Origin of the sequence: Klebsiella sp. P1954 (assembly GCF_018199955.1) — a bacterium.
GTDB lineage: Bacteria > Pseudomonadota > Gammaproteobacteria > Enterobacterales > Enterobacteriaceae > Klebsiella > Klebsiella pneumoniae.
Window position 1 is genome coordinate 2,399,092 of sequence record NZ_CP073373.1, and the last position, 56,972, is coordinate 2,456,063.

The window sequence follows — 56,972 nt, forward strand, 5'->3', positions numbered from 1 at the left end:
CCATACCCGGTATGGCCTGAAAATGTCACAACGATTAGATCCCTGCCGTTTCGCGAATATATTTGCGCGCTTTGACGGCGTATTCGAAAGGATTGGCCAGAGCAGGATCCTGCTCGGCTTCCACTACCATCCAGCCTTTATAGCCAAAGTCGTCCAGCAGCTTGAACACCGGACGGAAATCGATCACCCCGTCGCCCGGGACGGTGAAGGTGCCTTTTTTCACGCCGTCGAGGAACGACAGGCCGTCGCGGCGCACCTGGTCGATCACCGGCGGGCGGACGTCTTTCAGGTGAACGTGGTTGATGCGCGGCAGATACTTTTTGAGGATCGCAAGCATCGGCGCTTCGCCGCCTTCGGAATACCAGGCATGTCCGGTGTCGAACAGCAGGAAGACGCGCTCGTCCACCAGCGACATAAATTTGTCGATTTCCGCGGTGGTCTGAATGCCGGTGCCCATGTGGTGATGCAGACAGACCTGCATCCCCTTCTCCGCCGCCAGGCGGCCGAGGGTGTTATAGCCTTCCGCCACCCGCTGCCACTCTTCGTCGCTGAAGCACGGCTTCGCATCGCCGAGGATCGGTTTATCCAGCCCCTGTATGCTGCCGCTCTGCTCGGAGCAGCCAATCACTTTCGCCCCCATCGCATGAAGGAAGTTCATGTGATTGACGAATTCATCAATGGTTTTTTCCCGCTGGCCGTTGGCGAAAAAGGTGCTGAACCAGGCGTTGCAGATCTGAATGCCGCGAATATCCAGCATCGGCTTGAGAACCGCCGGATCGCGCGGATATTTGCTGCCGACTTCGCTGCCGGTAAAGCCGGCCAGCGCCATTTCGCTGACGATCTGCTGGAAGGTGTTTTCGCTGCCGAGCTCCGGCATATCATCGTTAGTCCAGCCGATTGGGGCGATAGCCAGTTTGACGTTATCTTTGTTCATAGTAGGGCTCCTGCCGCTGCGCCTTAGCGGCGCAGCAATTCACGTTCAATAAGTTCACGGGTTTCCACTGCCTGGTATTTCATTTTTTCCGGGTAGCCAAACAGCGAGGTGGCGACAATCGGTTCCCCGCCGACCTTGAAGGTCTGCTCGGCGAATTTCATTTCGCGCAGGGTGCGGAATAGCGCGTCGAAATCCACATCCCCTTCTCCGACGCCTACGTGCTGGTGCACCACGGCATCCACGCCCGGCGGGTTAACGATATAGCGGCAATGTTTCGTATGATTGCGGGTGTCCGCAATCAGGACATGGGAGAGATCGCTCCCGGCATAGCGCAGCATGCTCGCCACGTCGCCGACGCCTTTGTCGTAGAAAAAGGTGTGCGGCACGCTGTAGACGTACTTCACGTTATCGCTGCGGAACGACTTCACGATATCGACGGTTTCATTGTTCTCTTCGCAGAAATCCCAGGGATGCGCCTGGATCTCCACGCGGATGCCTTCCCGCTCAAAAATCGGCAACAGCTCTTCCATTGAGCGATAGAACATTTCATCGCAGATCTCAGGCTGATTCGGATCGCCGGAGAACTCGGTGTTGATCACCTGAACGCCCATCTCCACCGCAATTTCCACCAGCCGTTTCCAGTTTTTCACCGCCGCCTGACGGCGCAGTTCGTCCGGGCCGGACCAGCGGTAGACGCAGATAAACGACGACAGCTCAAGGCCGGTATCGCGCAGCGCCTGCTTGTACTCCGCCATGATCTCCCGGCTGGCGCGCGGGTGCTTGTAGAACGGGTTAATCTGCGGGTGCGGCGACTGTTCAATGTACTTGTAGCCCCACTCCGCTACCTGATGGACCATGCGGGTGATCCCGAGGTCCTTAATGACATCCACATCAAAAGCAATTTTCATCGTCGTTACCTGTGCAAAGAAGTTCCGTCAGCAAAACGCGCTTAACGTTTGTAGAATGCCGGGCACTCAGGCAGCGTCACTTCAACCGGCTCGCTGGTTCCCTGCGCTTTAATGCAGGCATCCGCCGCCACCGACGCCGCGTAGCCGTCCCAGGCCGACGGGCCGTGCAGCTGGCCGGCTTTGACGTCGTTGATAAAGGCCTGCAGCTCGACGTCGTAGGCTTTGATAAAGCGGTCTTTCCAGTCGGTGAGAATGGCGGTCGACAGGCTGGCGGACTTGCGCATCTGGACGGCCGACGGCTCCGGCAGACGGGCAATCCCGGTTTCGCCGACCACTTCGCACTGGATGTCATACCCGTACTGGCAGTTCACGAACACTTCGACGTCGATCAGGGTGCCTTTTTTGGTTTCAAAGGAGACGATCTGCGGATCTTTCAGGCGCGCATGGGTGTGCGAGGTGGAGCGCGGGAAGCGCACCTGCACGGAACGGTAGTCATCGTTCAGCAGCCAGCGCAGCACGTCCAGCTCGTGGATCAGGGTGTTGGTGATCGCCATATCGGTGGTGTAGTTCTCGCCGACCGACTGGTTGCGGTGGGCGCAGCGCAGCATCAGCGGTGCGCCGATATCGCCATCGTCGATCACTTTTTTCAGCGCCAGATAGCCTTCGTCGTACGGGCGCATAAAGCCAACCTGCACCAGACGACGGCCGGCCTTCATTTCGGCATCGACGATGCGACGGCAGCCTTCCGCAGACATCGCCAGCGGTTTTTCGCAGAACACCGGCTTACCAGCGGCGATGGCGGCCAGGGTGTACTCTTCGTGGGTCGGGTCCCAGGAGGTGACCAGGATGGCATCGACATCGCTGGCGTTAATCACGTCGTGACCGTCGGCGTAGACTTCCGCCTGCACGCCCGGCAGCGCGACCGCCGCGCGGGCGTTGTCGGCATTGATATCAGACACCGCCACAACGGTGGCCCCCTGCAGAACCTGGGTGCAGCGACGGATGTGTTCTTTACCGATAGCGCCAGCGCCGATGACACCTAATTTGAGCGACATAATGGTTTTCTCCGTAAGTCTGTAGGATTCAGGGTAGAGGTTCGTTTTAGTAATCACGCGCCTGGGCGCGCTTTTCATTAATCATTTGCGCCACTTTGCGGATCCGCTCAGAGAGCGCCGTCTGGGCGACCCCGACGTTCCACCAGCTGCCGTATTTGTGCACCATGGTCTTCGGCAGCACTTTAATATCAATCAGAGTGCTGACCGTTTCGCGACGGGCGGCGTCCAGCGCGTGGCGCAGTTCGTCCAGGGTAGTGACGCGCCAGGTTTTGCAGCCGTAGCCGGCGGCGATGGTGGCGAAGTCCACCGGCACCAGGCCGCCCTGCAGCTGGCCGGTTTCCGGCTGACGGTAGCGGAACTCGGTGCCGAAGCTGTCCATCCCGTGCTCCATCTGCAGGTTGTTGATGCAGCCGTTGGCCATGTTGTCGAACAGCACGACGTTGATCTTCGCCCGCTCCTGCAGGGAGGTGACCAGTTCAGAGTGCAGCATCATGAACGAGCCATCGCCGACCAGGGAGTAGACTTCGCTCTGCGGCTGCGCCAGCTTCACGCCCAGCGCCGCGTTGACTTCGTATCCCATGCAGGAGTAGCCGTACTCCACGTGGTAGGTGTTTTCCGCGCGGTTGCGCCAGACGCGCTGCAGATCGCCTGGCAGGCTGCCCGCCGCCGCGACGATCACCGCCTCGGCCGGCAGCGTTTCATTCAGTACCCCAAGAACGCTGCTCTGGGTCAGGGTGGAGTCGGTGATCTGGCGGAACTCGCGATACACCGATTCACGATCGAGATGATCGTCGATCTCCGGCACAAAGGATTTCTCCTGCCACACCGCCTGGTAGACGCGCTGGGTCTCTTTTAACTGACGGCTCTGCACGCTCTCGATCTGCGCGCCCCAGCCGGCCTGCCAGCCGCTGTCCGCCAGCGCCGCGTCGAGAGCGGTCATCGCTTCCCGGGCGTCCGCCAGCATGGCAATGCCGTCCAGCTTCCAGGCGTCGAAGTTGCTGACGTTAATATTCAGGAAACGGACCTCCGGGTGCTGGAAAATCCATTTCGAGGCGGTGGTAAAATCGCTGAAGCGGGTGCCGACGCCGATCACCAGGTCGGCCTCTTTCGCCAGCAGGTTCGCCGCCAGACAGCCCGTCTCGCCGACGCCGCCGACGTTCAGGGGGTGAGACGAGACCACCGTCCCCTTCCCGGCCTGGGTTTCGGCGAAGGGCACCCCGTAGCGCTCGGCAAAACGGGACAGCGCTTCGCCCGCGCCGGAGTATTTCACCCCGCCGCCGCAGACGATCAGCGGTTTACGGCTGCCTTTGATGGCCACCACGGCGTCCGCCAGCTGCGCGGCGCTGGCCGGGCGGCGGTCGAGACGGTGCACGCGGCGCGCAAAGAAGGATTCCGGGTAATCCCAGGCTTCGCCCTGCACGTCCTGCGGCAGGCACAGCGTTACCGCGCCGGTTTCCGCAGGGTCGGTCAGGACGCGCATGGCGTTGATGCAGGCGCTCATCAGCTGTTCCGGGCGGGTAATGCGGTCCCAGTATTTGCTGACTGCGCGGAAAGCGTCATTGGTGCTGATGCTGAGATCGTAGCTCTGTTCAATCTGCTGGAGCACCGGATCCGGCTGGCGGGTGGCGAAGACATCGCCCGGCAGCAGCAGCAGCGGGATGCGGTTGGCGCTGGCGGTGCCGGCGGCGGTGATCATGTTGGCCGCTCCCGGACCGATGGAGGAGGTGCAGGCGATAATCTGCCGGCGCAGGGCCTGGCGGGCAAAACCGGTGGCCGCGTGGGCCATCCCCTGCTCGTTGCGCCCCTGATAGACGCGCATATCGCCGCTGTCCTGCTCCAGCGCCTGCCCCAGCCCCAGGACGTTGCCATGGCCGAAAATCGCGAAAATGCCTTTCACGAACTTCAGCTCTACGCCATCCACTTCCAGGTACTGGTTATCGAGGAACTTCACCAGCGCCTGCGCCGTTGTCAGTCTCAGTTTGCCCATGATGCACAATCCTTATTGTTCAGTATTTGTGTGTGGCGTCGCGCCGATGCCGCCGGGGCCGTCGTTCACGTCACTGGAATACCTGTGGATTATAGGCAAACATTTTTTTCATTAAATACAAATACAGAAGAAATATTTCATTTTGCGAGAAGGATCAAACTCTCTACCCATTTCATACGTTTCACTTACATTCCAGACACGTTTTCGGGCCCTTTTTTGCCGCACCAGACGGCAATATCCCCTTAAAAATCATAGGTAAATGGATGCCATTTGGCGTTTCATTTTCCCCCGGGTCGACAGAGGGGGCGATCCGCGCTCGCGCGAGGCTCAGTGCGGCAGAGTGGTAGATCCCTCACACTTTTGGTTTTTTAATTTCGAACGAGTTTGCAAATGAAATATTTATTTCTCAAACTAAGGGTAACCAATAACCCTCAGGCTGTTCACGGAGTCGACGTCGGGATCCCGACCCTTCCAGGCAGCAGACACCAAAAAGGAAATCCTAGCTATGAATGCAGCAGTAAAGCGGCTCGACGTCATCTGTATAGGTCGGGTGGCCGTCGACCTCTATGCCCAGCAGATTGGTTCGCGGCTAGAAGACGTTGCCAGTTTCGCGAAATATCTGGGCGGCTCCTCCGGCAACGTGGCCTTTGGCACCGCGATTCAGGGGCTGAAATCGGCCATGCTGGCGCGCGTTGGCGATGAACACAACGGCCGTTTCCTGCGCGAAACGCTCAACCGCGCCGGGGTGGATACCGAGTATCTGATTACCGACAAATCTCGCCTGACCGCGCTGGTGATGCTGGGGATTAAGGATCAGGAGACCTTCCCCCTGATTTTCTACCGCGATAACTGCGCCGATATGGCCTTAACGCCTGACGACATTAGCGAGGAGTATATTGCCTCCTCCCGGGCGCTGGCGGTGACTGGCACCCACCTGTCGCACGCCAACACCCGCGCCGCGGTGCTGAAGGCGCTGGAGTACGCCCGCCGTCACGGCCTGCGTACCGCGCTGGATATCGATTACCGTCCGGTGCTGTGGGGGCTCACCTCGCTCGGCGATGGCGAAACCCGTTTCATTGAGTCCGGACCGGTCACCAGCCAGCTGCAGGAAGTGCTGCATCTGTTCGATTTGGTGGTGGGAACCGAAGAAGAGTTTCATATTGCCGGGGGCAGCACCGATACCCTGACCGCGCTGAAAAATGTGCGCAATGCCACCAAAGCCACCCTCGTCTGCAAGCGCGGGCCGATGGGCTGTGTGGTGCTGGAAGGCGACATCCCGGACAGCTGGGACCAGGTGCCGCTGCAGCAGGGCGTGCGCGTGGAGGTTCTCAACGTGCTGGGCGCCGGGGATGCCTTTATGTCGGGTCTGCTGCGCGGCTGGCTCAACGACGAAGGCTGGGAGCAGGCTTGCCGTTACGCCAACGCCTGCGGGGCGCTGGTGGTCTCCCGCCACGGCTGCGCGCCGGCGATGCCGACCAAAGTCGAACTCGATGACTACCTGCAGCGCGCCGAATCGGTGCCGCGCCCGGACGTCGACGAGCGCCTCAACCACCTGCACCGGGTCACCAGCCGCCGTCAGCAGTGGCCGGAGCTGTGCATTTTCGCCTTTGACCATCGTAAACAGCTGGCCGATCTGGCGCGGGAGACCGGGCGCGACGAAGCCTGCATTCCGCAGCTCAAGCTGCTGTTGTTGGCCGCGGCCGAAGCGGCGGCGCAGGAGGCAGGTCTCGATCAGCGCAGCGGCATTCTGGCCGACGGCACCTACGGCCAGCGTGCGCTCAACGCCATTACCGGCAAGGGCTGGTGGATCGGGCGCCCTATCGAACTGCCCAGCTCGCGACCACTGCGTCTGGAGCATGGCAACATCGGCTCGCAGCTGATCGACTGGCCGCTGGAGCATGTCGTCAAATGCCTGGTCTTCTATCACCCGGACGACCCGGCGGCGCTGCGTGCAGAGCAGGACGCCCTGCTGCTCGAGGTCTGGCAGGCCTGTAACAAGTCAGGCCATGAACTGCTGCTGGAGGTGATCCTGCCGGAAAATGGCCCGGACAAAGACGAGCGCCATTACCACACTATGCTGGAACACTTTTATCAGCTGGGGATCAAACCGGACTGGTGGAAGCTGCCGCCGCTCTCCAGCGCCAGCTGGCAGCAGATCACCGCGCTTATCGAGCGTGAAGATCCGTGGAGCCGCGGGATCCTGATCCTCGGGCTTGACGCGCCTTCCGACAAACTGCGCGCCGGTTTCGCCGAGGCGGCCGCACACCCGATGATCAAAGGTTTCGCCGTCGGGCGCACCATCTTTGGCCAGCCGTCGCGGCGCTGGATGCAGGGTGAGCTCAGCGATGAGGCCCTGATAGAGGAAGTGAAACGCAACTACCTGACGCTTATTGGCTACTGGCGCGAAGCCCGCCGCTGATCCCCCGACGCCCGTCTCCGTCACCTTGCGGAGCGGGCGTTTTTCTGTTTCTTCGTGAAATGAATCGCGTATTTCGTCGCAATAAATGAAAAATTCGCTTCATTTGGTACACTGGAAGCCATATTCCTTCCATTTTCTCAGAGCGCACTCTATGGCCAATAACCCAACACAGCTGACCATCCTGCAGGATGAAATCAGGCGTCGCTACGATACGTTAAGCAAACGCCTGAAACAGGTCGCCCGCTATATCCTTGATAACAGCAATAGCGTGGCTTTCGATACCGTGGCCTCCATTGCGCAACAGGCGGATGTTCCCCCTTCCACGTTGATTCGTTTTGCCAACGCCTTCGGCTTCAGCGGCTTTAACGAAATGAAACAGATGTTCAAGCAACATTTGATGGAAGAGACAGCCAACTATACCGAGCGCGCCCGTCTGTTCCGCCAGACCACCAGCGATGAGTCCAGCCCGCCGGAAACGCCGACGGAAATCCTCAATATGTTCACGATGGTGAACAACCAGGCGTTGCAGCAGCTGGCGATGCAGACCTCCAGCGATGATCTGGAGCGCGCGGTGGCCCTGCTGGGCGAGGCGGAAAATATTTACGTCATTGGTCTGCGCCGGTCGTTTAGCGTCGCCTCTTATCTGACCTATGCGCTGCGTCACCTCGATCGCAAAGCCTTTCTGATCGACGGCCTCGGCGGCATGTTCACCGAACAGCTGAGTCTGGTCGGCCCGAAAGACGTGGTGGTGGCGGTGAGCTTCTCGCCGTACGCCCGGGAAGTGGTCGAGCTGGTGGAGCTGGGCGCGCAGCGCAAAGCGCGGCAGATCGCCATTACCGACAGCCAGGTCAGCCCGCTGGCGGCCTTCAGCGATGTCTGCTTTGTGGTGCGTGAAGCGCAGGTGGATGGCTTCCGTTCGCAGGTTGCTTCCCTGTGTCTGGCCCAGACGCTGGCGGTTTCGCTGGCGCTGAACAGCAGCCAGGAGTCCGAGGCCAAGCAGAAGGCGTGAGATAGGCTGCCTGGCGTTTGTTACTCGGCGGCGCAGTATAAGCCTGCGGGAGGATGCCGTAGGCCGGATAAGCGTAGCGCCATCCGGCACAAGACGGGTACAGTGCCGGAGGTTCCTCCCCGGCGGCGCTGCGCTTGCCGGGCCTGGGGTATAGGAGCTTACGGGAGGAGCCCGTAGGTCGGATAAGGCGAAGCCGCCATCCGGCACAAAGGCAGGTATGGCGCCGGGGATGTCCTGCCCGGCGGCACTGCGCTTGCCGGGCCTGGGGTATATGGGCCTGCGGGGTGCCGGAGATAATGTTATTGGTATGCAACTCTATTAATCCGGGTAAAGCGTTTGTCGCATGTGATTTCAGCGCACATTGCGCTCCCGGTTAATCTTCTGCGTTATGCCTGTCATGGCGCAGGGAGCGCACAGGGGGCGGCCAGTCGCCGCCGCCCCCTGTACCCCCGGGCTCCGGCCAGCAAAATCGCCGCTACGCGGTCCCTTCGACTTATCCCTGCAGGCTTCGGGTCGGGCCGAGGCAGCATCCGTGCAAAACACGGCCCTCAGCCCGCATCCATGCGGGCTGCCCCGGCCTTCCGGGAACGTCTCAGCGATTTTGAGGCCGTCAGCACTGGCAGTTTCAGCAACAATGGTGAATAAATTAACGGCAGGTCGCACGAACCGTATGCCGGGCAAGGCGTGAGCCGCCGCCCGGCATAAAAGCAGCGCCGTGCCTGTGGTCATCGCCCGGCGGCGCTGCGCTTGCCGGGTCGACGGTATAGGGGCTTACGGGAGGATCCCGTAGGCCGGATAAGGCGAAGCCGCCATCCGGCACAAAGGCGGGTATGGCGCCGGAGGTATCCTCCCCGGCGGTGCTGCGCTTGCCGGGCCTGGGGTATATGGGCCTGCGGGGTGCCGGAGATAATGTTATTGGTATGCAACTCTATTAATCCGGGTAAAGCGTTTGTCGCATGTGATTTCAGCGCACATTGCGCTCCCGGTTAATCTTCTGCGTTATGCCTGGCATGGTGCAGGGAGCGCACAGGGGGCGGCCAGTCGCCGCCCCCCCCTGTACCCCCGGGCTCCGGCCAGCAAAATCGCCGCTACGCGGTCCCTTCGACTTATCCCTGCAGGCTTCGGGTCGGGCCGAGGCAGCGTCCGTGCAAAACACGGCCCTCAGCCCGCATCCATGCGGGCTGCCCCGGCCTTCCGGGAACGTCTCAGCGATTTTGAGGCCGCAACACCGGCAGTTTCAGCAACAATGGTGAATAAATTAACGGCAGGTCGCACGAACCGTATGCCGGGCAAGGCGTGAGCCGCCGCCCGGCATAAAAGCAGCGCCGTGCCTGTGGTCATCGCCCGGCGGCGCTGCGCTTGCCGGGCCTACGGTATAGGAGCTTACGGGAGGATGCCGTAGGCCGGATAAGGCATTTGTGCCGCCATCCGGCACAAAAATGGCTACGGTATCTGCGGTGTCCTCCCCGGCGGCGCTGCGCTTGCCGGGCCTGGGGTATAGGGGCTTACGGGAGGAGCCCGTAGGCCGGATAAGCGTAGCACCATCCGGCACAAAGGCGGGTATGGCGCCGGAGGTTCCTTCCCGGCGGCGCTGCGCTTGCCGGGTCGGGGAGTGGGATTCCGCGGAGCGTTTCGCGAAAAAACACCCGTCGCCCTCAAACAGGAAGGCCGGTTAGCATCGCTAACCGGCCTTCTTTATCCGCTTCTGCACCACGCGTCAGTCGTGGCGCGGATACTCCGGCGTGTTGATCCAGGCGTGGTCATCTTCCCAGGTGAACAGCCATTTCCGGTCCGGCCCGGCCATCACGTTCAGATAGTAGCTGTCGTAACCGGCAATTGCTGCCACCGGATGGTAACCGCGCGGCACCATCACCACATCGTGGTTGTAGGGCGCCATACAGGCGTCCAGGCTGCGGTCGTCGGTGTAGACCCGCTGGAAGGCAAAGCCCTGCGGCGGATCGAAGCGGTGATAGTAGGTTTCTTCCAGCTGCGTCTCTTTGCCCGGCTGGGCGGTATCATGCTTATGCGACGGCCACGAGCTGGTGGCCCCCTCGTCGGTGTAGACTTCCACCACCAGCAGGCAGTCCGCCTCGGCGCTGTCCGGCAGAATATTATGCACCCGACGCTGGTTGCGCCCTTTCCCACGGTGCTCTACGCCGACGTCTTCCGGCCGAATGAGGCGTGCCGGGAAGCGGCCTTTGCCCGGCGCGCTGCATACCGCCAGCTCCAGATCGGAATCGGCAGTCACCTCGACTTTATCCTGCGGCGGGACGTAGACCGACCACGGCGGGGTGCGTTCAAACGGCGACATCCGTTTACCGAGATTCGGGAAATCGGCATGCTGCGTTTTCACCGACGCCAGCCCGGCGACCAGCACCAGGCATAGCTCGCGATCGCCGCTCTCCAGCGTCACGGTCTGCCCTTTTTTCAACATCCAGACATCAAAGCCGATATAGCGCCAACCGGCGCTTTGCGGCGTAATGTGCTGGATCTGTCCCTCTTTTCGCGATTTAGCCAGTAACGACATGGCGCTCTCCTTCGCCGATTAACCTAACGTCGGCATGCTGAATTCAGATACGGTCTGCTGCCCTGCCGGCCAGCGTACGGTGGCGGTCTTCATACGCGTGTAGAAGCGCACGCCGTCCGGCCCGTGGACGTTCAACGCGCCAAACACCGAGCGCTTCCAGCCGCCGAAGCTGTGGAACGCCATCGGCACCGGGACCGGCACGTTCACCCCGACCATCCCCGCCTGCACGTCGTGGACGAATTCACGCGCGGTGTGGCCGTTGCTGGTGAAAACGGCGCTGCCGTTGCCAAACTCGTGGCTGTTGACCAGCTCAAGGGCGCTGTCATAGTCCGCCGCGCGCACAATCCCCAGCACCGGGCCAAAGATCTCTTCGCGCCAGATGGTCATCTCCGGGGTGACGTGATCGAACAGGGTGCCGCCGACATAGTAGCCCGCGTCGTAACCCGGCACGCGCAGTTTGCGGCCATCGACCACCAGTTTTGCCCCTTCGCTTTCGCCTTTATCAATATAGCCGAGCACTTTTTTCTGGTGGGTATCAGACACCACCGGTCCCATCTCGTTCTCTTCCTGACCACGCATGCAGCCCGGGCCTACTTTCAGCGCTTCCACCAGCGGCTTCAGGCGGGCGATCAGTTTGTCGGCGGTTTCATCTCCCACCGCCACCACCACCGGCAGCGCCATGCAGCGCTCGCCTGCGGAGCCAAAAGCGCCGCCCATAATGGCGTTAACGGTGGCGTCGAGATCGGCATCCGGCATCACAATCGCGTGGTTTTTGGCGGCGCCGAAGGCCTGCACTCGCTTGCCGTGGGCGCTGGCGGTCTTATAGATATACTCCGCCACGCCGGAGGAGCCGACGAAGCTCACCGCCGCAATACGCGGGTCAGTGTACAGCTGCTCGGCATCTTCATTGCTGCAGTGCACGACGTTAAACACGCCGTCCGGTAGACCAGCCTCTTTTAACAGCTCTGCCAGACGCACAGCGGCCGTCGGCGCCAGCGCGGGCGGCTTGAGGACGAAACTGTTGCCGCAGGCCAGCGCCAGCGGGAACATCCACATCGGCACCATCGCCGGGAAGTTAAACGGGGTGATCCCTGCCACCACGCCCAGGGGCTGCATCAGCGAGTAGCTGTCGACGCCGGTGCCGACGTCAGAGGAGTATTCGCCTTTAATCAGGTGCGGGATCCCGCAGGCGAATTCGACCACTTCCATACCGCGGGTCAGCTCGCCCAGCGCATCCGACCACACCTTACCGTGCTCGCTGACGATGATCCCCGCCAGCTCTTCCACGTGCTGCTCCAGCAACATTTTGAAGTTGAACAGCACGCGGGCGCGGCGCAGCGGCGTGGTACGGGACCAACTGTCAAACGCATCGCGAGCAACCTGAATCGCCTCGGAGACTTCCTGCGCGGTTGACACCGTGACTTCGCGCACCGCTTTGCCCGTCGCCGGGTCGTACACCGGCATCGTTTCGTTGCTGCTGCTGATAACGGTTTTCCCGCCAATAAAGTTTCCTGTGATCGTCATGTTCTCGCCTCATAGTGAAGGGGGCCAGCGCACACCGGCCCGTCGCTGATTCTGCTGTGCTATAACCGTAGTAAAATGAAATTTATATTTCAACATTGTTGTGAAATGAAATTTCATTTTGGTGATAACAGTCGCATTTTGCGCTAACCGGTCGCCTGTGCGCTTCCCGCATCGCGCCTCGTTGCCCTCGACGCCAGGCTTCCCGCCGCTGTCGCGCCGGTAGTCGGTGCCGGTGATATTTTGCGAGACAGCTCAAACATTCATCATTTCCATTCTTGCTAATTTTGGAATAAACGTTTTGACTGTTAGCCAATTGAACGAACCTACCCCCTCTTCCGTCAGGAGTGTCCTATGGCCATCGCAATGCAACGTTTTTGTATTAACCGCAAAATCGCGCCAGCGCTCAGCATTGAAGCGTTTTTCCGTCTGGTGAACCGTCTGGGCCTGAATAAGGTCGAGCTGCGCAACGATTTACCCAGTGGAAAAGTGACCGACGATCTGAGCCATCAGCAGGTGCGCGAGCTGGCGGCGCGCTACCACATCGAGATCCTGACGATTAACGCGGTCTACCCCTTTAACCGTCGTAGCGAAGAGGTGCGGCAGTTGACCGAATCGCTGCTGAAAGAGGCCCAGGCCATCGGCGCCAAATCGCTGGTGCTCTGTCCGCTCAACGACGGCAGCGAGGTGCCGGCCAGCGAAACCCTGGGCGCCCTACGCGACCTGGCGCCGCTGTTCGCCTTCTATGGCATCCACGGCCTGGTGGAGCCGCTGGGCTTCCCGCAAAGCTCGCTGCGTTCTGCGCACCAGGCGCAGACGCTGATCCACGACGCCCGCGTGCCGTTTAAGCTGCTGATCGACACCTTCCATCACCATCTTTACCCGCAGGCGGCGGACGAGTTCAGCCAGGTAGAGGTGGCGGATATCGGGCTGGTGCACCTTTCAGGAGTGGACGATAGCCGTCCGCGCGAGCAGCTCACCGATGCCGAGCGCATCATGCTAACCCCGCAGGATCGTCTCGGCACCTGCGAGCAGGTTAAAGCGCTGGAAGCCCGCGGCTATCAGGGGGTGTACGCTTTTGAGCCCTTCGCCCCCGAGCTGGCGCAATGGAGCGAAGCGGATATCGAGCGCGAAATTGAGCAGAGCATCGCGCTCATCCAGCGCCACTGCGCCTGAGACACTCACGGTACAGCGTGCGCGGCGCGTGACGATTTTCCCAACGCCGGACGACGAGGTTGCCTATAATCGTCGCAGGATAAATGGAGGAATCGACCATGAGCTCACCCCTGTTGATTGCGCGCACGCTGGATAACGCGCTCTATTTACTGCCCGCGATGGCCAACCGCCATGGGCTTGTCACCGGTGCGACCGGCACCGGTAAAACCGTCACCCTGCAGAAGCTGGCTGAGTCGTTCTCGGAGATTGGCGTGCCGGTATTTATGGCCGACGTCAAGGGCGACCTGACCGGCATTGCCGCCGCGGGGCAGAGCTCAGAGAAACTGCAGGCGCGGCTGGAGAAGATCGGCGTCAGCGACTGGGAGCCGCACGCCAACCCGGTGGTGCTCTGGGATATCTTTGGCGAGAAGGGCCACCCGGTGCGGGCGACGGTCTCCGATCTCGGCCCCCTGCTGCTGGCGCGCCTGCTCAATCTCAACGAGGTGCAGAGCGGCGTACTGAACATTATTTTCCGCATCGCGGACGACCGCGGCCTGCTGCTGCTCGACTTCAAAGACCTCCGCGCCATCACCCAGTTTATCGGCGATAACGCCAAGTCTTTCCAGAACCAGTACGGCAATATTAACAGCGCCTCGATCGGCGCCATCCAGCGCGGGCTGTTGACCCTGGAGCAACAGGGCGCCGAGCACTTCTTCGGCGAGCCGATGCTGGATATTGCCGACTGGATGCGCGTCGATGCCAGCGGTAAAGGGGTGATCAATATCCTTAGCGCCGAAAAGCTCTACCAGATGCCGAAGCTGTACGCCGCCAGCCTGCTGTGGATGCTCTCCGAGCTCTACGAGCGCCTGCCGGAAGCCGGCGACCTCGATAAACCGAAGCTGGTGTTCTTCTTCGATGAGGCGCATCTGCTGTTCAACGACGCGCCGCAGGTGCTGCTGGATAAAATTGAACAGGTGATCCGCCTTATCCGCTCCAAGGGCGTCGGCGTCTACTTTGTCTCGCAGAACCCGGCGGATATTCCCGACGCCGTGCTCGGCCAGCTGGGCAACCGCGTGCAGCATGCCCTGCGCGCCTTTACGCCGAAGGACCAGAAGGCGGTGAAAACCGCCGCCCAGACCATGCGCGCCAACCCGGCCTTCAGTACCGAGCAGGCGATCCAGGAGCTGGGCACCGGCGAGGCGCTGATCTCCTTCCTCGATGAGAAAGGCAGCCCGTCGGTGGTCGAGCGGGCGATGGTTATCGCCCCCTGTTCGCGAATGGGGCCGGTCAGCGATGACGAGCGCAATGGTCTGCTGAACCACTCGCCGCTGTACGGTAAGTATGAGGAGGAGGTGGACCGCGAGTCGGCTTTCGAAATGCTGCAGCAAGGGGTGCAGGTCGCCACCGGGCAGCAGTCGGCTCCGCCGGCGAAGGGCCAGCAGAACGGCGATGACGACGGGCTGCTTGGCGGCCTGAAAGATATCCTGTTCGGCAGCACCGGCCCGCGGGGCGGAAAACGCGACGGTATCGTGCAGACCGCAGCGAAAAGCGCGGTTCGCCAGGTCACCAATCAGATCGTCCGCGGCATGCTGGGCAGCCTGCTGGGCGGACGCAAGCGCTAAAAAAAAGCCCCCTCATCGCTGAGGGGGCTTACGTTTCAGGCTTACCCGCTAGGCCTTGCGCATCATCAGCCAGAGGCTTATCAGGAAGAAGCTGGCGCTCGGCAACAGCGCGCCGATGATCGGCGGTATGCCGTAGACCAGGGTCAGCGGGCCGAAAATCTGATCGAGGACATAGAAGATAAAGCCGAAGCTAATCCCCGTCACCACCCGCACGCCCATCGGCACGCTACGCAGCGGGCCAAAGATAAACGACAGCGCCATCAGCATCATCACCGCCACCGACAGCGGCTGGAAGATTTTGCTCCACATATTGAGCTGGTAGCGTCCCGGATCCTGGCCGCTGGACTTGAGGTATTTCACATAGTTGTGCAGCCCGCTGATCGACAGCGCATCCGGATCCAGGGCAACCACGCCCAGTTTGTCCGGCGTCAGGTTGGTTTTCCAGGTGCCGCTCACCATCTGCGACCCGGTCACCTGCTTTGGATCGGTCAGGTCGGATTCATCCACCTGCGACAGACGCCACACTTTATTTTCGCTATCGAATTTTGCCGAAGCGGCATAGCGCACCGACTGTAAACGACGCTCCGGGTTGAAGGCATAGATGCTGACGCCCCCCAGCTCATCGTTGCCTTTTACGCGTTCGATATAGACAAAGTTGTGGCCATCTTTCGCCCACAGCCCCTGCTGGGTTGAGAGCAGCGAGCCGCCGTACATCTGCTGGGCACGGTAGTTGCGCGCCATCTGTTCGCCCTGCGGCGCCACCCACTCGCCGATGGCCATGGTCAGCAGCACCAGCGGGATCGCGGTTTTCATTACCGCCAGCGCTACCTGCAGCCGGGTGAAACCGGATGCCTGCATCACCACCAGTTCGCTGCGCTGGGCCAGCATCCCCAGCCCCAGCAGCGCGCCAAGCAGCGCCGCCATCGGGAAGAAGATCTGGATGTCCTTCGGCACGCTGAGGATGGTGTAGAGACCAGCGCCCAGCGCATCGTAGCTGCCCTGCCCGGACTTTTTCAGCTGATCGACAAACTTGATAATGCCGGAGAGCGACACCAGCATGAACAGGGTCATCATGATGGTGTTGAAAATCGTCTTACCGATATAACGGTCAAGTACGCCAAACGCCTGCATCAGGCCGCTCCTTTATTAAAACGGGCGCGGAAGCGGCGCATCGGCACCGTGTCCCACAGGTTTAACAGCACCGCCAGCGCAAAATAGAGCAGGTTAATCGCCCACATCCAGATAGCCGGGTCCATTTTGCCTTTGCCGCCGTTCGACTTAATCGACGTTTGCAGCAGGAAGAACACCAGGTAAAGCAGCATCGCCGGCAGCATCGACAGCACGCGGCCCTGACGCGGGTTCACCACGCTGAGCGGCACCACCATCAGCGCCATAATGAAGACGGTCGCCACCAGCGTGAAGCGCCAGTGCAGTTCGGCGCGCGCGCGGTCGGTGTGGGTTTTCCACAAGGTGCGCATATCCATCTGTTCGGTGTCGTCCGGATCGGCGCTCACCGCCTGGTGGCCGATAATAGCCTGATAGTTATTGAAGTCGGTAATGCGGAAGTCGCGCAGCATCGCGGTGCCTTCAAAGCGGGTGCCCTTGTTGAGGGTCACCACCTGCGAGCCGTCTTTCTGCTGCGACAGCTCGCCGGAATCCGCCACCACCACCGAGGGGCGCGCATTGCCTTTCGGACGCAGCTGGGCAAGGAAGACGTCATGGAAGCGGTTGCCGTTGACGCTTTCGATAAACATCACCGCGTTACCATCGCTGGCCTGCTGGAACTGGCCCTGGGCCAGCGCCGCCATACCGGGGTTAGCTTTAGCTTCGGCCAGCACTTCGTCCTGATGGCGCGACGACCACGGCCCCGCCCACATAACGTTCACCGCCGCCACCGCGCCGGTGAACAGCGCGAGGATCATCGCCGCCTTGATCAGCACGGCTTTGCTCAGGCCGCAGGCGTGCATCACCGTAATTTCACTTTCGGTGTACAGCTTGCCGAGGGTCATCAGCAGGCCAAGGAACAGACTTAACGGCAGGATAAGCTGCGCCATCTCCGGGATGCCGAGCCCCAACAGCGAGAGCACCAGATTGGTTGGGATATCGCCATCCACCGCGGCGCCGAGGATCCTGACTAATTTCTGACAAAAGAAAATCAGTAACAGGATGAATAGGATCGCCAACTGGCTTTTCAGCGTCTCACGAACCAGATATCTTATGATTATCACTATAAATACGCCCGTAAAAACCCGTTTTAGTGCAGGAAAATTGCTTGTTTCATGGCTTAAACGTCATTTATTCTCTTTGGTCGTCGAAAACGTCGCTAAGATTAAATGACTCATCGGTTCTGCATGTCAGGATCTTTTCTGACGAACCCAGGCCTTAATAACGTTAAGATTAACACGAAGTCACCGCAACAGCGGATATGAGTTACGAAAGCTTGCAATTATATACTCAATGGATTTCGAGTTGTAAGAAGGCAGCAGGGCTGTGGCCCCTGGCGCGCACAATGTGCCACGTCAGGGTAAGCAGGCGCAGCCGGCGCATCTGCAACTTGAAAGGCGACGAGTATAGCCGTAGCCACCACTGTTGTCTTTAAGATTCAGGAGCATAGTGCATGGAGTTCAGTGTAAAAAGCGGTAGCCCGGAGAAGCAGCGGAGCGCCTGTATCGTGGTCGGCGTCTTTGAACCACGTCGCCTCTCCCCCATCGCCGAACAACTCGATAAAATCAGCGACGGCTACATCAGCGCCCTGCTGCGTCGCGGCGAGCTGGAAGGCAAACCTGGCCAGACGTTATTGCTGCACCATGTGCCAAACATTCTGTCTGAGCGCATTCTGCTGATTGGCTGCGGCAAAGAGCGCGAGCTGGATGAGCGTCAGTATAAGCAGGTCATCCAGAAAACCATCAATACCCTGAATGATACCGGCTCAATGGAAGCCGTCTGCTTCCTGACCGAGCTGCACGTCAAAGGCCGTAACAACTACTGGAAAGTTCGCCAGGCGGTTGAAACCGCCAAAGAGACGCTGTACAGCTTCGACCAGTTGAAGACCAACAAAAGCGAGCCGCGTCGCCCGCTGCGTAAAATGGTCTTTAACGTGCCGACCCGTCGCGAGCTGACCAGCGGCGAACGCGCCATTCAGCATGGCCTGGCGATTGCCGCCGGCATCAAAGCGGCGAAAGATCTTGGCAATATGCCGCCGAACATCTGTAACGCCGCCTATCTGGCTTCCCAGGCGCGTCAGCTGGCCGATACCTACAGCAAAAACGTCATCACCCGGGTGATCGGCGAACAGCAGATGCGCGAGCTGGGGATGAACGCCTACCTCGCCGTCGGCAATGGGTCGCAGAACGAGTCGCTGATGTCGGTCATCGAATATAAAGGTAACCCGGCTGAGGACGCGCGCCCTATCGTGCTGGTCGGTAAAGGCCTGACCTTCGACTCCGGCGGTATCTCCATCAAGCCTGCCGAAGGCATGGACGAGATGAAGTACGACATGTGCGGCGCGGCGGCGGTGTACGGCGTGATGCGGATGGTTGCCGAACTGCAGTTGCCGCTGAACGTCATCGGCGTGCTGGCGGGCTGTGAAAACATGCCTGGCGGCCGCGCCTATCGTCCGGGTGACGTCCTGACCACTATGTCCGGCCAGACGGTGGAAGTGCTGAACACCGACGCCGAAGGCCGCCTGGTGCTGTGCGACGTTCTGACCTACGTTGAGCGCTTCGAGCCGGAAGCGGTTATCGACGTGGCGACGCTGACCGGGGCCTGCGTGATTGCCCTCGGCCATCACATCACCGGCCTGATGTCGAACCATAACCCGCTGGCCCATGAGCTGATCGGCGCCTCCGAACTGGCGGGCGACCGCGCATGGCGTTTGCCGCTGGCCGACGAGTTCCAGGATCAGCTGGAGTCCAATTTTGCCGATATGGCGAACATTGGCGGCCGTCCTGGCGGCGCGATCACCGCCGGCTGTTTCCTGTCGCGCTTCACCCGCAAGTACAACTGGGCGCACCTCGACATCGCCGGTACTGCCTGGCGTTCCGGTAAGGCCAAAGGCGCGACCGGTCGTCCGGTGGCGCTGCTGTCGCAGTTCCTGCTCAATCGTGCGGGTTTTAACGGCGAAGAGTGATGTGACATGCCGGGTGGCGGCGATGCCTTACCCGGCTTACAAACGGCAGCACATTGTAGGCCGGGTAAGCGTAGCGCCGCCCGGCTTTGCATTTAAATCCACAACAAGAAGCCCCATATATGAAAAACGCAACGTTCTATCTTCTGGACAATGACGCCACCGTCGACGGCCTGAGCGCCGTCGAGCAGCTGGTGTGTGACATTGCCGCAGAACGTTGGCGCAACGGCAAGCGCGTCCTGATCGCCTGCGAAGATGAACAGCAGGCGATTCGTCTCGACGAGGCGCTGTGGTCGCGGCCGCCGGAGAGCTTTGTGCCGCATAATCTGGCGGGCGAAGGCCCGAGAGGCGGCGCGCCGGTAGAGATTGCCTGGCCGCAAAAGCGCAACAGCAGCCCGCGGGATATTCTTATCAGCCTGCGGCTAAACTTTGCAGATTTTGCCACCGCTTTCACAGAAGTGATAGACTTTGTCCCTTACGAAGACAATCTGAAACAACTGGCGCGCGAACGCTATAAGGCGTACCGCATGGCTGGTTTCAACCTGAACACGGCAACCTGGAAATAATGGAAAAGACATACAACCCACAAGATATCGAACAGCCGCTTTACGAGCACTGGGAAAAGCAGGGCTATTTCAAACCGAATGGTGATGAAAGCCAGGAGAGCTTCTGCATCATGATCCCGCCGCCGAACGTCACCGGCAGTTTGCATATGGGTCATGCCTTCCAGCAAACCATCATGGATACCATGATTCGCTACCAGCGCATGCAGGGCAAAAACACTCTGTGGCAGGCCGGTACCGACCACGCAGGTATCGCTACCCAGATGGTGGTTGAGCGTAAGATTGCCGCTGAAGAAGGGAAAACCCGCCACGACTACGGCCGCGACGCCTTTATCGACAAAATCTGGCAGTGGAAAGCGGAATCCGGCGGCACTATTACCCGTCAGATGCGCCGTCTCGGCAACTCCGTGGACTGGGAGCGCGAGCGCTTCACCATGGACGAGGGGCTTTCCAATGCCGTGAAAGAAGTCTTTGTTCGCCTGTACAAAGAAGACCTGATCTACCGCGGCAAACGCCTGGTTAACTGGGACCCGAAACTGCGCACCGCCATTTCCGACCTCGAAGTGGAAAACCGCGAATCGAAAGGTTCCATGTGGCACATCCGCTACCCGCTGGCCGATGGCGCGAAAACCGCTGACGGTAAAGATTACCTGGTGGTCGCCACCACCCGTCCGGAAACCCTGCTGGGCGATACCGGCGTGGCCGTTAACCCGGAAGATCCGCGCTACAAAGATCTGATTGGCAAATTCGTGGTGCTGCCGCTGGTTAACCGCCGCATCCCGATCGTGGGCGACGAACACGCCGACATGGAAAAAGGCACCGGCTGCGTGAAGATCACCCCGGCGCACGACTTTAACGACTACGAAGTGGGTCGTCGTCACCAGCTGCCGATGATCAACATCCTTACCTTTGACGGCGACATCCGCGAAAGCGCGGAAGTCTACGACACCAAAGGCAATGAATCCGACGTCTACTCCAGCGAGATCCCGGCAGAGTTCCAGAAACTGGAACGCTTCGCGGCGCGTAAAGCCGTTGTTGCGGCGGTTGACGCCCTCGGCCTGCTGGAAGAGATCAAACCGCACGACCTGACCGTCCCTTACGGCGATCGCGGCGGCGTGGTGATCGAGCCGATGCTGACCGACCAGTGGTACGTGCGCGCGGACGTGCTGGCCAAGCCAGCAGTCGAAGCCGTTGAAAACGGCGACATTCAGTTCGTGCCGAAGCAGTACGAAAACATGTACTTCTCCTGGATGCGCGATATTCAGGACTGGTGTATCTCCCGTCAGCTGTGGTGGGGTCACCGCATCCCGGCATGGTATGACAACGACGGCAACGTCTACGTAGGCCGTAGCGAAGACGAAGTCCGTCAGGAAAACAACCTGAGCGCCGACGTTGCCCTGCGTCAGGATGAAGACGTTCTCGATACCTGGTTCTCCTCCGCGCTGTGGACCTTCTCCACCCTCGGCTGGCCGGAAAACACCGACGCCCTGCGTCAGTTCCACCCGACCAGCGTGATGGTGTCCGGCTTCGACATTATCTTCTTCTGGATCGCCCGCATGATCATGATGACCATGCACTTCATCAAAGATGAAAACGGTAAACCGCAGGTTCCGTTTAAGACCGTCTACATGACCGGTCTGATCCGCGATGACGAAGGCCAGAAGATGTCCAAGTCCAAGGGTAACGTCATTGACCCGCTGGATATGGTTGACGGCATCACCCTGCCGGAGCTGCTGGAAAAACGTACCGGCAACATGATGCAGCCGCAGCTGGCGGATAAAATCCGCAAGCGTACCGAGAAACAGTTCCCGAACGGCATCGAGCCGCACGGCACCGACGCCCTGCGCTTCACCCTGGCGGCGCTGGCCTCTACCGGCCGCGACATCAACTGGGATATGAAGCGTCTGGAAGGTTACCGTAACTTCTGTAATAAGCTGTGGAACGCCAGCCGCTTCGTGCTGATGAACACCGAAGATCAGGATTGCGGCTTCAACGGCGGCGAAATGGTGCTCTCCCTCGCCGACCGCTGGATCATCGCGGAATTCAACCACACCGTGAAAGCGTATCGCGAAGCGCTGGATAACTTCCGCTTCGATATCGCCGCCGGCATCCTGTACGAGTTCACCTGGAACCAGTTCTGCGACTGGTACCTGGAGCTGACCAAGCCGGTCATGAACGGTGGCAGCGAAGCGGAGCTGCGCGGGACTCGCCATACGCTGGTGACCGTGCTGGAAGGTCTGCTGCGCCTGGCGCATCCGATCATTCCGTTCATTACCGAGACCATCTGGCAGCGCGTGAAAGCGATCTGCGGGATCACCGCCGACACCATCATGCTGCAGCCGTTCCCGCAGTACGATGCATCTCAGGTGGATGACGCGGCGCTGGCCGACACCGAATGGCTGAAGCAGGCGATCGTCGCCGTGCGTAACATCCGTGCGGAAATGAACATCGCTCCGGGCAAACCGCTGGAACTGCTGCTGCGCGGCTGCAGCAAAGAGGCCGAGCGTCGTGTGAACGACAACCGCAGCTTCCTGCTGAACCTGGCGCGTCTGGAAAGCATTACCGTGCTGCCTGCCGATGATAAAGGTCCGGTCTCGGTGACCAAGATTGTCGACGGCGCCGAGCTGCTGATCCCGATGGCGGGCCTCATCAATAAAGAAGATGAACTGGCGCGTCTGGCGAAAGAAGTGGCCAAAATCGAAGGTGAAATTGGCCGCATCGAGAGCAAGCTGGCCAACGAAGGCTTTGTCGCCCGCGCGCCGGAAGCAGTTATCGCTAAAGAGCGCGAGAAGCTGGAAGGCTACGCGGAAGCGAAAGCGAAGCTGATTGAGCAGCAGGCGGTGATCGCCGCGCTATGATCCTCCCGCCCCTTGCCACCCGGCAAGGGGCGTTTTTTATGAAACATCCTCGCTTGCGCTTTCCCCTGTCGCGATGTTATTAACATCATCATTCGTCTTTTTTGGGTAATGAGTCATTGTATGAATACGAGCGTCCCCGCGGCGACGTTGCTGCGTCGCATTACGGCGGCAGACAATGCCGCCATCGCCAGGGTCATCCGCCAGGTCTCGGCTGAATATGGCCTGACCGCCGATAAAGGCTATACGGTCGCCGACCCGAATCTCGATGAGCTGTATGAGCTGTACAGCCAGCCGGGCTCCGCCTACTGGGTGGTAGAGAAAGAGGGGGAAGTGGTTGGCGGCGGCGGCGTCGCGCCGCTCGCCTGCAGCGAGCCGGATATCTGCGAACTGCAGAAAATGTATTTTATGACCAGCGCCCGCGGCCAGGGGCTGGCGAAGAAGCTGGCGCTGCTGGCGCTGGACTACGCCCGCGAACAAGGGTTTAAGCGCTGCTATCTGGAAACCACCGCCTTCCTGACGGAGGCGATCGGCTTATATGAACATCTCGGCTTCGAGCACATTGACGGGCCGCTGGGCTGCACCGGCCACGTGGACTGTGAAGTGCGGATGCTGAAAACGCTGTAGCGCCTCGATATCGCAGGCGTCCCCGGTAGCGCTACGCTTACCGGGGCTACACGGCTAAGCGTAGCGCGAGCCGGGTATGTCCCGGATGGCACCGCTGGCACCTTACCCGTGCTCGCGGTGCCGTTTTTTTGTCGGGTGGCGGCTAACGCCTTACCCGACCTACGGCCCGTACCATTGCGAGCTGAAGCTCTCAACGCTATCTCTCCCCATGGCTACTGAAACTGCCGGTGTTAGTGACTACCGGGCCCGAATATCGTGGGTTACGCCGCTACCGGCACACCGCTGTGAAAGCGGAACTCGGCCTCGGGACGGAGGATCAGCGCCGCTTCCGCCTCGCCGAGCTGGCGCACCCGCTCGCTGATATCTTCTCCGGCAATCTTCTGCGCCAGATCCAGATAGTCCTGATAGTGACGCGCCTCGGAGCGCAGCAGCGACAGGTAGAACTTTTGCAGATCGTCGTCCAGCCACGGCGCCAGGGCGGCAAAGCGTTCGCAGGAGCGGGCCTCGATATAGGCGCCGCAGATCAGCTTATCGATCAGCATCACCGGCTCATGCGAGCGCACTTCGCGCCGCAGGCCGCGGGCATAGTTGCTGGCGGTGATTTTGACATAGGGGATATCGCGCGCCAGCATCATCTCCCGCACCTGCCAGAAGTGATGCAGTTCCTCTTTAATCAATAAAATCATGCTGTCCAGCAGCTGGCGGCCCCACGGGTCGTCGGTCTGCGGCATGGCGCTTTTGTTGATCCGTTTATGCAGGGTGACAAAATCCGGCTCCGGCCCCCGGCGGTAGGTGAAGTCTTCGTACGGCTTCAGGCAGGCCAACAGTTCGTCGGCGTCAGCTTTATCCGCGACGTAGCGACGCACCAGCAGCATAGCGTTCTGCGCCGCTTTCAGCTCGCACACCATATGGTCGGTCAGCAGCAGCGGCAGGTTTTCCGGCTTGCGGGCTTCGTCAATCCACGCCTGCGGCGTCGGGCAGTGCAGGAAGTTGATAATCGGGGAAAGAATCTGCGGGTAATCCATGGAGGTTCCTTGCTATACGGCGGCAGGCGCCGCCGTATCCATCTACGACATTTGCGACTTAGTGGCGAACACCATCGTCGTCTTCATCGACATACTCTTCGTCATCGTCGTCGCCGTCTTCACCGTTCGGGTCCTCATAATAGGTGCCCCAACCGTCATACTCGACGTCATATTTTTCTGCCAGCGTCATCAGCTGTTCCACCTGGGCATCGATCAGGTCTGCGTTCAGCGCGCATTCGCTCAGAATATCGCAGCAGATGACCATGTCACCCTCTTCCACTTCCAGCTCTTCGGGCTCGGTCACTTCGTAGCCCAGCTTGAACGCTTCAACCGCCACTTTCTCCAGGGTTTCGAAATCGTCTGCAGAGAGGTGATGCTCAATCGTGTACAGTGCGTCCGGATCGCTGCCATCTTCCAGCAGCTCTTCGATAATCAGACGCGTCTCTTCACGCTGTTCTTCCAGGTGTTCCGGGTTTGCCATGGCTCGTTCCTCATAATGTGCGGCAGTTATCCCTATTGTCACATACCGCCGTCATTGCCTCCACTTCTCAGTGAAAGATTTCGATCACAGACTTGCAAATGAATATTCATACATATAAATTGAATTTTAATTCAATTAGTGGCCTATGCCAGGTGAGGGAACCATGTCTGCGTTTTACCAGAAGCATTTTTTAAAGTTACTCGATTTTACGCCTGCAGAAATCACCGCCCTGCTCGAGCTGGCAGCAAAGCTGAAAGCCGATAAGAAAAACGGTATCGAAGTCCAGAAACTGGCAGGAAAAAACATCGCGCTCATCTTCGAAAAAGACTCAACCCGTACACGATGCTCTTTCGAAGTTGCCGCATACGATCAAGGCGCCCGCGTGACCTATCTGGGGCCCAGCGGCAGCCAGATTGGCCATAAAGAGTCGATCAAGGACACCGCCCGCGTGCTCGGACGGATGTACGACGGCATTCAGTACCGCGGCCACGGCCAGGAAGTGGTAGAGACCCTGGCGCAATACGCCGGCGTGCCGGTGTGGAACGGCCTCACCAACGAGTTCCACCCCACCCAGCTGCTGGCGGACCTGCTGACCATGAAAGAGCATCTGCCGGGCAAAGCCTTTAACCAGATGACGCTGGTCTACGCCGGCGACGCGCGCAACAACATGGGCAATTCGATGCTGGAAGCCGCCGCGTTGACCGGTCTGGATCTGCGCCTGGTGGCGCCATCGGCCTGCTGGCCGGAGGCCGCGCTGGTGGAGACCTGCACCGCGCTGGCCAAACAGCAGGGCGGCAACATCACCCTGACGGAAGATATCGCCGCGGGGGTGAAAGGCGCCGATTTTATCTATACCGACGTCTGGGTCTCAATGGGCGAGGCGAAGGAAAAATGGGCCGAACGTATCGCCCTGCTGCGCGACTATCAGGTTAACAGCGCGATGCTGGCGCTGACCGGCAACCCGCAGGTCAAGTTCCTCCACTGCCTGCCGGCGTTCCACGACGACCAGACCACGCTGGGCAAACAGATGGCTGCCGATTACGGCCTGCACGGCGGCATGGAGGTGACTGACGAGGTGTTTGAGTCGGCGGCGAGCGTGGTCTTCGACCAGGCGGAAAACCGGATGCACACCATCAAAGCGGTGATGGTGGCGACGCTGAGCAAATAGCCCCTCGCTCGCGGCTGTGTCCCGGATGGCACGGCGTTCATCCGGGATTCGGTTCGCCATTTTACGCCATCAGCATCTTCACCACCGCTTTGCGCACCTTCGCCGGGGCGCCAACGGCGCACAGCGGTTTATGCACTTCGCCGGGATAAAACACCACAAAGTCCCCTTCGTTGAGGATCACCGTTTTTTCCTGCTGGCCTTCGGCAAGAAAAGCGATGTCTTTCTCCGCCAGCCAGTCGGTCTGCGGCTCTCCTGGCGGCAAAGTGCTGAAGGTCATCCCCTCGCTGCCGCGGAGCACAATCTGGATATCGAGATAGCGAGCATGGTACTCCGCGCGGCGCGCGGCCTGCGGCTCGGTGGTGTCTTCAGAAATCAGATAAAACAGGTTGTCGCCGTCGATAGCGTGTTTACCCAGCGGCGTCGCCTCGCTGACCTGAGCGATAACGTGTTCGATAGCCTCGCGCAGCGCGGCAGGCAGCCATGGCTGCAGATGGTGGATATTGCCAATAATCATTGCTAACCTCAAATATAAAACAGCATTTCATTTTATCGTGTTATACCCCCATCGCGGCTGCCATACCAGTACAGTTTCACGCTTCTTTGCGCTGGCGCACTTTTCGACAGGCAAACGATTACCTGTTTGTGAATGAATCGCTTGATCGTCATAACGGTCTGCGTATAATGCCAGTCGTTTTGCCGGGAGGAAGCATGGCCAATTGCGTACGACATTCTGTCTTAGCGCGTCTCAATGCAGACGCTGGCCTGCCGTTTTTCTTTCCGTTGCTCATTGGATTCCCGAAGCCCCTTATTTAAGGGGCTTTTTTTTTGCCCAGGCGTCAGGAGATAAGCATGGCTAACCCGCTATATCAAAAACATATCATTTCCATAAACGATCTCAGCCGCGAAGACCTCGAACTGGTGCTGGCGACGGCGGCAAAGCTGAAAGCCAATCCACAACCCGAGCTGCTGAAGCATAAGGTTATCGCCAGCTGTTTCTTTGAAGCCTCGACCCGCACCCGCCTCTCTTTTGAAACCTCGATGCACCGCCTGGGCGCCAGCGTGGTCGGCTTTTCCGACAGCGCCAACACCTCACTGGGCAAAAAAGGGGAAACGCTGGCGGATACCATCTCCGTCATCAGCACCTACGTCGACGCCATCGTGATGCGTCATCCGCAGGAGGGCGCCGCGCGCCTGGCGACCGAATTCTCCGGCGGCGTGCCGGTACTGAACGCCGGCGACGGCGCTAACCAGCACCCGACCCAAACCCTGCTCGACCTGTTCACCATTCAGGAGACCCAGGGCCGCCTCGAAAACCTCAACGTGGCGATGGTCGGCGATCTGAAGTATGGCCGTACCGTCCACTCCCTGACCCAGGCGCTGGCCAAATTCAACGGCAACCGCTTCTACTTCATCGCCCCGGACGCGCTGGCCATGCCGCAGTACATCCTCGATATGCTCGATGAAAAAGGCATCGCCTGGAGCCTGCATAGCGCCATCGACGACGTGATGGCGGAAGTGGATATTCTGTACATGACCCGCGTGCAGAAAGAGCGTCTGGATCCGTCGGAATACGCCAACGTCAAAGCGCAGTTCGTCCTGCGCGCCGCCGACCTCGAAGGGGCGCGCGCCAATATGAAGGTGCTGCACCCGCTGCCGCGCATTGACGAAATCACCACCGATGTCGATAAAACACCGCACGCCTGGTACTTCCAGCAGGCCGGTAACGGCATCTTCGCCCGCCAGGCGTTACTGGCACTGGTACTGAATAGCGAGCTGGCACTGTAAGGGGGAATGAGAGATGACACACGACAATAAACTGCAGGTAGAAGCAATCAAACGCGGCACCGTGATTGACCATATCCCGGCGCAGGTCGGCTTTAAGCTGCTCACCCTGTTCAAACTGACCGAAACCGACCAGCGCATCACCATCGGCCTGAACCTGCCCTCCGGCGAAATGGGCCGCAAGGATTTGATTAAAATCGAGAACACCTTCCTGACCGACGAGCAGGTTAACCAGCTGTCGCTGTACGCCCCGCAGGCGACGGTAAACCGCATTGATGATTACGAAGTGGTGGGCAAATCCCGCCCGAGCTTGCCGGATCGTATCGACAGCGTGCTGGTCTGCCCGAACAGCAACTGTATCAGCCACGCCGAACCGGTTTCTTCCAGTTTTGCAGTGAAAAAACGCGCTGATGACATCGCACTCAAATGTAAATACTGCGAAAAAGAGTTTTCTCATTATGTGGTGCTGGCCAACTAAATGCGGTTGGTATTGGTGGTAGGCCTCCCTATAATGGCTACCACCCTACGCTTCGTCCTTCAGGCGGCGTCTGCGCCGGCGATACAGCGCTTACCGCCTGGCGGCAACCTGAATGATTTTGCGTAACATTACTCAGTTCATCTGGAGATAACATGAGCAAAACTATTGCGACGGAAAATGCACCAGCGGCGATTGGCCCCTACGTTCAGGGCGTTGACCTCGGCAGCATGATCATCACCTCTGGCCAGATCCCGGTCGACCCGAAAACCGGCAGCGTCCCGGAAGACGTGTCCGCGCAGGCGCGCCAGTCGCTGAACAACGTGAAAGCGATCGTTGAAGCCGCTGGCCTCACCGTCGGCGATATCGTCAAGACCACCGTATTCGTCAAAGATCTCAACGATTTCGCTACCGTTAACGCCACCTACGAAGCGTTCTTCACCGAGCATAACGCCACCTTCCCGGCGCGCTCCTGCGTTGAAGTCGCACGTCTGCCGAAAGACGTGAAGATCGAGATCGAAGCCATCGCCGTGCGTCGCTGATCGCTCTCGTCGGCATGAAAAAAGGCAGCCCGCAGGCTGCCTTTTTTACGTGGGTCATCCGAAAACGCGTCCCTCACTGCCAGCCGTAGCGGCGGCTGTAGAAGCCCTTCACGGCCTGGGTCAGCACCATATAGCCCGCCAGGATCGCTACCAGCCATGGGAAGTAGCTCAGCGGCAGGGCCTGCAGCTGCAGGTAGCTCGCCAGCGGCGAGAACGGCAGCGCGATCCCCACCGCCATCACCACCAGGGTCATGGCGAACAGCGGCCAGGCGGCCCGGCTCTGAACGAACGGAATGCGCCGGGTGCGGATCATGTGCACAATCAGCGTTTGCGACAGCAGCCCTTCGATAAACCAGCCGGACTGGAACAGGGTCTGCATCTCCACGGTATTAGCGTGGAACACCCACCACATCAGGCCGAAGGTGAGGATATCGAAAATCGAGCTGATCGGTCCAAAGAAGACCATAAAGCGCCCGAGATCGGCCGGGTTCCAGCGCTGCGGTTTGCGGATCTGCTCATCATCGACGTTATCAAACGGGATCGCCACCTGGGAAACATCGTACAGCAGGTTCTGAATCAACAGGTGCAGCGGCAGCATCGGCAGAAACGGCAGGAAGGCGCTGGCCACCAGCACGCTGAAGACGTTGCCGAAGTTGGAGCTGGCGGTCATTTTGATGTACTTGAGCATGTTGGCGAAGGTGCGGCGGCCTTCGATTACCCCCTCCTCCAGTACCATCAGGCTCTTCTCCAGCAGAATGATATCCGCCGCCTCGCGGGCGATATCCACCGCGCCGTCGACCGAGATGCCGATATCCGCCGCGCGCAGCGCCGGGGCGTCGTTGATGCCGTCGCCCATAAAGCCCACCACGTGACCTTCGCGTTTCAGCAGCGTCACGATACGCTCTTTATGCAGCGGCGCCAGGCGGGCGAACAGCGTGGTGCGTTTGGCCAGCGCCGCCAGTTCGTCGTCACTCATGGCTTCGATCTGGCTGCCAATCACCACTTCGCCAGCATCCAGTCCCACTTCATGGCACACCTTCGCCGCCACCAGCTCGCTGTCGCCGGTGAGGATCTTCACCGTGATGCCGCTGGCCTTCAGCGCCTTCAGCGCCGGGGCGGTGGTCTCTTTCGGCGGATCGAGGAAGGCGATGTAACCTTCAAGGATCAGGTCCGACTCATCGGCGCGCTGGTAGTCGCCTTCGCGGGCCGGCAGGTATTTGGTCGCCACCGCCACCACCCGTAGCCCCTGTCGGTTGAGGGTATCGGTCACCCGGCGAATGCGGCGCAGCATGGTGTCGTCCAGCGGTACGATATCGCCGTTGTAGCGCACCTGGGTCGAGACGTTGAGGATCTCCTGCAGCGCCCCTTTGCAGATCAGCTGATGCGCGGCGTCATCCTCCTTCACCACCACCGACATGCGGCGGCGTTCGAAGTCGAAGGGTATCTCATCCACCTTCTGCCAGCGTTCCGCCAGCCCGCGGGCGGCATCCAGCTCAACGCCCTCCAGCACCGCGGTGTCGAGCAGGTTTTTCAGGCCGGTCTGGTAGTGGCTGTTGAGCCAGGCGGCATGCAGTACCCGCTCGCAGACCTTGCCGGAGACGTCGGTATGGTTCTCCAGCACAATCTTATCCTGGGTCAGGGTGCCGGTTTTATCAGTGCAGAGGATGTCCATCGCGCCGAAATTCTGAATGGCGTCGAGGTGCTTCACGATGACCTTTTGCTTCGACAGCTTCACCGCCCCGCGCGCCAGCGTCGAAGTGACGATCATCGGCAGCATCTCCGGCGTCAAACCGACCGCCACCGACAGCGCGAATAGCGCCGCCTCCCACCAGTCGCCTTTGGTGTAGCCATTGATCAGCAGCACCACCGGGGCCATCACCAGCATAAAGCGGATCAGCAGCATGCTGACCCGGCTGATGCCCTTCTGAAAGGCGTTCGGCTCGCTCTCCTGTTCACTGACGCGGCCGGCCAGCTGGCCAAACCAGGTGCGGCCGCCGGTGGCGAAGACGATGGCCTGCGCCGAGCCGCTCACCACGTTGGTGCCCATAAAGCACAGGGTGTCGCACTCCAGCGGGTTTTGCTGCAGCGGATCGCGGCTGCGGGCCACTTTCTCCACCGGCAGCGATTCGCCGGTCAGCGAGGCCTGGGCGACGAATAAATCCCGTGCCTGCAGGATACGCAGGTCCGCCGGGATCATATCCCCCGCCGACAACCGGATAATGTCGCCCGGCACCAGCTGGTCGATAGGCAGCTCCAGCCAGCGGCTCTCCCCCTGCTCGTTCACCACCCGCAGCACGGTGGCGGTGTTGCTCACCATCGCCTTCAGCGCATCCGCCGCTTTGGTCGAGCGCGCCTCCTGGATGAAATTGAGCAATGTCGAGATCCCCACCATCAGGGCGATAACCCCGGCGGCGAAAAGATCCTCGGTGGAATAGGAGACGATGCCGAGCACCGTCAGCAGCAGGTTGAACGGGTTGCGATAGCAGGTCCACAGATGCACCCACCACGGGGAGGGCTTCTGCGCCGGGATCTGGTTGTCACCATGTTTGAGGATTTTCGCCGCCACTTCGCCTTCATTGAGCCCTTCAGGGTGGCTGTCAAAGGCGCGCCAGATCTCCTGGTCGTCCATCGCCGCCACGTTCAGGCAATGCTGACCAAGCGATTCAGGAATGGGGCCACTCGCCAGATGGCGGGCGTCCGGCAGCGGATCGCGCTGGACTAAACGACGTGGCAGATGGCGGCTAAGCTGCGCGAACAGCTGCCGGGTATAATTTTTCAGCATAAACAGTCCCTCCGCGCTCGCCAAAGCGAACGCAGCGTTGCCGACGGGCGTAGCAAAACCTACCTGTCAGGCATGTTATTTTTATGGCAGGGACATCAAGGACGTCACTGCTTTACGCTTTCCGGTAAAGCAGTGTTAAACAGGCTTACCGGAAAGAAAGGTTGCTCCATCGAGGATGAGGAGTGGGATCGGGGTCCATAACTATCTCCGGTAAGTGAATATAAACGGCGCGAATTATAGCGCCCTCGCTGAGGATTGTGTGGCAATAATGGCGATGATAAACCCGCGCAACTAAACCGAACGTAAACCAGACTTTGCTCATTGCGGTTTGGTTGAGTAGCATTAGGCTCACTTCTACCATCCCTGACGAGAATTCCGCATGCAGAACCGGCTGACCATCAAAGATATCGCGCGCTTAAGCGGCGTAGGGAAATCGACGGTATCCCGCGTCCTTAACAACGAGAGCGGGGTCAGCGAACGGACCCGCGAGCGCGTCGAAGCGGTGATGCAGCAGCACGGTTTCTCGCCCTCCCGTTCCGCCCGCGCCATGCGCGGCCAGAGCGATAAAGTGGTGGCGATTATCGTCACCCGTCTCGATTCGCTGTCGGAAAACCTTGCCGTGCAGACCATGCTGCCCGCCTTTTATGAGCAGGGTTACGATCCGATTATGATGGAGAGCCAGTTCTCCCCGGCGTTGGTGGAGGAGCATCTCGGCATGCTCGCCCGGCGCAATATTGACGGCGTGGTGCTGTTCGGTTTTACCGGCATCGACGAAGCGATGCTCGCCCCCTGGCGCGACACCCTGGTGCTGATGGCCCGCGACGCTCCCGGCTTCGCCTCGGTGTGCTATGACGACGAGGGGGCCATCACGCTGCTGATGCAGCGGCTCTACGATCGCGGACACCGCCACATCAGTTTTCTTGGCGTACCGCACAGCGACGTCACCACCGGCGAACGCCGCCATCTGGCCTATCTCACCTTCTGTGAAAAGCATCGTCTGACGCCCACCGCCGCCCTGCCGGGGCTGGGCATGAAGCAGGGATATGACACCGTCGCCAGCGTGCTGATGGCTGAAACCAGCGCCCTGGTCTGCGCGACGGATACCCTCGCTCTCGGCGCCAGCAAGTACCTCCAGCAGCAGGGTCGCGATGCGCTGCAGCTCGCCAGCGTCGGCAGCACGCCGCTGATGAAGTTTCTCCACCCGGAAATCTTGACCGTCGATCCGGGCTATGCCGAGTCCGGACGCCGGGCCGCCCGGCAGTTGATCGAGCAGATCGCCGGCAGCGTCGATCCCCGCCAGATCGTGATTCCCGCCGTCCTCAATTAATCTCGCTCGGACGATTTATGTGATCGTCGCCGGGTTTCGGGAACGTTCCCATTTTGCAAATTAAGCGGAACGGTTAGGATGCCCTCAAGGTAAAAACGGCATCTCTCCCCTCTGTTTTTGAGGCTTCATCATGAGCAAAGTAAACCAGCAGGACATCGATAAACTGATCGAACTGGTGGGCGGGCGCGGTAACATCGCCACCGTCAGCCACTGTATTACCCGTTTGCGCTTTGTGCTGAACGACCCGGCCATCGCCAGACCAAAAGAGATTGAGCAGCTGCGCATGGTGAAGGGATGCTTCACTAACGCCGGCCAGTTCCAGGTGGTCATCGGCACCGAGGTGGGCGATTACTACAAGGCCCTGCTGGCGACCACCGGCCAGACCTCCGCCGATAAAGAGCAGGTCAAGCAGGCCGCGCGGCAAAATATGAAGTGGCATGAACAGTTAATCTCGCACTTCGCCGAGATCTTCTTTCCCCTGCTGCCGGCCCTGATCAGCGGCGGTCTGATCCTCGGTTTCCGCAACGTTATCGGCGACCTGCCCATGAGCAATGGCCAGACGCTGGCCCAGATGTATCCGTCGCTGAAAACCATCTATGACTTCCTGTGGCTGATTGGCGAGGCGATCTTCTTCTATCTGCCGGTGGGGATCTGCTGGTCAGCGGTGAAGAAGATGGGCGGCACGCCGATCCTCGGGATCGTCCTTGGCGTCACCCTCGTCTCCCCGCAGCTGATGAACGCCTATCTCCTCGGCCAGCAGGTGCCGGAGGTGTGGAACTTCGGCCTGTTTACCATTGCCAAAGTCGGCTACCAGGCGCAGGTGATCCCGGCCCTGCTGGCTGGCCTGGCCTTAGGCTTTATCGAGACGCGCCTCAAGCGCATTGTGCCTGACTACCTCTACCTGGTGATTGTCCCGGTCTGCTCGCTGATCCTCGCGGTGTTCCTCGCGCACGCCATTATCGGTCCGTTCGGCCGCCTGATCGGCGACGGCGTGGCCTTCGCGGTACGCCATCTGTTAACCGGCAGCTTCGCGCCGATCGGCGCCGCGCTGTTCGGCTTCCTCTACGCGCCGCTGGTGATTACCGGTGTCCACCAGACCACCCTCGCTATCGATATGCAGATGATCCAGAGCATGGGCGGTACCCCGGTGTGGCCGCTGATTGCGCTGTCGAATATTGCCCAGGCGTCGGCGGTGGTCGGCATCATCATCGCCAGCCGCAAGCAGAATGAACGTGAAATCTCGGTACCGGCGGCGATCTCCGCCTATCTCGGGGTCACCGAGCCAGCGATGTACGGTATCAACCTGAAATACCGCTTCCCGATGCTGTGCGCAATGATTGGCTCTGGCCTCGCCGGCCTGCTGTGCGGCCTGAACGGCGTGCTGGCGAACGGCATCGGCGTCGGCGGCCTGCCGGGGATCCTCTCCATCCAGCCTACCTACTGGCAGGTGTACGCCATGGCGATGGCTATCGCGGTGGTGGTGCCGATTATCCTCACCAGCGTGGTGTATCAGCGCAAGTACCGTCAGGGCACCTTGCAGATTGTCTAACTTCTTCTTTCGGGGCGCCTTTGGCGCCCCTCGTTGCAGCAGGAAAGTACTATGAATCATCTCCCCCACTGGTGGCAAAACGGCGTTATTTATCAAATCTATCCGAAGAGTTTTCAGGATACCACCGGCAGCGGTACCGGCGACCTGCGCGGCGTCACCTCCCGCCTCGACTATCTGCAAAAGCTTGGGGTCGACGCCATCTGGCTGACGCCGTTCTACGTCTCACCGCAGGTGGATAACGGCTACGACGTGGCGAACTACACCGCCATCGATCCCTCCTACGGCACGATGGCCGACTTTGACGCCCTGGTGGCGGAGGCGAAGGCCCGCGGCATCCGTATCGTGCTGGATATGGTGCTGAACCACACGTCGACCGAACATGAATGGTTCCGTCAGTCGCTGAATAAGGAGAGTCCCTACCGCCAGTTCTATATCTGGCGCGATGGCGAACCGGACGCCCTGCCGAACAACTGGCGCTCCAAATTTGGCGGTAACGCCTGGCAGTGGCACGCCGACAGCGGGCAGTATTATCTGCACCTGTTCGCCATTGAGCAGGCGGATCTCAACTGGGAGAATCCGGCGGTGCGCGCCGAGCTGAAAAAGGTCTGCGAATTCTGGGCTGACCGCGGCGTCGACGGTCTGCGCCTCGACGTGGTCAACCTGATCTCAAAAGACCAGACCTTTCCCTGCGATCTGGACGGGGATGGCCGCCGCTTCTATACCGACGGCCCGCGGGTGCATGAGTTCCTGCAGGAGATGAGCCGCGATGTCTTCACCCCGCGTAACCTGATGACCGTCGGCGAGATGTCCTCCACCTCGCTGGAGCACTGCCAGCAGTACGCCGCGCTGGACGGCCGCGAGCTGTCGATGACCTTTAACTTCCACCATTTAAAGGTCGATTATCCCGGCGGAGAGAAATGGACCCTCGCCCGCCCGGACTATGTGGCGCTGAAGGCGCTGTTCCGCCACTGGCAGCAGGGAATGCACAATCGGGCGTGGAACGCGCTGTTCTGGTGTAACCACGATCAGCCGCGCATCGTGTCGCGCTTTGGCGACGAAGGCGAGTACCGGGTGACGGCGGCGAAGATGCTGGCGATGGTGCTGCACGGCATGCAGGGCACGCCCTATATCTACCAGGGCGAAGAGATCGGCATGACTAATCCGCACTTCAGCAGCATCAGCGATTACCGTGACGTCGAAAGCCACAATATGTTTATCGAACGTGCGGCGCAGGGGCAAAGCCCGGACGAACTGCTGGCGATCCTCGCCAGCAAGTCGCGCGACAACAGCCGCACGCCGATGCCGTGGCACGCCGGCGAGAACGGTGGCTTCAGCGACGGTGAGCCGTGGATCGGCCTTGGCGATAATTACCAGGAGATCAACGTCGAGGCGGCGCTGGCGGACCCCGATTCGGTGTTTTATGCCTATCAGCAGCTGATTACGCTGCGTAAAACCCTGCCGCTACTGACCTGGGGTGATTACGAGGATCTGCTGCCGGAGCATCCGTCGCTGTGGTGCTATCGTCGTCAGTGGCAGGGGCAAACGCTGGTAGTCGCCGCTAACCTGAGCCGCGAGCTGCAGGCCTGGCAGCCCGCTGAGGCCCCGGGCGAGTGGAAGATGATCATCAGCAACTATGCCGAGACCACCCCGCGCCCGACCGGGCTGACGCTGCGGCCGTTCGAAGCGATATGGTGGCTGCAGGGATAACGCTTTTCCCCGGTGGCGCAACGCTCACCGGGGCTACGATTTGTCAGGCTGGAGGTTATGCGCGGTCGGCATCAGCAATCGCAGCGCTCGCTTGGGGTTGCGCCGAGGCGTGCTCTTCTTTTGCCTTTAGCCGATCCCAGGCGCGGAAGAACGGATAGTAGACCACCAGCGAAATCGCTAAATTCACCACCTGCAGCACCGTGCCGGAGATATGCCCTCCGGTCGCCAGATAGCCGCTGATGAAGATCGGCGTGGTGAACGGCAGCGCGATTCCGGCGGGCGGCGCCACCAGCCCGGTCGCCATCGCGGTATAGGACACGATCACCAGCAGCACCGGCGTTAAAATAAACGGCAGGAAAAAGTACGGGTTCATCACCAGCGGGATGCCAAATACCATCGGCTCGCTGATGTTAAACAATGCCCCGGGCGCGGCAATTTTCCCCAGCTGCTTCATCTGCTGGCTACGGCTACGCAGCAACATAAAAATCACCAGCCCCAGCAGCGCGCCGGTACCTCCGGGGGCAATCCACAGATCGTAAAACTGCTGAGTAATGATATGCGGGATCGGCTGACCGTTCTGGAAGGCCGTCAGGTTCTCTGACATATTCGACAGCCATACCGGCTGGATAAACACCAGTACGATCGCGTCGCCGTGCAGGCCCAGGGTCCACAAAATACCAATCAAAATGACTGAAATAATCATGCCCGGCAGCGTACCGCCGACGTGATGCATCGGAATACCGATCAAAGTGGCGATCATGCTGTTGATGTCGCCGAACGGCGAGGCCTCGACCGCCAGGCGCAGCGCCAGCACCACCGCCAGCACGCAGAAGCCGGGGATCAGGGCGAGGAATGATTTCGCCACTGCCGGCGGCACGCCGTCCGGCATGTGGATAACGAGATTGCGGCTGGCGACCAAACGATAAATCTCCGTCGACAGCAGCGAAATGACAATGGCGACAAACAGCCCCTGGCTACCGACCATGCTCACCGGGATCACCCCTTTAATCACCTCCGCCGCGCCGTGTACCGGCGTAAACAGCGTGTTCTGCGGGATCGTCATCATGAAGGCCACCAGCGACATCGCTCCAGCGCTCAGCGGATCGAGAGTGCGATACTTCTCCGCCAGCCGGTAGGCGATGCCGAAGCTGGAAATCAGCGCCATGATGTCGTAGGTCGCTTTCACCGGGTACAACATTTTATCGCGCCAGACCTCGCCAAACAGGCTGCTCATCATATCGGCATAGCCGGGGATCGGCAGGTAGGCGAAAATCAGGAAGAATGAGCCAATCAACATAAACGGCATATTGAGAATGATGCCGTCGCGCACCGACAGGACGTGCTTTTGCCCGGCGATTCTCAGCGCCGCCGGCATGACGTAACGTTCAATCCAGCTTGTATTCGACATGGTGTGCTCCCGAGGGGAAATAGCGGTCAGTTAAATTGCGTCAGCCATTGACGGTTGATGGTTAATACTTCATCCAGCAGCGCCTGGGCATCGGTGACGTTACCGACCAGCGGGTTGGTCACCAGCGCCAGCAGTGCGCTTTCGCGACAGCCGTGTACCGCGGCTTCAATCGTCAACCGCTCGAAGGCTTTCACCTGCTGGGTCAGGCCGTTCATCGCCGGCGGCAGCGGGCCGAACGCCAGCGGCCGCGCCCCTTGCGCATCAATAATGCTGTTGGTTTCCACCACCGCATCATCATCCAGACCATGAATCGCGCCGTTGTTGCGGGTATTCACCACCATCTCCGCGCCCAGGTTGTTGTAGATCGCGTTGATAAGCTCGACGGCCACCTCCGAGTAGTAGGCGCCGCCGCGAAAGCTCAGTTGCTCCGGTTTTTCTTCCAGCTGCGGGTCGGCGTACAGCGCAAACAGCTCCTGCTCGACTTTCATCACCTGTTCGGCGCGGGTGCCCTTGGTTTTCGCCGCGGCGATCTCTTCCGCCAGCATCGCCGGCGTCAGCCAAAAATAGCGATGATAGGGGCACGGAATCGCCTTCAGCGCGCGCAGGAATTCCGCCGGCCACGGCAGCTCTTTAATGTTGTTCATCGACAGCGCCTTACCGTCGCACAGCATGTCGATCACCTTGCCGGTGACATCCTCGCGCCCCTGTAGCACCTTATGCACCCAAACCATATGGTTGAGCCCGGCAAAGCGCAGTTTTACTTCGGACTCCTGGGCGCCCAGCATCCCGACGATCATGTGCTGCATGTTGATCGGCACGTTGCACAGGCCGATGATCTTCGCCTTGCTGTAGCGGCTGACCGCCTCGGTGACGATCCCCGCCGGATTAGTAAAGTTGAGAATGAACGCTTCCGGCGCCAGCTGTTCCACTTTGCGCGCCACCTCAAGGATCACCGGGATCGTCCGCAGCGCCTTGGCAAAACCGCCGACGCCGGTGGTCTCCTGGCCCAGCAGGTGGTACTTGAGACCCAGCCGCTCATCGGCGGCGCGCGCCGCCAGCTGTCCGACACGCAGCTGGGTCAGCACAAAGCTGGCGCCGCGGATGGCCTCATCGAGCGTAAAGTGGACGCTGACCGCCACCTGCTCCAGCCCTTTATGTTTCAGCATCCGCCGGGTCAGCGCGGCGATGATCTCCACCTTGTCCCGGCCGGATTCGACATCTACCAGCGCCAGCTCTGTAACCGGAAGCTGCTCGTAACGAACGATAATCCCTTCAATAAGCTCCGGCGTGTAGCTGCTGCCGCCGCCGATAACGGCAATTTTCAGTGCTTGCATAGTGTCCTCTTTTCGGATTTTCGGCATACAGAGCGCCGCGCGCGATCGCCAGGACCGCACGTGATGATGATGAAAAACGGGATGAGAAAATTAGTGTTCGAGCAGGGCTAGCGCTTTATCCAACACCGCGGCGCCGCGCATCATGCCGTAGTCAGCCATATCGATCACCGCCACCGCCTTGCCCTGCGGCGCGGCCAGCGCGGCCAGGCGCCCGGCTTCATATTTAACCTGCGACCCAAGCAGGATGACGTCGGCGTGTGGCAATTCACGTTCAAATTCCGCCACCGCCACCGCATAGATTTCCAGCGCCAGCGCACGCTGCTGGGCTTCTGCTTTCATTTTGTTCACCAGCATGCTGGTCGACATGCCTGCGGCACAACAGAGTACGATTCGTGGCATTGCGCTTCCCCTTTACGTGTTATCGCTTCAGCCCTCAGGGCCTGGACGACTATATTGTTAATATTGTGTGATAGTGAAGGCTATATGAAAATAATTTTCACCGATGTGATCGAGGCTCAATTTTTGCGCATTTTTATCGCCAGGGTGTCACCCTTTACTGCTCTGACCATAGGAAATATGCGGCGTGGGTGCTATAAAGAGAGACAGTCGATAATTGAAAAATATTTTCAAATGCGGGTTTTGCCAAAGGGAACATGAGGATGGATATCGTAGGTCAGCTGCAGGAAGGAATGCGCCGCTTTAGTGCCCAGGAGTCGCGCGTCGCCACCTTTATTCTACAAAATCTAAGCTTTACCGCCAGCGCCTCTATTGACGAGCTGGCAGCCAGCGCGGGGGTCAGCCCTGCCACCATTACCCGCTTCGCCCGCTCAGTGGGCTGCGATGATATTCGTGATCTGCGTAAACAGCTGGCGCAGGCCAGCGAACGGCGCGCCAGCTGGCTTACGCCGGACAGCGCCGCCCTGCCCGTCGCCTGGCGCGACAAACTTAGCAGCCTTGGCGTTACCCTAACTCGTCAGCTCGGCCATACCGCGGAAGCGGCGGTGGAAAAGTGTAAATCGCGCCTGCTGAGCGCCCGTGCGGTACACTGCTTCGCCCTTGGCGCCCAGGACGTGACGCTGGCCGCGCTGCTCCAGCATCAGCTACTGCCCTCCGGCATCGCGATTAATCTCTGTCAGGATGCGGCGCTGATGCGGCTGACCGCCAGCACCCTCAATGACGATCATCTGCTGCTGGTGCTGGCCACTGCCGAGGCCAACCCTGTGTTGCAAAGCGCTACTTTGCAGGCGCGTACGCAGGGAGTGACCATTATTGCTCTGACGCCGGAACAGCACGCCCTTGGCGATATGGCCAGCGCCATCCTGCCGCTGCCCGCTGACCCGCAGCAGGCTCGCTATGCCCTGCTACTGCTGGTCGATCTGCTTAACGATACGTTGATTGCCTGAATATTTGCCCGTTTCATGCCTGAACGGGCTCGATTTTTGCTTATATTTTAAGCGCCTAAATTTACATTTATCGCCAGCGCCCATCATCCGTACTCTCACCTTTTTACCTTGTTCTGGGTCAATAAAATCGCAAACATCTTTGATGCAAATCACTACATATAGAACTTAAAATGCGCCTCGGCCCAACATGTTGTATTAATCGTCTATTATGTCACCATATCTTGTCGATGTCTGGCGGTGATGAGATGTGGATAAAACGGGCCGGATCCGAAGGTAAACAGCACGAGCCGTAGCGTGCAGCGCCTTCGGGATAACCTCCGCCTCTGTGGATAACCTGTTCTATATATGGAGTGATCATGACACCGCATGTGATGAAACGTGATGGCTGTAAAGTGCCGTTCAACTCAGAGCGCATTCAGGAAGCAATTCTGCGTGCAGCTAAAGCAGCGGGAGTCGATGACGCAGACTATTGCGCCACCGTCGCAGAAGTCGTTAGCCAACAAATGCAGGGCCGCGCCCAGGTCGACATCAACGAGATCCAGACCGCGGTGGAAAACCAGCTGATGTCCGGCCCCTATAAGCAGCTGGCGCGCGCCTACATTGAGTATCGCCATGACCGCGATAGCCAGCGTGAGAAGCGCGGCCGCCTCAATCAGGAGATCCGCGGCCTCGTCGAGCAGACCAACTCCGCGCTGCTCAACGAAAACGCCAACAAGGACAGTAAAGTCATCCCGACCCAGCGCGACCTGCTGGCCGGGATCGTCGCCAAGCACTACGCCCGGCAGCACCTGCTGCCCCACGATGTGGTGATGGCTCACGAACGCGGCATGATCCACTATCATGACCTCGATTACTCGCCCTTCTTCCCGATGTTCAACTGCATGCTGATCGACCTGAAAGGCATGCTGACCCAGGGCTTTAAGATGGGCAACGCGGAGATCGAGCCGCCGAAGTCTATCTCTACCGCCACCGCGGTGACGGCGCAGATCATCGCCCAGGTCGCCAGCCATATTTACGGCGGCACCACCATCAACCGCATCGATGAAGTGCTGGCGCCGTTCGTCAGCGAAAGCTTCAAAAAGCATCGCAAAATCGCCGAAGAGTGGCAGATCCCGGATGCCGAAGGCTATGCCCGCGCCCGTACCGAAAAAGAGTGCTACGACGCCTTCCAGTCGCTGGAGTATGAGGTCAACACACTGCATACCGCCAACGGCCAGACGCCGTTCGTCACCTTCGGGTTCGGCCTTGGCACCAGCTGGGAATCGCGGCTGATCCAGCAGTCGATTCTGCGCAACCGCATTGCCGGCCTCGGTAAAAATCGCAAAACCGCGGTGTTCCCGAAACTGGTGTTCGCGATCCGCGACGGCCTGAACCATAAGTTCGGCGACCCGAACTACGACATCAAACAGCTGGCGCTGGAGTGCGCCAGCAAGCGCATGTACCCGGATATCCTCAACTACGATCAGGTGGTGAAAGTCACCGGGTCGTTTAAAACGCCGATGGGCTGCCGCAGCTTCCTCGGGGTATGGGAAAACGAGAACGGCGAGCAGGTGCATGATGGACGCAATAACCTCGGCGTGATCAGTCTCAACCTGCCGCGCATCGCCCTGGAAGCGAAAGGCGATGAAGCCGCCTTCTGGGCGCTGCTGGACGAGCGCCTGCAGCTGGCGCGCAAAGCGCTGATGACCCGTATCGCCCGCCTGGAAGGAGTGAAGGCTCGCGTGGCGCCGATCCTGTATATGGAAGGCGCCTGCGGCGTGCGGCTGAAAGCCGACGACGACGTCTCCGAGATCTTCAAAAACGGCCGCGCGTCCATTTCTCTGGGCTATATCGGTATCCATGAAACCATCAATGCGCTGTACGGCAACCAGCATATGTACGACAGCGAGGCGCTGCGTGAAAAAGGCGTAGCCATCGTCCAGCGCCTGCGCGACGCCGTCGATTTGTGGAAGGAAGAAACCGGCTACGGCTTTAGCCTGTACAGCACGCCGAGCGAAAACCTGTGCGATCGCTTCTGCCGTCTCGACACCGCCGAGTTTGGCGTGGTGGAAGGGGTAACCGACAAAGGTTACTACACCAACAGCTTCCACCTCGACGTGGAGAAGAAGGTCAACCCGTACGACAAGATCGATTTCGAAGCGCCGTACCCGCCGCTGGCCAACGGGGGGTTCATTTGCTACGGCGAGTACCCGAATATCCAGCATAACCTCAAGGCGCTGGAAGACGTGTGGGATTACAGCTATCAGCACGTGCCGTACTACGGGACCAATACGCCGATCGATGAGTGCTACGAGTGCGGTTTTACCGGCGAGTTCGAGTGCACCAGCAAGGGCTTTACCTGCCCGAAATGCGGTAACCACGACGCCGCCCGCGTTTCCGTTACCCGCCGGGTGTGCGGTTATCTCGGCAGCCCGGACGCGCGGCCGTTCAACGCCGGCAAGCAGGAAGAGGTGAAGCGCCGCGTGAAGCACCTGGGCAATGGGCAGATTGGTTAAAGACCAATGCGCTTTTCCCGGATAGCGGCGCGCAGCGCCTTATCCGGGCTACCACTACCACTGTTGTAGCCCGGCCGAGCGCAGCGACGCCAGGAAATGGCCGCACTCCTTCGTTTTCGCAAAGCAATTAACGTTAGAGCAAGGCGGCAAACGAGGGAATCCCCGGGAGCGTACATTCAGTACGTGACCGGGGTGAGCGAGCGCAGCCAACGCCGCTCTGGCGTTAATTGAGAAGCGAAAATGAATTATCACCAGTACTACCCCGTCGACATCGTCAACGGCCCCGGCACCCGCTGCACCCTGTTTGTCTCCGGCTGCGTCCACGAGTGCCCCGGCTGCTACAACAAAAGCACCTGGCGGGTGAACTCCGGTATGCCGTTTACCGCTGAGATGGCCGACCGTATCATCGCCGACCTCAACGACACCCGCATCAAACGCCAGGGGCTTTCGCTCTCCGGCGGCGATCCGCTGCATCCGCAGAACGTCGCGGATATTTTAAAGCTGGTTCAGCGCGTGCGCGCCGAATGCCCCGGCAAAGATATCTGGGTCTGGACCGGCTATAAACTTGATGAGCTGAATGAGGCGCAAATGCAGGTGGTGAACCTGATTAACGTGCTGGTTGACGGTAAGTTTGTGCAGGATTTGAAAGATCCGGCGCTTATCTGGCGCGGCAGCAGCAACCAGGTCGTACATCATTTGCGATAGCGTTTAGAGCCGTTTATTCGCCTGATGATAAACGGCCGCTTTCTCTCTTTTGCCAATGGCAATAACGTAAACCACCACCACACTATCTCGTACTTGATACACCAACCGATAACCTGACGCCTTAAGCTTGATTTTGTAGCAATCCGGTAAATCGCTCAGCCTGGTCGACTCAATTCGCGGATTCTGCACAATCTGCTGGAGCTTATTTTTGAACTGTTTTTTGACCGTCTCGCCAGGCTTCTGCCATTCGCGCCAGGCTCGTGGATCAAACTCCAGTTCATAGGTCATCCAGACTCACCTTAACCCCCGGCCGTGGGTTTTCCAGCCGTTCGCGAACGGTGCGTAATAACGCCGCTTCGCCATCACTGATGGTCATACTTTTCACCGGCATGCGGCCATTTTCCGCAATGTATTGAAACAGCAGGCGTACCGCCTCCGTTGGTGTCATATCGAGTTTCTCCAGCACGGCATAAGCCTCTTTTTTGAGTTTATCGTCCAGTCGAACATTGAGCGTGGCCATTATGCCTCCAGAAAAGGGAATTTTGTAATGCAGTATAGCATTACATTTGAATTACACTCGTATCTGGAAAACGCCTCTCAAAACCGGCTGACGCACTCCATCGCCACCGTTTTAAACTCATCGAAGCTGCGGGTCGCGGCGAGGCGACTCATGGCGCGCTCGCGCAGGAAAGTCACGAAAATATCGTAGATCGCCATCGCCTCTTCATACTCGCGCTTGCTGATAGCGAGCAGGAAGATGAGATGGGCGGTTTCGTCGCCCCAGGCGATGCCCTGCGGGGCGATAACGGTATAAACCACCGTCTTTTTCGCCAGCAGCCCCAGGGAGTGCGGCAGCGCAATGCCATCCCCCAACATGGTGCTGACGATCGCTTCACGTTCCACCACCGAAGCATGAAACTCCGCATCGACAAAGCCTTCCTCCAGCAGCTGCTGGCACAGCTCGGCGAACAGCGTTTGCTGATCCATCGGCTTATCCACCACCCGGAAGTGGGCGGCATCGAAGTATTTATTCAGCATCCACGGACGGGTACGGTCCACCAGCACCAGCTTGCCGATTTGATCCAGCTGATAGTCGGTGGGGAACGGCGCGATGGTCACTACCGGCTTGTCTTTTTCGCCGATCCGCACCGTTGAGATAACGAAATCCGCCTCGATCGCGTCCCGCTGTTCGTACTCGCGCTGGGAGATGGTAGCGGCGATCTCCAGCTGCGGATATTTACGCTGCAGGATCGCCTCGATCATCCGTACCATCGCATTGCTGGTATCGCACACCAGCAGCACCTGCGGCTGACGCTGGTAGCCGATGTTGTAATGGCGCTCCAGCCCAACGCCGATATGCAGTACCAGAAAGCCGATTTCGTTTTCGCTGATGGTGTACGGAGTATATTTCCCCCAGCTGGAGACCGCGGCCAGGGTCATATCCCAGGCCATCGGGTAGTGCTGTTTGATGTTATCCAGCAGCGGATTGGGGATCATGATCTGGTAGCGCACCCGGGTGATCATGGTTTTAATGTGGGTCAGCAGATCGGCATGCAGCTGGGCGTCGTCCAGCAGGTTGTAGTTATACTGGCTGTTAATGTAGCGCAGGATGTAATTGACCAGCGCTTCATCATCGTCGGCGCTGATAGTTTCCGGATCGACATCCTGCACCTGACGGGCCGCGATATGCACGCATAGCCACTCTTCTTCGGCGGGCGATAAAGGTTTCCCGGCCAACCGCTGCAGCTCGCCCGTCAGCTCGCGCGCGGCGTCGCGGACGTTCTGCGCCACATCTTCGGCGCTGAATTCGGCCAGCGGGTAGCCTTCGCTGACGCGGCGCACCACCACCGCGCCATACAGGCAGACAAAGCGCTCGCCGGCGTCGGTGAGGCGAATATGATGCCGCGTGAGCGTCTCCTGCAGCACCGGCTCCAGCAGCGCTGGCACCTCCGCCGCACAGGCCTCGGCGCCGATCGGCGGCGCGATATCGCCTTGCTGGGTCAGCTCCCACAGCAGGTCGGTCAGGCAGGCGCGAATTGACACCTCGCTGCCGAACAGCTTCATGCCGTGGCGCGGGCGGGTTTCAAGAGTCAGCTGATAGCGCTGGAAGCGCTCGCGCACCTCAACCATGTCATTTTGCAGCGTGGCGCGGCTGACGAACCACTCATCCGCCAGGTCTTCCAGCTTGATAGAGAACGCCGAGGTCAGGAAACGCACCAGCAGAAACGTGATGCGATCCTGGGCGGTACGCGGCACGTGCTGCGCCTTCGGCGCGGTCTCCTCCAGCGCCTGGAAACTCGTCGGATTATCTATCTTCAGCTGATAACCGCTGCCGCGGTTAAGGATAAACTGCGCGCCGTATTGCGCCAGCAGCGTATTCAGGGCGGTAATATCGGCGCGCACGGTACGGGTGGAAACCGACAGGCGTTGCGCCAGCTCATCCTGCGGCAGCGTTTCATTCCGCAGCAGGGTGAAGAGTTGCGCTAAGCGTTGGTTGGGAAATCGCATGTCAGTTCCTTGTAATTACGGCTCAGGGTTGGGCGGATATCACCATCTGCGATGGGCTACCGACCGGCGTATAGTCGGAGGCAAAGGTTAATTTGCCATCCTTCGGCGCCACGCTGAAGCGGGTAATATTATCGCTACGCTGGTTCATGACGTACAGCCACTGCCCCTGATTATCCAGCGTCAGGGTGCGGGGATAATCGCCACGCGTCCAGATATCTTCCTGGTGACTCAGGCTGCCGTCGGCCAGCACTGTGAAGTGGGCAATGCTGTTATGCAGGCGGTTGGCGACATATAGCTGTTTGCCATCGTTGCTCAACACAAGTCCGGCGGCAAAGCTGGTGCCTTTATACCCTTCCGGCAGCGCGGAGACAGTTTTGCCTTCACGCAGCAGGCCGCTTTGCTTATCCAGATGATAGAAGGTCAGCGTCGACGCTTCCTCATTAATCAGCCACAGGCCGTCGCCCTGTGGCGTAAAGACGAAGTGGCGCGGGCCGGCTCCCGGCGACGAGGCGGCGATAAACGGCGGATCGTTCGGCGTCAGCTTACCGCTGGCGCTATCCAGCCGGTACTGATAGATCCGATCCAGCCCCAGATCGGTAGAGTAGACGTATTTCCCGCTGGGATCGGCGGCGATCATATGGGCATGCGGGCCGTTGTGATCGCTGATGGCGAAGCTGCCCTCGACGGCCGCCGCCGGGCGTTCGGCGCCTGCCGGGCCTTCATCCTGATGCCTGTCCACCGCCTCAGCCAGGCTACCATCTTCTTGCACCGGTAGCACGGCGATACTGCCGCTGACATAGTTAGCCACCAGCAGATGCTTACCGTCCGGCGTCAGGGAGAGATACACCGGCCCGGCGCCGCCGGAGGCGACCTGGTTGAGCGCGGTCAGCTCGCCGTTCTTTTCAATGCGCCACGCCTGCACCACGCCTTTTTCGACTTCACTGGCGGCATACAGCGTTTTGCCATCGCGCGACACGGTTAACTGCGCGACATTCGGCAACGAGCTCACCAGCGTCTTATCGCGCAGGGCGCCGGTTTTGGCATCGACGGTAAAGCGATACAGACCTTCGCCATTGGGGTTATAGGTGCCTACCCAGGCATAGTGGGTTTGCGCGGCGCCCGCGGCGGCGGCAAACAGGGACAGTGAAGCGACAAGCAGATGACGAGCGACAGGCATAGCAACTCCTTGATGGTTCAGTGGGATAAGCTGCCCCTCACCCTTTGAGGGTGAGGGACAAGGGCACTACTTAACTAACTGTTTGGTCATCTCCAGCAGCTGGCGAACATCGGCCGGGCGGGTGTTGCCGCTGGCTTTATCGATAATCGAGCTGTAAATATGCGGGATGATTTTGCTTACCCCGGCATCGAGGGCGATTTTCAGGATCTCGCTGTAGTTTTCCAGATCGATACCGCCGGTCGGCTCGAGCCAGAAATCGTGCGCGGCGCAGGCTTTGGCGACGGCTTCAAACTCGGCGCGGTGCTTCAGGCCGCCCATCGGGAAGTATTTGATGGAGCTGCCGCCCATGTCTTTCAGCAGCGCGATGGCGGTTTCCAGCGGCACAATGCCATCCGCTGCGCCGCTGCTCAGCGGGCCGGTGGAGATCTTCACCATTCCCGGCGTACCGGTGGGAGAGACCAGGCCGTTGACCACCGTCTCGTTCTGCCCGAGCAGCGCGCGGCTGGTGGCCACGCCGGTGAAGACCTGGTTGACGTGCTGCGGCTGCACCTGGCGAGAAATCTCGCTCACCATCGCCGACTGGTTTGGATCGCCTGCCCCCAGCCCGACGGAGAGCGCGTTATCAATAAGCTTCGCGTAGTCGCGCATATCGGCCACCGCGCTGGCGACGTCCGGATAGTTTTTGGAGAGCACGCCGACCAGGACGTGACCTTCCGCCGCGTCGTAAATTTCACGGGCGTTGTCTTTGCTGCCCGCCAGGACGTTCAGGCACACGCGGTCACGGTAAAAGTTTGGGGTCAGTTTCATGCTTGTTTCTCCTTATTCAGAACTTCTGCGATGCGGCGAGCGACCACCGCCAGCTGCTCCGCGTTTACGCTGCGGACATCGGCTTCGATAATGCCTTCATTCGCTTTATAGCCGCGGAAGTAGATGGCGTATTCGCCCTGCTTCAGCGCGTTAACCAGATCGCCGGTCTTCACGCCGGTCGTGACTTCATCAAATTTAATTTCGGCGCGGGCGATATCGCGGCCCGCGCTGTCCCACACCACGCGGGCGGTCACGCCGTTAAGCGCGTTGAGCTGTTCGATAAACGGCGTCATCTTCGCCACCATCTGCTCGCCGCTCTCTTTGCTCGCCGTCAGGTAGTGTTCAATGGCGCAGGTCAGGCCGAGAATGCCCTCTTTACCCACTTTCATCGCCCGGCCAATGCCCATCGACTGGCGCTTAACCCACTCGACGTACTGCGTTTTGCCAATCACCAGCCCGCTGGTCGGCCCTTCAATCGCTTTCGCGCCGCTGTAGATAACCAGGTCGGCGCCCATGCGGTAGTAGCACTGCAGATCTTCTTCCGCCGCCGCATCGACGATCAGCGGTACGTTATGCTGGCGCGCCACTTCCGCGGCCTGCGCGACGTTGAGCATGCTTTTCTGCACGCAGTGGTGGGATTTGATGTACAGAATCGCCGCGGTGCGCGGAGTGATCGCCGCCGCCAGCTGCTGGGCAGAACATTCGTTGGCGTAGCCCGCTTCCACCAGCTTACCGCCGCCCAACGCCACCATCGTGCCAACCGGCGCGCCGAAGTTGACGTTGTGGCCCTTCGGCAACACGATTTCGTTATTTTCAATCGGCGTAACGTGCAGGTTCTCCAGCAGCCAGTCGCTGTCTTTCACCAGCACCGCCGCTACCGACTGGGCAATCCCCGCCGACGCGCAGGAGACAACGGTCGCCCCTTCCACATCCAACAGTTTGGCGATGTACTCGCCGGTTTTATTCACCAGGTCTTTCATTTCAAAGTACTGGTTCATACCGGCCATCGCGGCTTCAACCACTTCCGGGCGCGGCGTGGAAACGCCCAGCGCCGTCATCCGGCCAGAAGTATTAATCACCTGTTTTAAATGGTATTTCTCAAAAATCGAAGGCATGTTCCGCGCTCCCTTGTTCGGTCAGATAGCCTTTGCCCGCGCGGATCGCGGCCAGCGGCACCAGAATGTTGTCAGCCTGCAGGCTCTCTTTTTCAGCATCCACCAGCAGCGTGGGCCGGTGCTCCAGGCGAAATAGCGTTAAATCGGCGTCGAAGCCCACTTCCAGCCGCCCTTTACGCGACAGGCGCAGCCCTTCTGCGGCGCTGACGGTCACGCAGTCAATCACCTGCGGTAGCGTCATGCCGATGGCGAGGAATTTCGACATCACCAGCGCCAGCGAGCGCACCGGGCCGTCGATCCGGTTACGGCAGTAAATATCGGAGCTAATGGTGTGCGGCAGAATGCCCAGCGCAATCGCCCGCCGCGCCACCTCAAAGCTGAAGCTGGCGGTGCCATGGCCGACATCGAGACGCACGCCGCGCTGCAGAGCGCGAGTAATAGAGCTGCGCAGCTCGCCGGCAGGATTCAGAATGCGGTTCGGCTTGCCGTTATAGCAGTGGGTAATGATGTCGCCGCTGCTCAGCAGATCGGCGATTTCATCGAGGTTCGGCGGGTTATTGCCGATGTGCACCATCAGCGGCAGATCGTCGTTTTCCTGCTGAATGGCCTTGGCGCGCGCCAGCGGCGTAATGCCGTTTTCGCCCACCACGCTGCTGCTCATCCGCGCCTTCAGGCCGACGATAAAGTCGGGATGACGCTGCACCGCCTGCTTCACCGCGGCGGCGTCGATATTGGCCATATTGGCCAGCTCATTCTGCGCAATCAGCCCGACGCGGGAGATGTTGAGCAGCGCATAAACTTCCGTCGCCGCTTTACGGGTCAGTTGATAGAAGTCATCGACGTCGTCGGCGCCGGTGCTGCCGGCATCGATCACGGTGGTGACGCCGGTGGCGATGCCGACGCTATCCGGCTCATCGTGATAAATCGGTGAATTCGGGTAGCAGTGAACGTGAGAGTCAATCCAGCCAGCGCTGACGTAAACCTTGCCGTTCAGCTCAATGGTTTTACGGGAGGGCGCGCTAATCTCGCCCAGCGCCGCGATTTTCCCGTCCTGAATGGCGATATCAGTCAGGGTATCGTCGACGAGGCGCGCGCGGCGCAGGAGTAAATCAAACATAGCTATCTCCTGATGAAAAGAGTGTACGGATGGCGGCGTACCGCCTTATCCGGCCTACAAACCGCGCTGGCTTGTAGGCCCGATAAGCGCAGCGCCATCGGGCGCTTAGCTAATCGCCACCGGGAAGATGGAACCGAGGATCATCGCCCCGAGGATGGCGCCGCCGGTGATCGGTTTCTGCCAGATGTAGAACAGCAGTGCGCCAACCAGCGAGCCAATCCCGATAGGAATCGAGGCGGTCATTGCGCTGAGGATGATCAAGGGACCGAGGAAGCGGCCGGAGGCGTTACCGGCCCCCATCATCACGTCGGCGCCGTAGGTGGAATCGCTCTGGTTGATGGTGAACTTACGCGCCAGAATGATGATGTAGCCCACCGCCAGGCCGAGGACCAGGCCGGTGACCAGCGACGCGGCGAAGTTCGCCACCGGGAAGACAAAGCCCGCGCCGAGCAGCAGCGCCGGCACGCCAAGACCGATACCGGTCTGTATCGCGCCGCCGATATCGAGGATCCCTACCAGCGACCCTTCGATGATGCGGGCGAACAGGAAGCTGGCGCCAAACGCCGCCACCGCGCCGTAAACGCCGGTATCAATCCCCGACTTCAGCATCGCCACGAAGGCCACTTCGTTAAAGGCGCCGATGCCGTACAGGTAGTACATGTGGGTCCCGGCGAAGACGCCGGAGGAGAGCAGGCCAACAAAGATCGGGAACGACCAGTCGGCATACCAAAAACCTTTATTCTGTTCCATTATCCGGCTCCCGTTACTTGCCGCTGAGTGAGTTGTGGATCATGTCCAGCCAGTTCGGCACGGTCAGATGGAAGGATTCGATCATCTTCATGTCGAAGCCACGGAAGAAGCCGCTGAGGACAAACAGCGCGACGATGGCCACCATCATCACTTTAGTCACCCGGTTCCAGCCGCTCTCTTCGACGCCTTTACCGATCAGGATCCCCAGCACCAGACCCGGTACGGCGTTACCCATAATCAGCTGCGCGGCGCCGCCGAAAATCGTCGCCCAGAAGCCTGATTTTTTACCGGCATCGATCGCCGCCAGCCAGAAGATCACCGGCATCACGGTGTTTACCAGCAGGTTTGCCGCCGGCACCAGTACCTTAACGGCGGTCACCTGCAGCGCTTCCGGTACGGACGAGGCGGTCAGGTTGAGGAAGGCGACGACAATCATGCCGATGATGCCGCAGGAGATGGCCATTTTTTTCGGATCGTGCAGCGTTTCGCCGACGTTACGATTTTTCAGCATCAGCGCCGCCGCGCCCCAGTTGGGTATAATGCGGTGGTCAACATCCTGGGTGAAGGAGCCTGCTGCAACGGAAGAGGCCCAGGCGTTAAAGAAGAAGCCAAGGCCAAACGAGAAGTGGGAGGCCGGATCGCCCTCACAGGAATTCAGCTCGCCCAGGGTTCGAAACGCCCCCATCCCCTGCGTGGTGGGGGCATGAAACATGCGTGCCGCTCCGGCGCCCACGCCGACGCCGACCAGGCCGCCGATGATAAGCGATTTTATTAAAATTATCAGGAACATAGTCAGACCTTTTGCTAACAATCAGGTTTGCGTGACGAAATCCACTTTATCGAGATCGATGGCGGTCACGTTGACGGTGACGTCCAGCTCCACGCTGTAGGTCCGTCGTTCACGGCGCAAAAAGAAGAACAGAAACGCCTCTTTTCGTACCGCTTCGCGCGCATGAACAACCGTCACGTCCTGTGGCTCAATACGCAGTAGGATGCGCGAGGATGATTTCATCACCGCAGCCTGCACATGGTTCAGGGCATCGGCGAAGGCCCGTGATTTGCTTTCGCCTTTGCCGGCAACCCTCACCGTGGTGGTGAATTGCTCTTTCATACTTATGCGCCGTATTTCTTTTTCCAGGCTTCTACCAGCCGCTCGCCCAGCTCTTCTTTATCCATAAAGCCGAAGCCCAGCACGTTGCAGCCTTCGTTGATAGCGGTGACGCCCTCATCAATAGAGCGCATGCCATATTTTGCTTTGTAGCCGTATTTGGTCTGGGCGGTGATGGCGCCAGCGCCGCCGCTGCCGCAGAAGGAGATGCCGAAGGTGGCGTTTTCCGCTTTCATTATGTCGCCAAGCTTCATGTCGGCCGCAACGCCAGGGACGACCACAGCACGTGCGCCCGCTTTTTCAGCGCCTGCGGCGACTTTTTGGCCTTTACCCAGACGGTCGCCAATGACTACAGTGATTTGTTCCATGTTTTGCTCCTTACAGGTTATCTTTCGCGACTTCGAAGTGGACGGAGAGCAGCCAGGCCTCTTCATCAGGCAGGTTGCCGAACTGTGCGACCACTTCGCGGGCCAGCATCATTGAATCTTCAGAAATTTCTTCGAACAGACTGGCATCCACTTCCGGTAGCGGTTCGCCGCTGATTGACCGGTGGGCCATGGCCCGCACGTGGGAAGTCAGCATTTGCTCCTGAACGTCGTTAGGGACGATGTCGTGACGGCTTAACAGGGCGAATACCTGCTGTAACATCTTGTCAGCCAGGCGTTCGGTCTGCGCCGCCTGCTCCCCTACGTCGTTTATTACCGCTCCGTTATTCACTTGTGTTACCCCGCTGATGTCTCTGGAAATCAAGGTAGCGCCGGGGGTCAGGAGTTTGTAGCGAGTTGTTTTCCACTTCGAAGTGGAAAGGGAGAAGGCTTAGGTGATCGACTCCACATATTCGCCGGATAAATGTAAAAACAGGCGATATGACGTGATGCGCATCACAACAATGATCGAGGTTTAGCGGAAAACGACCGCAGAAAGACCGGAAAAAGAAAAGGGAAAAATGTGATACAGGTAGGCTTTCAGGTGGGAGGCATCGGCTGATGCCTCCCGAAAAGAACGGTTAGCGGTACTTCTTATGATAGGTGTTGCGGGTGGTTTTAAACTCCTCCGCGGCGGCCTGCGCCTCTTTCACCTTGCCTTCGTTCGCCAGCTTCAGCGCACCGTCGATCTGGCCGATCAGAATATCCAGACCGTGACGGTAATCTTTCATCTCAGCGCTGTCGGCCGCTTTGCCTTCCAGCTTCGGCGGGGTCTCTTTCTGAGCATCGACCGCGGCGGTACGCATCTTATTCAGCGCCGCTTTCAGCTCGCCGGCGTCGGAGGTCTTCTGTACCACTTGCAGGTTTTCTGCCAGAGTGTCCATGTCTTCGCCCAGGTCGGCGAAGGCCGACGCTGAACCGAGCGCAAAAGCAGAGACAGCCAGCATCGCTAACAGTTTTTTACGCATTGCTCACTTCCTTTTTATTATTTAAGCAAACAGGTGTTATTGCCCGGCGATTTTCATCTCCGGCAGCAGCACAGAACCGCACTGAATGTTGCTGCGCGTTTCAATATCATCGCCAATGGTCACGATATTACGCCACATTTCTTTCAGATTTCCTGCAATGGTGATCTCACTGACAGGATATTGAATTTCGCCGTTTTCTACCCAGAAGCCGGATGCGCCGCGTGAGTAGTCGCCGGTGACGCCACTGACACCCTGCCCCATCAGTTCGGTAACCACAAGACCGGTGCCCATCTCTTTAAGCATCTTTGCAAAACTCAGACCGCGGCCGTTAATGCGCCAGTTGTGGATGCCCCCGGCGTGGCCGGTGCTTTTCATCCCCAGCTTGCGCGCTGAGTAATTGGTCAGCAGCCACTGGGTCAGCACGCCGTCTTTGACGATATCGCGACGTTCGGTGCGCACGCCTTCGCTGTCGAACGGCGTGGAGGCCAGCCCTTTCAGCAGGTGCGGATGCTCTTCAATGGTTAGCCACTCCGGCAAAATTTGTTTGCCCAGCGAATCGAGCAGGAAGGTCGATTTACGGTAGACCGCGCCGCCGGCAATCGCTCCGACCAGGTGACCAAACAACCCGGTCGCCACTTCGTTGGCGAAAATGACCGGCGCCTTCATGGTCGACAGCTTACGCGGCGCCAGGCGCGACAGGGTGCGGCGGGCGCACTCTTCCCCGACCCATTCCGGGGACTGCAGATCCTCGATCGCCCGGCCAATGGTGTAGGCGTAGTCGCGCTCCATATCGCCGTCATCTTCCGCAATGACGCAGCTGGAGAGGGAATGGCGAGTCGAGCAGTAGCTCTGCAGCATGCCATGGCTGTTACCGAACACTTTGATGCCGTAGTGGCTGTTAAAGCTGCCGCCTTCGGTGTTGGTGATGCGTTTATCGGCCTTCAGGGCCGCTTGCTCCGCGCGGGCGGCCAGTTCGATGGCGTCGTCCGGGGAGACCTCCGCCGGGTGGAACAGGTCCAGATCCGGGGCGTCAAAGGCCAGCAGATCTTTATCGGCTACGCCGGCAAACGGGTCCGGGGAGGTATAGCGGGCGATATCCAGCGCCGCCTGCACGGTGCGGGCGATGGCGTCCGGGCTAAGATCGGTGGAGGAGGCGCTGCCCTTGCGGTTCTGATGGTAAACCGTGATGCCTAATGCCCCATCGCTGTTGAATTCTACATTCTCCACTTCGCCATAGCGGGTGCTGACGCCGATGCCCGTGGTTTTGCTGACGGAAACTTCCGCACCGTCAGATTTACCTGCCGCCAGTTCCAGTGCCGTGGTAACGGCTTCTTCCAGCGTCTTACGCTGCTGTGCAACTTGAGAGATGACTTTCATTGCTAATGCCATAATGTAAGAAGGAGTTAACTGAAGTCTAACAGAGAACCGTTTTTCAGTGCGCGCCTTAACTGGTAACATTAGCCTCTTTTTTTAAGGAGCCTGAGATGACAAAGCAGCCCGAAGACTGGCTCGACGACGTGCCCGGTGATGACGTTGAAGATGAAGATGATGAAATCATCTGGGTCAGTAAGAGTGAAATTAAGCGCGACGCGGAAGAACTGAAGCGTCTTGGCGCGGAACTCGTTGACCTGGGGAAAAACGCGCTGGATAAAATTCCGCTGGATACCGACCTGCGCGACGCCATCGAACTCGCCCAGCGAATCAAAAAAGAGGGTCGCCGCCGCCAGCTACAGCTTATCGGCAAGATGCTGCGCAACCGCGATGTCGATCCGATTCGTCAGGCGCTGGACAAGCTGAAAAACCGTCACAACCAGCAGGTTGCGCTGTTCCACAAGCTGGAGCAGATCCGCGATCGACTGATTGACGACGGGGATGACGCCGTCGCTGAAGTGCTGAACCTGTGGCCAGATGCTGACCGTCAGCAGCTGCGTTCGCTGATCCGCAATGCGAAGAAAGAGAAAGAAGGCAACAAGCCGCCGAAATCGGCGCGCCTGATCTTCCAGTATCTGCGTGAACTGGCGGAAAACGAAGGCTAAGTCCCCCTGTTTTTGCCCGCAATAGTCTCCCGGATGGCGGCGCGCTGCGCCTTATCCGGGCTACGGTTCCCTATATCAAACGGTTACTCAACACCGTAGGCCCGCGCAAGCGCAGCGCCGCCGGGCAAGCTGTACCAGACTCCGTTCCCGTCATTGTGCCGGATGGCGGCTACGCCTTATCCGGCCTACAGAGCCCTGTATATCAAACGGTTACTCAACACCGTAGGCCCGCGCAAGCGCAGCGCCGCCGGGCAAGCTGTACCAGACTCCGTTCCCGTCGTTGTGCCGGATGGCGGCTACGCCTTATCCGGCCTACCTTCACCCCAGCTCTAAGGCTTGCGCCAGCAGGGGGATTCCCGTCGCATCGCCTGAATCCCCTCATCCACACGACGATACGTTTGTTTATAGCCTGACTTATCAAGCTGAATCGTTAAAGCTAAAAACAATGTAGATCACATATCCTGGTGATAAATACGTATTACTTAGCAAAATAATACGACTTTCATCTCATTTAACATCATAAAAACGGCCACTTTCTCACCAGGTGAGGCGCTTCACATTTTAATCACCCCCATGCCGGTAGATTTCACACGTCAATGACACAATCGATTCAGCAAAAAGGGAATAAAAATGAAAAAGACATTGGTTCTGACGACGATCGCCCTGCTGGTTTCCGGCTCGGCCGTGGCAAAAACATGGGTGCTGACGAACGCTGAAGAGGGGATGGATAAAGGAAACTGGCAGATCAACAGCGATCAGCTGAAGGTGAAAGACCATGCGTTCAGCATTGAGCAAAAAGTCCTGCACGGCGGTAAGCAGGAAGGCAGCAAAATCCTCACCATTCATAGTAAAGACGGCCTGACCATTACCTTGAGCCCGACACGCGGCATGAACTTACTGCGTATTGAGGGTTTCGGCAGCCGGATGGGCTGGGATTCGCCGGTTAAAGAGGTCGTCAACCCGGCGTTTATCAACCTGGAAAGCCGCAATGGCCTCGGCTGGCTGGAAGGATTCAACGAGATGATGGTCCGCTGCGGCTATGAATGGACCGGCCATCCGGTGACCGCGGACGGGCAAATTTATACCCTACACGGCAAGGCGGGCAACACGCCGGCCTCTCTGGTGGAGGTGGAGGTGGCCGACAGCGCACCGTATGAAATCCGCATCCGCGGGCTGGTGAAAGAGAGCACCTTTAAAAAAGCCGATCTGCAGACCCTGACCGAACTGCGCTACGTCCCGGGCAGCAACAGCTTCAGCCTGCATGATGTCTTAACCAACCATGCCGACTATCCGCATGATTATCAGATCATCTACCACAGCAACTTCGGCACCCCGATCCTCGAAGAAGGCGCGCGTTTCCTCGCCCCGATCTCCAGCATCAGCCCGTTCAATGATTACGCGAAGAGCGGGTTAAAAACCTGGCAAACTTATCAGGGACCGACCAAAGATTTTGACGAGATGGTATTTAAT

55 protein-coding genes (1 of these 55 running past the window's edge) are annotated in these 56,972 nt (G+C 59.3%); 24 read left to right on the forward strand and 31 right to left on the reverse strand.

Annotated elements, in window-relative coordinates:
• Positions 1-34: 34 nt before the first annotated feature.
• The 4 genes from iolE to iolD are packed head-to-tail and all read right to left on the reverse strand — an operon-like array spanning position 35 to position 4,884.
• A complete protein-coding gene (iolE, locus tag KB890_RS11520; RefSeq protein WP_002886970.1) occupies positions 35-934 on the reverse strand; it encodes a myo-inosose-2 dehydratase in 900 nt (299 codons plus the stop codon).
• Positions 935-957: 23 nt separating this feature from the next.
• The gene (locus tag KB890_RS11525) at positions 958-1,842 is read right to left on the reverse strand and encodes a sugar phosphate isomerase/epimerase family protein (protein WP_004152193.1); all 885 of its coding nucleotides are present in this window, start codon (positions 1,840-1,842) and stop codon (positions 958-960) included.
• Between the two features lie 41 nt (positions 1,843-1,883).
• On the reverse strand, positions 1,884-2,897 hold the full coding sequence (locus KB890_RS11530) for a bifunctional inositol 2-dehydrogenase/D-chiro-inositol 1-dehydrogenase (RefSeq protein WP_004152192.1): 1,014 nt from the start codon (positions 2,895-2,897) through the stop codon (positions 1,884-1,886).
• 46 nt (positions 2,898-2,943) lie between these two features.
• The gene (iolD, locus tag KB890_RS11535) at positions 2,944-4,884 is read right to left on the reverse strand and encodes a 3D-(3,5/4)-trihydroxycyclohexane-1,2-dione acylhydrolase (decyclizing) (protein ID WP_004178394.1); all 1,941 of its coding nucleotides are present in this window, start codon (positions 4,882-4,884) and stop codon (positions 2,944-2,946) included.
• A gap of 505 nt (positions 4,885-5,389) precedes the next feature.
• On the opposite strand from iolD, the gene KB890_RS11540 reads away from it, so the two are divergent.
• Positions 5,390-7,303: a bifunctional 5-dehydro-2-deoxygluconokinase/5-dehydro-2-deoxyphosphogluconate aldolase gene (locus KB890_RS11540; RefSeq protein WP_004146797.1), complete on the forward strand. Its 1,914-nt coding sequence runs from the start codon at positions 5,390-5,392 to the stop codon at positions 7,301-7,303.
• A 151-nt stretch (positions 7,304-7,454) separates the two neighbouring features.
• Positions 7,455-8,312, forward strand: a complete 858-nt coding sequence (locus KB890_RS11545) for a MurR/RpiR family transcriptional regulator (RefSeq protein WP_004152190.1) — start codon at positions 7,455-7,457, stop codon at positions 8,310-8,312.
• 1,717 nt (positions 8,313-10,029) lie between these two features.
• On the opposite strand, the gene iolB is transcribed toward KB890_RS11545, so the two are convergent.
• Both iolB and KB890_RS11555 read right to left on the reverse strand, forming a co-directional pair.
• Positions 10,030-10,839 (reverse strand): 5-deoxy-glucuronate isomerase, encoded by an 810-nt coding sequence (gene iolB, locus KB890_RS11550; protein WP_004186731.1) that lies wholly within the window; start codon positions 10,837-10,839, stop codon positions 10,030-10,032.
• Positions 10,840-10,857: 18 nt separating this feature from the next.
• Positions 10,858-12,363 carry a CoA-acylating methylmalonate-semialdehyde dehydrogenase gene (locus KB890_RS11555; protein WP_004146794.1) on the reverse strand — a complete coding sequence of 502 codons (1,506 nt, stop codon included), beginning with the start codon at positions 12,361-12,363 and terminating at the stop codon, positions 10,858-10,860.
• Between the two features lie 351 nt (positions 12,364-12,714).
• On the opposite strand from KB890_RS11555, the gene KB890_RS11560 reads away from it, so the two are divergent.
• The gene (locus tag KB890_RS11560; protein ID WP_004178392.1) at positions 12,715-13,536 is read left to right on the forward strand and encodes a TIM barrel protein; all 822 of its coding nucleotides are present in this window, start codon (positions 12,715-12,717) and stop codon (positions 13,534-13,536) included.
• A gap of 98 nt (positions 13,537-13,634) precedes the next feature.
• Positions 13,635-15,137, forward strand: a complete 1,503-nt coding sequence (locus tag KB890_RS11565; RefSeq protein ID WP_004178391.1) for a helicase HerA-like C-terminal domain-containing protein — start codon at positions 13,635-13,637, stop codon at positions 15,135-15,137.
• A gap of 48 nt (positions 15,138-15,185) precedes the next feature.
• On the opposite strand, the gene lptG is transcribed toward KB890_RS11565, so the two are convergent.
• Entirely contained in the window at positions 15,186-16,268 is a 1,083-nt protein-coding gene (lptG, locus tag KB890_RS11570; RefSeq protein WP_002886956.1) for an LPS export ABC transporter permease LptG, read from the reverse strand.
• Positions 16,268-17,365, reverse strand: a complete 1,098-nt coding sequence (gene lptF, locus KB890_RS11575; RefSeq protein WP_002886955.1) for an LPS export ABC transporter permease LptF — start codon at positions 17,363-17,365, stop codon at positions 16,268-16,270. The genes lptG and lptF overlap by 1 nt, the downstream gene beginning before the upstream one ends.
• A gap of 389 nt (positions 17,366-17,754) precedes the next feature.
• On the opposite strand from lptF, the gene pepA reads away from it, so the two are divergent.
• The 4 genes from pepA to KB890_RS11595 all read left to right on the forward strand — a co-directional run bounded on the left by pepA (position 17,755) and on the right by KB890_RS11595 (position 23,308).
• Positions 17,755-19,266: a leucyl aminopeptidase gene (pepA, locus tag KB890_RS11580; RefSeq protein WP_002886954.1), complete on the forward strand. Its 1,512-nt coding sequence runs from the start codon at positions 17,755-17,757 to the stop codon at positions 19,264-19,266.
• Positions 19,267-19,385: 119 nt separating this feature from the next.
• The gene (gene holC / locus KB890_RS11585; RefSeq protein ID WP_002886953.1) at positions 19,386-19,829 is read left to right on the forward strand and encodes a DNA polymerase III subunit chi; all 444 of its coding nucleotides are present in this window, start codon (positions 19,386-19,388) and stop codon (positions 19,827-19,829) included.
• Entirely contained in the window at positions 19,829-22,684 is a 2,856-nt protein-coding gene (locus KB890_RS11590) for a valine--tRNA ligase (protein ID WP_009486532.1), read from the forward strand. Before holC ends, KB890_RS11590 begins: the two co-directional genes overlap by 1 nt.
• A 120-nt stretch (positions 22,685-22,804) precedes the next feature.
• Positions 22,805-23,308, forward strand: coding sequence for a GNAT family N-acetyltransferase (locus KB890_RS11595; protein WP_008807124.1), 504 nt, complete (start codon positions 22,805-22,807; stop codon positions 23,306-23,308).
• Between the two features lie 260 nt (positions 23,309-23,568).
• Here the strand turns inward: KB890_RS11595 and miaE are convergent, their stop codons facing one another.
• Positions 23,569-24,333 carry a tRNA isopentenyl-2-thiomethyl-A-37 hydroxylase MiaE gene (miaE, locus tag KB890_RS11600; RefSeq protein ID WP_004178389.1) on the reverse strand — a complete coding sequence of 255 codons (765 nt, stop codon included), beginning with the start codon at positions 24,331-24,333 and terminating at the stop codon, positions 23,569-23,571.
• A gap of 58 nt (positions 24,334-24,391) precedes the next feature.
• Positions 24,392-24,814, reverse strand: coding sequence for a ribonuclease E inhibitor RraB (gene rraB / locus KB890_RS11605; RefSeq protein ID WP_002886947.1), 423 nt, complete (start codon positions 24,812-24,814; stop codon positions 24,392-24,394).
• A 98-nt stretch (positions 24,815-24,912) separates the two neighbouring features.
• Here rraB and argL point away from each other — a divergent pair, with 98 nt between their 5' ends.
• Both argL and argF read left to right on the forward strand, forming a co-directional pair.
• Positions 24,913-25,008: a putative translational regulatory protein ArgL gene (gene argL / locus KB890_RS27805; RefSeq protein ID WP_370736902.1), complete on the forward strand. Its 96-nt coding sequence runs from the start codon at positions 24,913-24,915 to the stop codon at positions 25,006-25,008.
• Positions 24,978-25,982, forward strand: a complete 1,005-nt coding sequence (gene argF, locus KB890_RS11610; protein WP_004178387.1) for an ornithine carbamoyltransferase — start codon at positions 24,978-24,980, stop codon at positions 25,980-25,982. The genes argL and argF overlap by 31 nt, the downstream gene beginning before the upstream one ends.
• A gap of 61 nt (positions 25,983-26,043) precedes the next feature.
• Here the strand turns inward: argF and KB890_RS11615 are convergent, their stop codons facing one another.
• Complete coding sequence (locus KB890_RS11615) at positions 26,044-26,496, reverse strand: YhcH/YjgK/YiaL family protein (protein ID WP_004178385.1); 453 nt, start codon at positions 26,494-26,496, stop codon at positions 26,044-26,046.
• A 194-nt stretch (positions 26,497-26,690) separates the two neighbouring features.
• Between KB890_RS11615 and KB890_RS11620 the strand changes: the two genes are divergently transcribed.
• The 5 genes from KB890_RS11620 (at position 26,691) to ridA (ending at position 28,781) form a co-directional block, all read left to right on the forward strand.
• Positions 26,691-26,795, forward strand: a complete 105-nt coding sequence (locus KB890_RS11620) for a pyrBI operon leader peptide (RefSeq protein WP_002886930.1) — start codon at positions 26,691-26,693, stop codon at positions 26,793-26,795.
• Positions 26,770-26,829: a pyrBI operon leader peptide gene (locus tag KB890_RS27685; protein WP_227650304.1), complete on the forward strand. Its 60-nt coding sequence runs from the start codon at positions 26,770-26,772 to the stop codon at positions 26,827-26,829. Before KB890_RS11620 ends, KB890_RS27685 begins: the two co-directional genes overlap by 26 nt.
• A gap of 2 nt (positions 26,830-26,831) precedes the next feature.
• Positions 26,832-27,767, forward strand: coding sequence for an aspartate carbamoyltransferase (gene pyrB / locus KB890_RS11625; RefSeq protein ID WP_002886928.1), 936 nt, complete (start codon positions 26,832-26,834; stop codon positions 27,765-27,767).
• Between the two features lie 13 nt (positions 27,768-27,780).
• Positions 27,781-28,242 (forward strand): aspartate carbamoyltransferase regulatory subunit, encoded by a 462-nt coding sequence (gene pyrI, locus KB890_RS11630; protein ID WP_002886927.1) that lies wholly within the window; start codon positions 27,781-27,783, stop codon positions 28,240-28,242.
• A 152-nt stretch (positions 28,243-28,394) separates the two neighbouring features.
• Positions 28,395-28,781: a 2-iminobutanoate/2-iminopropanoate deaminase gene (ridA, locus tag KB890_RS11635; protein ID WP_002886926.1), complete on the forward strand. Its 387-nt coding sequence runs from the start codon at positions 28,395-28,397 to the stop codon at positions 28,779-28,781.
• Between the two features lie 73 nt (positions 28,782-28,854).
• Here the strand turns inward: ridA and mgtA are convergent, their stop codons facing one another.
• Both mgtA and mgtL read right to left on the reverse strand, forming a co-directional pair.
• Positions 28,855-31,563, reverse strand: coding sequence for a magnesium-translocating P-type ATPase (gene mgtA / locus KB890_RS11640; RefSeq protein ID WP_004152273.1), 2,709 nt, complete (start codon positions 31,561-31,563; stop codon positions 28,855-28,857).
• Between the two features lie 145 nt (positions 31,564-31,708).
• Entirely contained in the window at positions 31,709-31,924 is a 216-nt protein-coding gene (mgtL, locus tag KB890_RS27810; RefSeq protein WP_219620685.1) for a mgtA regulatory leader peptide MgtL, read from the reverse strand.
• Between the two features lie 18 nt (positions 31,925-31,942).
• Between mgtL and treR the strand changes: the two genes are divergently transcribed.
• The 3 genes from treR to treC all read left to right on the forward strand — a co-directional run bounded on the left by treR (position 31,943) and on the right by treC (position 36,146).
• Entirely contained in the window at positions 31,943-32,890 is a 948-nt protein-coding gene (treR, locus tag KB890_RS11645; RefSeq protein WP_004178381.1) for a trehalose operon repressor TreR, read from the forward strand.
• Between the two features lie 130 nt (positions 32,891-33,020).
• The gene (gene treB, locus KB890_RS11650; RefSeq protein WP_004177659.1) at positions 33,021-34,439 is read left to right on the forward strand and encodes a PTS trehalose transporter subunit IIBC; all 1,419 of its coding nucleotides are present in this window, start codon (positions 33,021-33,023) and stop codon (positions 34,437-34,439) included.
• Positions 34,440-34,490: 51 nt separating this feature from the next.
• Positions 34,491-36,146 (forward strand): alpha,alpha-phosphotrehalase, encoded by a 1,656-nt coding sequence (gene treC, locus KB890_RS11655; RefSeq protein WP_004178379.1) that lies wholly within the window; start codon positions 34,491-34,493, stop codon positions 36,144-36,146.
• 55 nt (positions 36,147-36,201) lie between these two features.
• On the opposite strand, the gene celB is transcribed toward treC, so the two are convergent.
• From celB to KB890_RS11670, 3 genes are all read right to left on the reverse strand, one after another.
• Positions 36,202-37,554 carry a PTS cellobiose transporter subunit IIC gene (gene celB, locus KB890_RS11660; RefSeq protein WP_020324508.1) on the reverse strand — a complete coding sequence of 451 codons (1,353 nt, stop codon included), beginning with the start codon at positions 37,552-37,554 and terminating at the stop codon, positions 36,202-36,204.
• 26 nt (positions 37,555-37,580) lie between these two features.
• On the reverse strand, positions 37,581-38,888 hold the full coding sequence (locus tag KB890_RS11665) for a 6-phospho-beta-glucosidase (RefSeq protein ID WP_004178378.1): 1,308 nt from the start codon (positions 38,886-38,888) through the stop codon (positions 37,581-37,583).
• Positions 38,889-38,978: 90 nt separating this feature from the next.
• Positions 38,979-39,287, reverse strand: a complete 309-nt coding sequence (locus KB890_RS11670) for a PTS sugar transporter subunit IIB (protein WP_022631369.1) — start codon at positions 39,285-39,287, stop codon at positions 38,979-38,981.
• Positions 39,288-39,371: 84 nt separating this feature from the next.
• On the opposite strand from KB890_RS11670, the gene KB890_RS11675 reads away from it, so the two are divergent.
• From KB890_RS11675 to nrdG, 4 genes are all read left to right on the forward strand, one after another.
• The gene (locus tag KB890_RS11675) at positions 39,372-39,545 is read left to right on the forward strand and encodes a hypothetical protein (protein WP_032408826.1); all 174 of its coding nucleotides are present in this window, start codon (positions 39,372-39,374) and stop codon (positions 39,543-39,545) included.
• A gap of 2 nt (positions 39,546-39,547) precedes the next feature.
• Positions 39,548-40,291, forward strand: a complete 744-nt coding sequence (locus KB890_RS11680; protein WP_002886905.1) for a MurR/RpiR family transcriptional regulator — start codon at positions 39,548-39,550, stop codon at positions 40,289-40,291.
• 356 nt (positions 40,292-40,647) lie between these two features.
• A complete protein-coding gene (gene nrdD, locus KB890_RS11685; RefSeq protein WP_004186701.1) occupies positions 40,648-42,786 on the forward strand; it encodes an anaerobic ribonucleoside-triphosphate reductase in 2,139 nt (712 codons plus the stop codon).
• Positions 42,787-43,026: 240 nt separating this feature from the next.
• Positions 43,027-43,491, forward strand: a complete 465-nt coding sequence (nrdG, locus tag KB890_RS11690) for an anaerobic ribonucleoside-triphosphate reductase-activating protein (RefSeq protein WP_004178375.1) — start codon at positions 43,027-43,029, stop codon at positions 43,489-43,491.
• A gap of 3 nt (positions 43,492-43,494) precedes the next feature.
• On the opposite strand, the gene KB890_RS11695 is transcribed toward nrdG, so the two are convergent.
• The 14 genes from KB890_RS11695 to pmbA form a co-directional block, all read right to left on the reverse strand.
• A complete protein-coding gene (locus tag KB890_RS11695; RefSeq protein ID WP_004178374.1) occupies positions 43,495-43,779 on the reverse strand; it encodes a type II toxin-antitoxin system RelE family toxin in 285 nt (94 codons plus the stop codon).
• Positions 43,769-44,011, reverse strand: a complete 243-nt coding sequence (locus tag KB890_RS11700; RefSeq protein ID WP_002886901.1) for a type II toxin-antitoxin system RelB/DinJ family antitoxin — start codon at positions 44,009-44,011, stop codon at positions 43,769-43,771. Before KB890_RS11700 ends, KB890_RS11695 begins: the two co-directional genes overlap by 11 nt.
• Before the next feature lie 77 nt (positions 44,012-44,088).
• Complete coding sequence (locus tag KB890_RS11705; protein ID WP_004178373.1) at positions 44,089-45,999, reverse strand: BglG family transcription antiterminator; 1,911 nt, start codon at positions 45,997-45,999, stop codon at positions 44,089-44,091.
• 22 nt (positions 46,000-46,021) lie between these two features.
• Entirely contained in the window at positions 46,022-47,176 is a 1,155-nt protein-coding gene (locus KB890_RS11710; protein ID WP_004178372.1) for a lactonase family protein, read from the reverse strand.
• A 66-nt stretch (positions 47,177-47,242) separates the two neighbouring features.
• Positions 47,243-47,983 carry a 2-dehydro-3-deoxy-phosphogluconate aldolase gene (gene dagF / locus KB890_RS11715; RefSeq protein WP_002886899.1) on the reverse strand — a complete coding sequence of 247 codons (741 nt, stop codon included), beginning with the start codon at positions 47,981-47,983 and terminating at the stop codon, positions 47,243-47,245.
• Entirely contained in the window at positions 47,980-49,098 is a 1,119-nt protein-coding gene (locus tag KB890_RS11720) for a DgaE family pyridoxal phosphate-dependent ammonia lyase (protein ID WP_004178371.1), read from the reverse strand. Before KB890_RS11720 ends, dagF begins: the two co-directional genes overlap by 4 nt.
• Positions 49,082-50,215: an amidohydrolase/deacetylase family metallohydrolase gene (locus tag KB890_RS11725; RefSeq protein ID WP_004152268.1), complete on the reverse strand. Its 1,134-nt coding sequence runs from the start codon at positions 50,213-50,215 to the stop codon at positions 49,082-49,084. Before KB890_RS11725 ends, KB890_RS11720 begins: the two co-directional genes overlap by 17 nt.
• A 105-nt stretch (positions 50,216-50,320) precedes the next feature.
• A complete protein-coding gene (locus KB890_RS11730; RefSeq protein WP_004152267.1) occupies positions 50,321-50,965 on the reverse strand; it encodes a DUF4310 family protein in 645 nt (214 codons plus the stop codon).
• A gap of 13 nt (positions 50,966-50,978) precedes the next feature.
• A complete protein-coding gene (locus tag KB890_RS11735; RefSeq protein WP_002886897.1) occupies positions 50,979-51,755 on the reverse strand; it encodes a DUF4311 domain-containing protein in 777 nt (258 codons plus the stop codon).
• Positions 51,756-51,776: 21 nt separating this feature from the next.
• Positions 51,777-52,076, reverse strand: a complete 300-nt coding sequence (locus KB890_RS11740) for a DUF4312 family protein (protein ID WP_002886896.1) — start codon at positions 52,074-52,076, stop codon at positions 51,777-51,779.
• Positions 52,077-52,078: 2 nt separating this feature from the next.
• Positions 52,079-52,441 (reverse strand): SFCGS family glycine-rich protein, encoded by a 363-nt coding sequence (locus KB890_RS11745; RefSeq protein WP_002886895.1) that lies wholly within the window; start codon positions 52,439-52,441, stop codon positions 52,079-52,081.
• Positions 52,442-52,451: 10 nt separating this feature from the next.
• Complete coding sequence (locus tag KB890_RS11750) at positions 52,452-52,790, reverse strand: PRD domain-containing protein (protein ID WP_002886894.1); 339 nt, start codon at positions 52,788-52,790, stop codon at positions 52,452-52,454.
• A 289-nt stretch (positions 52,791-53,079) separates the two neighbouring features.
• On the reverse strand, positions 53,080-53,466 hold the full coding sequence (gene cybC, locus KB890_RS11755) for a cytochrome b562 (RefSeq protein WP_002886893.1): 387 nt from the start codon (positions 53,464-53,466) through the stop codon (positions 53,080-53,082).
• Positions 53,467-53,502: 36 nt separating this feature from the next.
• The gene (gene pmbA / locus KB890_RS11760; RefSeq protein WP_004152265.1) at positions 53,503-54,855 is read right to left on the reverse strand and encodes a metalloprotease PmbA; all 1,353 of its coding nucleotides are present in this window, start codon (positions 54,853-54,855) and stop codon (positions 53,503-53,505) included.
• A 95-nt stretch (positions 54,856-54,950) separates the two neighbouring features.
• On the opposite strand from pmbA, the gene yjgA reads away from it, so the two are divergent.
• Positions 54,951-55,502 (forward strand): ribosome biogenesis factor YjgA, encoded by a 552-nt coding sequence (yjgA, locus tag KB890_RS11765; protein WP_004177664.1) that lies wholly within the window; start codon positions 54,951-54,953, stop codon positions 55,500-55,502.
• A gap of 329 nt (positions 55,503-55,831) precedes the next feature.
• On the opposite strand, the gene KB890_RS11770 is transcribed toward yjgA, so the two are convergent.
• The gene (locus tag KB890_RS11770) at positions 55,832-55,948 is read right to left on the reverse strand and encodes a hypothetical protein (protein ID WP_014342865.1); all 117 of its coding nucleotides are present in this window, start codon (positions 55,946-55,948) and stop codon (positions 55,832-55,834) included.
• A 184-nt stretch (positions 55,949-56,132) separates the two neighbouring features.
• Between KB890_RS11770 and KB890_RS11775 the strand changes: the two genes are divergently transcribed.
• On the forward strand, positions 56,133-56,972 hold the 5' portion of the coding sequence (locus tag KB890_RS11775) for an aldose 1-epimerase family protein (protein WP_020324896.1). Its footprint extends 369 nt past the window's final position; 840 of the gene's 1,209 nt are visible here — the first part of the coding sequence; the start codon lies at positions 56,133-56,135; the stop codon falls past the right edge of the window.

Coding starts and splice junctions, on each gene's coding strand:
- treC (WP_004178379.1), top strand. CDS start 34,491: ATGAATCATCTCCCCCACTGGTGGCAAAACGGCGTTATTTATCAAATC.
- treR (WP_004178381.1), top strand. CDS start 31,943: ATGCAGAACCGGCTGACCATCAAAGATATCGCGCGCTTAAGCGGCGTA.
- pyrB (WP_002886928.1), top strand. CDS start 26,832: ATGGCTAACCCGCTATATCAAAAACATATCATTTCCATAAACGATCTC.
- ridA (WP_002886926.1), top strand. CDS start 28,395: ATGAGCAAAACTATTGCGACGGAAAATGCACCAGCGGCGATTGGCCCC.
- miaE (WP_004178389.1), bottom strand. CDS start 24,333: ATGGATTACCCGCAGATTCTTTCCCCGATTATCAACTTCCTGCACTGC.
- pepA (WP_002886954.1), top strand. CDS start 17,755: ATGGAGTTCAGTGTAAAAAGCGGTAGCCCGGAGAAGCAGCGGAGCGCC.
- mgtA (WP_004152273.1), bottom strand. CDS start 31,563: ATGCTGAAAAATTATACCCGGCAGCTGTTCGCGCAGCTTAGCCGCCAT.
- argF (WP_004178387.1), top strand. CDS start 24,978: ATGTCTGCGTTTTACCAGAAGCATTTTTTAAAGTTACTCGATTTTACG.
- yjgA (WP_004177664.1), top strand. CDS start 54,951: ATGACAAAGCAGCCCGAAGACTGGCTCGACGACGTGCCCGGTGATGAC.
- KB890_RS11665 (WP_004178378.1), bottom strand. CDS start 38,888: ATGCAAGCACTGAAAATTGCCGTTATCGGCGGCGGCAGCAGCTACACG.
- lptG (WP_002886956.1), bottom strand. CDS start 16,268: ATGCAGGCGTTTGGCGTACTTGACCGTTATATCGGTAAGACGATTTTC.
- iolD (WP_004178394.1), bottom strand. CDS start 4,884: ATGGGCAAACTGAGACTGACAACGGCGCAGGCGCTGGTGAAGTTCCTC.
- cybC (WP_002886893.1), bottom strand. CDS start 53,466: ATGCGTAAAAAACTGTTAGCGATGCTGGCTGTCTCTGCTTTTGCGCTC.
- pmbA (WP_004152265.1), bottom strand. CDS start 54,855: ATGGCATTAGCAATGAAAGTCATCTCTCAAGTTGCACAGCAGCGTAAG.
- KB890_RS11725 (WP_004152268.1), bottom strand. CDS start 50,215: ATGTTTGATTTACTCCTGCGCCGCGCGCGCCTCGTCGACGATACCCTG.
- celB (WP_020324508.1), bottom strand. CDS start 37,554: ATGTCGAATACAAGCTGGATTGAACGTTACGTCATGCCGGCGGCGCTG.
- iolE (WP_002886970.1), bottom strand. CDS start 934: ATGAACAAAGATAACGTCAAACTGGCTATCGCCCCAATCGGCTGGACT.
- KB890_RS11720 (WP_004178371.1), bottom strand. CDS start 49,098: ATGCCTTCGATTTTTGAGAAATACCATTTAAAACAGGTGATTAATACT.
- pyrI (WP_002886927.1), top strand. CDS start 27,781: ATGACACACGACAATAAACTGCAGGTAGAAGCAATCAAACGCGGCACC.
- iolB (WP_004186731.1), bottom strand. CDS start 10,839: ATGTCGTTACTGGCTAAATCGCGAAAAGAGGGACAGATCCAGCACATT.
- KB890_RS11670 (WP_022631369.1), bottom strand. CDS start 39,287: ATGCCACGAATCGTACTCTGTTGTGCCGCAGGCATGTCGACCAGCATG.
- KB890_RS11545 (WP_004152190.1), top strand. CDS start 7,455: ATGGCCAATAACCCAACACAGCTGACCATCCTGCAGGATGAAATCAGG.
- KB890_RS11675 (WP_032408826.1), top strand. CDS start 39,372: ATGAAAATAATTTTCACCGATGTGATCGAGGCTCAATTTTTGCGCATT.
- KB890_RS11530 (WP_004152192.1), bottom strand. CDS start 2,897: ATGTCGCTCAAATTAGGTGTCATCGGCGCTGGCGCTATCGGTAAAGAA.
- KB890_RS11705 (WP_004178373.1), bottom strand. CDS start 45,999: ATGCGATTTCCCAACCAACGCTTAGCGCAACTCTTCACCCTGCTGCGG.
- KB890_RS11740 (WP_002886896.1), bottom strand. CDS start 52,076: ATGAAAGAGCAATTCACCACCACGGTGAGGGTTGCCGGCAAAGGCGAA.
- KB890_RS11680 (WP_002886905.1), top strand. CDS start 39,548: ATGGATATCGTAGGTCAGCTGCAGGAAGGAATGCGCCGCTTTAGTGCC.
- argL (WP_370736902.1), top strand. CDS start 24,913: ATGAATATTCATACATATAAATTGAATTTTAATTCAATTAGTGGCCTA.
- KB890_RS11555 (WP_004146794.1), bottom strand. CDS start 12,363: ATGACGATCACAGGAAACTTTATTGGCGGGAAAACCGTTATCAGCAGC.
- KB890_RS11620 (WP_002886930.1), top strand. CDS start 26,691: ATGGCCAATTGCGTACGACATTCTGTCTTAGCGCGTCTCAATGCAGAC.
- KB890_RS11730 (WP_004152267.1), bottom strand. CDS start 50,965: ATGGAACAGAATAAAGGTTTTTGGTATGCCGACTGGTCGTTCCCGATC.
- KB890_RS11735 (WP_002886897.1), bottom strand. CDS start 51,755: ATGTTCCTGATAATTTTAATAAAATCGCTTATCATCGGCGGCCTGGTC.
- holC (WP_002886953.1), top strand. CDS start 19,386: ATGAAAAACGCAACGTTCTATCTTCTGGACAATGACGCCACCGTCGAC.
- treB (WP_004177659.1), top strand. CDS start 33,021: ATGAGCAAAGTAAACCAGCAGGACATCGATAAACTGATCGAACTGGTG.
- KB890_RS11590 (WP_009486532.1), top strand. CDS start 19,829: ATGGAAAAGACATACAACCCACAAGATATCGAACAGCCGCTTTACGAG.
- nrdD (WP_004186701.1), top strand. CDS start 40,648: ATGACACCGCATGTGATGAAACGTGATGGCTGTAAAGTGCCGTTCAAC.
- nrdG (WP_004178375.1), top strand. CDS start 43,027: ATGAATTATCACCAGTACTACCCCGTCGACATCGTCAACGGCCCCGGC.
- KB890_RS11540 (WP_004146797.1), top strand. CDS start 5,390: ATGAATGCAGCAGTAAAGCGGCTCGACGTCATCTGTATAGGTCGGGTG.
- KB890_RS11615 (WP_004178385.1), bottom strand. CDS start 26,496: ATGATTATTGGCAATATCCACCATCTGCAGCCATGGCTGCCTGCCGCG.
- KB890_RS11595 (WP_008807124.1), top strand. CDS start 22,805: ATGAATACGAGCGTCCCCGCGGCGACGTTGCTGCGTCGCATTACGGCG.
- KB890_RS11565 (WP_004178391.1), top strand. CDS start 13,635: ATGAGCTCACCCCTGTTGATTGCGCGCACGCTGGATAACGCGCTCTAT.
- KB890_RS11695 (WP_004178374.1), bottom strand. CDS start 43,779: ATGACCTATGAACTGGAGTTTGATCCACGAGCCTGGCGCGAATGGCAG.
- KB890_RS11525 (WP_004152193.1), bottom strand. CDS start 1,842: ATGAAAATTGCTTTTGATGTGGATGTCATTAAGGACCTCGGGATCACC.
- KB890_RS11710 (WP_004178372.1), bottom strand. CDS start 47,176: ATGCCTGTCGCTCGTCATCTGCTTGTCGCTTCACTGTCCCTGTTTGCC.
- mgtL (WP_219620685.1), bottom strand. CDS start 31,924: ATGGTAGAAGTGAGCCTAATGCTACTCAACCAAACCGCAATGAGCAAA.
- KB890_RS11560 (WP_004178392.1), top strand. CDS start 12,715: ATGGCCATCGCAATGCAACGTTTTTGTATTAACCGCAAAATCGCGCCA.
- KB890_RS11745 (WP_002886895.1), bottom strand. CDS start 52,441: ATGGAACAAATCACTGTAGTCATTGGCGACCGTCTGGGTAAAGGCCAA.
- KB890_RS11700 (WP_002886901.1), bottom strand. CDS start 44,011: ATGGCCACGCTCAATGTTCGACTGGACGATAAACTCAAAAAAGAGGCT.
- rraB (WP_002886947.1), bottom strand. CDS start 24,814: ATGGCAAACCCGGAACACCTGGAAGAACAGCGTGAAGAGACGCGTCTG.
- dagF (WP_002886899.1), bottom strand. CDS start 47,983: ATGAAACTGACCCCAAACTTTTACCGTGACCGCGTGTGCCTGAACGTC.